At 31.3% G+C, this 57,671-nt stretch carries 66 protein-coding genes, 1 pseudogene and 1 other annotated feature (1 of these 68 running past the window's edge); of the genes and pseudogenes, 6 read left to right on the plus strand and 61 right to left on the minus strand.

The features are described 5' to 3' along the window. Positions 1 to 527: 527 nt before the first annotated feature. The 14 genes from FYJ33_RS07585 to FYJ33_RS07650 all read right to left on the minus strand — a co-directional run bounded on the left by FYJ33_RS07585 (position 528) and on the right by FYJ33_RS07650 (position 11,971). The gene (locus FYJ33_RS07585) at positions 528 to 1,802 is read right to left on the minus strand and encodes a metallophosphoesterase (protein WP_154531153.1); all 1,275 of its coding nucleotides are present in this window, start codon (positions 1,800 to 1,802) and stop codon (positions 528 to 530) included. Positions 1,803 to 1,915: 113 nt separating this feature from the next. After that, the gene (locus FYJ33_RS07590; protein ID WP_154531154.1) at positions 1,916 to 3,187 is read right to left on the minus strand and encodes a metallophosphoesterase family protein; all 1,272 of its coding nucleotides are present in this window, start codon (positions 3,185 to 3,187) and stop codon (positions 1,916 to 1,918) included. Positions 3,188 to 3,522: 335 nt separating this feature from the next. Continuing rightward, positions 3,523 to 3,927 (minus strand): hypothetical protein, encoded by a 405-nt coding sequence (locus FYJ33_RS07595; RefSeq protein ID WP_154531155.1) that lies wholly within the window; start codon positions 3,925 to 3,927, stop codon positions 3,523 to 3,525. A 76-nt stretch (positions 3,928 to 4,003) separates the two neighbouring features. Continuing rightward, positions 4,004 to 5,110 (minus strand): alkaline phosphatase family protein, encoded by a 1,107-nt coding sequence (locus FYJ33_RS07600; protein WP_154531156.1) that lies wholly within the window; start codon positions 5,108 to 5,110, stop codon positions 4,004 to 4,006. After that, positions 5,107 to 5,667: an NAD-dependent epimerase/dehydratase family protein gene (locus tag FYJ33_RS07605; protein WP_154531157.1), complete on the minus strand. Its 561-nt coding sequence runs from the start codon at positions 5,665 to 5,667 to the stop codon at positions 5,107 to 5,109. The genes FYJ33_RS07600 and FYJ33_RS07605 overlap by 4 nt, the downstream gene beginning before the upstream one ends. 151 nt (positions 5,668 to 5,818) lie before the next feature. Further along, complete coding sequence (locus tag FYJ33_RS07610) at positions 5,819 to 6,469, minus strand: CatA-like O-acetyltransferase (RefSeq protein WP_154531158.1); 651 nt, start codon at positions 6,467 to 6,469, stop codon at positions 5,819 to 5,821. 130 nt (positions 6,470 to 6,599) lie between these two features. Then, the gene (locus FYJ33_RS07615) at positions 6,600 to 7,052 is read right to left on the minus strand and encodes a GyrI-like domain-containing protein (protein WP_154531159.1); all 453 of its coding nucleotides are present in this window, start codon (positions 7,050 to 7,052) and stop codon (positions 6,600 to 6,602) included. Positions 7,053 to 7,057: 5 nt separating this feature from the next. After that, on the minus strand, positions 7,058 to 7,498 hold the full coding sequence (locus FYJ33_RS07620) for a VOC family protein (RefSeq protein ID WP_154531160.1): 441 nt from the start codon (positions 7,496 to 7,498) through the stop codon (positions 7,058 to 7,060). Positions 7,499 to 7,565: 67 nt separating this feature from the next. Further along, positions 7,566 to 8,021: a GyrI-like domain-containing protein gene (locus FYJ33_RS07625; RefSeq protein WP_154531161.1), complete on the minus strand. Its 456-nt coding sequence runs from the start codon at positions 8,019 to 8,021 to the stop codon at positions 7,566 to 7,568. A gap of 122 nt (positions 8,022 to 8,143) precedes the next feature. Next, the gene (locus tag FYJ33_RS07630) at positions 8,144 to 8,983 is read right to left on the minus strand and encodes a metal ABC transporter permease (RefSeq protein WP_154531162.1); all 840 of its coding nucleotides are present in this window, start codon (positions 8,981 to 8,983) and stop codon (positions 8,144 to 8,146) included. A gap of 15 nt (positions 8,984 to 8,998) precedes the next feature. After that, entirely contained in the window at positions 8,999 to 9,730 is a 732-nt protein-coding gene (locus FYJ33_RS07635) for a metal ABC transporter ATP-binding protein (protein WP_154531163.1), read from the minus strand. 13 nt (positions 9,731 to 9,743) lie between these two features. Further along, on the minus strand, positions 9,744 to 10,646 hold the full coding sequence (locus FYJ33_RS07640; RefSeq protein ID WP_154531164.1) for a metal ABC transporter substrate-binding protein: 903 nt from the start codon (positions 10,644 to 10,646) through the stop codon (positions 9,744 to 9,746). A gap of 171 nt (positions 10,647 to 10,817) precedes the next feature. Beyond that, on the minus strand, positions 10,818 to 11,723 hold the full coding sequence (locus tag FYJ33_RS07645; protein ID WP_154531165.1) for a helix-turn-helix transcriptional regulator: 906 nt from the start codon (positions 11,721 to 11,723) through the stop codon (positions 10,818 to 10,820). A gap of 47 nt (positions 11,724 to 11,770) precedes the next feature. Then, on the minus strand, positions 11,771 to 11,971 hold the full coding sequence (locus FYJ33_RS07650) for an isochorismatase family protein (protein WP_206046641.1): 201 nt from the start codon (positions 11,969 to 11,971) through the stop codon (positions 11,771 to 11,773). 279 nt (positions 11,972 to 12,250) lie between these two features. Continuing rightward, positions 12,251 to 12,484, plus strand: a binding site (T-box leader). A gap of 93 nt (positions 12,485 to 12,577) precedes the next feature. On the opposite strand from FYJ33_RS07650, the gene FYJ33_RS07655 reads away from it, so the two are divergent. Beyond that, positions 12,578 to 14,569 (plus strand): methionine--tRNA ligase, encoded by a 1,992-nt coding sequence (locus tag FYJ33_RS07655; RefSeq protein ID WP_154531167.1) that lies wholly within the window; start codon positions 12,578 to 12,580, stop codon positions 14,567 to 14,569. 143 nt (positions 14,570 to 14,712) lie between these two features. On the opposite strand, the gene FYJ33_RS07660 is transcribed toward FYJ33_RS07655, so the two are convergent. The 12 genes from FYJ33_RS07660 to FYJ33_RS16980 all read right to left on the minus strand — a co-directional run bounded on the left by FYJ33_RS07660 (position 14,713) and on the right by FYJ33_RS16980 (position 19,767). Beyond that, on the minus strand, positions 14,713 to 15,105 hold the full coding sequence (locus tag FYJ33_RS07660; protein WP_154531168.1) for a hypothetical protein: 393 nt from the start codon (positions 15,103 to 15,105) through the stop codon (positions 14,713 to 14,715). A gap of 10 nt (positions 15,106 to 15,115) precedes the next feature. Further along, positions 15,116 to 15,424 (minus strand): N-acetyltransferase, encoded by a 309-nt coding sequence (locus tag FYJ33_RS07665; RefSeq protein ID WP_154531169.1) that lies wholly within the window; start codon positions 15,422 to 15,424, stop codon positions 15,116 to 15,118. A gap of 25 nt (positions 15,425 to 15,449) precedes the next feature. Further along, positions 15,450 to 15,698, minus strand: coding sequence for a TIGR04076 family protein (locus FYJ33_RS07670; RefSeq protein ID WP_154531170.1), 249 nt, complete (start codon positions 15,696 to 15,698; stop codon positions 15,450 to 15,452). A 12-nt stretch (positions 15,699 to 15,710) separates the two neighbouring features. Further along, positions 15,711 to 16,241, minus strand: a complete 531-nt coding sequence (locus FYJ33_RS07675; protein ID WP_154531171.1) for a GNAT family N-acetyltransferase — start codon at positions 16,239 to 16,241, stop codon at positions 15,711 to 15,713. A 51-nt stretch (positions 16,242 to 16,292) separates the two neighbouring features. Continuing rightward, on the minus strand, positions 16,293 to 16,841 hold the full coding sequence (locus tag FYJ33_RS07680; RefSeq protein ID WP_154531172.1) for an NAD(+) diphosphatase: 549 nt from the start codon (positions 16,839 to 16,841) through the stop codon (positions 16,293 to 16,295). Between the two features lie 105 nt (positions 16,842 to 16,946). Beyond that, the gene (locus FYJ33_RS07685; RefSeq protein WP_154531173.1) at positions 16,947 to 17,195 is read right to left on the minus strand and encodes a GNAT family N-acetyltransferase; all 249 of its coding nucleotides are present in this window, start codon (positions 17,193 to 17,195) and stop codon (positions 16,947 to 16,949) included. 44 nt (positions 17,196 to 17,239) lie between these two features. Beyond that, a complete protein-coding gene (locus FYJ33_RS16650; RefSeq protein ID WP_268891450.1) occupies positions 17,240 to 17,368 on the minus strand; it encodes a GNAT family protein in 129 nt (42 codons plus the stop codon). 179 nt (positions 17,369 to 17,547) lie between these two features. Then, positions 17,548 to 17,832 (minus strand): DUF3795 domain-containing protein, encoded by a 285-nt coding sequence (locus FYJ33_RS07690; protein ID WP_154531174.1) that lies wholly within the window; start codon positions 17,830 to 17,832, stop codon positions 17,548 to 17,550. A gap of 48 nt (positions 17,833 to 17,880) precedes the next feature. Beyond that, a complete protein-coding gene (locus tag FYJ33_RS07695) occupies positions 17,881 to 18,213 on the minus strand; it encodes a helix-turn-helix domain-containing protein (RefSeq protein ID WP_235900804.1) in 333 nt (110 codons plus the stop codon). A 15-nt stretch (positions 18,214 to 18,228) separates the two neighbouring features. Beyond that, positions 18,229 to 18,537 (minus strand): AzlD domain-containing protein, encoded by a 309-nt coding sequence (locus FYJ33_RS07700; RefSeq protein ID WP_154531176.1) that lies wholly within the window; start codon positions 18,535 to 18,537, stop codon positions 18,229 to 18,231. Between the two features lie 5 nt (positions 18,538 to 18,542). Then, positions 18,543 to 19,295 carry an AzlC family ABC transporter permease gene (locus tag FYJ33_RS07705; RefSeq protein WP_154531177.1) on the minus strand — a complete coding sequence of 251 codons (753 nt, stop codon included), beginning with the start codon at positions 19,293 to 19,295 and terminating at the stop codon, positions 18,543 to 18,545. 370 nt (positions 19,296 to 19,665) lie between these two features. Further along, on the minus strand, positions 19,666 to 19,767 hold the full coding sequence (locus tag FYJ33_RS16980; protein ID WP_154531178.1) for a putative holin-like toxin: 102 nt from the start codon (positions 19,765 to 19,767) through the stop codon (positions 19,666 to 19,668). Between the two features lie 190 nt (positions 19,768 to 19,957). Here FYJ33_RS16980 and FYJ33_RS07715 point away from each other — a divergent pair, with 190 nt between their 5' ends. Further along, a complete protein-coding gene (locus FYJ33_RS07715; protein ID WP_154531179.1) occupies positions 19,958 to 20,695 on the plus strand; it encodes an NAD-dependent protein deacylase in 738 nt (245 codons plus the stop codon). A 75-nt stretch (positions 20,696 to 20,770) separates the two neighbouring features. Here the strand turns inward: FYJ33_RS07715 and FYJ33_RS07720 are convergent, their stop codons facing one another. The 12 genes and pseudogenes from FYJ33_RS07720 to FYJ33_RS07775 form a co-directional block, all read right to left on the minus strand. Next, complete coding sequence (locus FYJ33_RS07720; protein ID WP_154531180.1) at positions 20,771 to 21,091, minus strand: hypothetical protein; 321 nt, start codon at positions 21,089 to 21,091, stop codon at positions 20,771 to 20,773. Between the two features lie 24 nt (positions 21,092 to 21,115). Continuing rightward, the gene (locus FYJ33_RS07725) at positions 21,116 to 21,874 is read right to left on the minus strand and encodes an exodeoxyribonuclease III (protein WP_154531181.1); all 759 of its coding nucleotides are present in this window, start codon (positions 21,872 to 21,874) and stop codon (positions 21,116 to 21,118) included. A gap of 109 nt (positions 21,875 to 21,983) precedes the next feature. Beyond that, a complete protein-coding gene (locus FYJ33_RS07730; protein WP_154531182.1) occupies positions 21,984 to 23,225 on the minus strand; it encodes a hypothetical protein in 1,242 nt (413 codons plus the stop codon). Next, positions 23,219 to 23,524: a hypothetical protein gene (locus FYJ33_RS07735; protein ID WP_154531183.1), complete on the minus strand. Its 306-nt coding sequence runs from the start codon at positions 23,522 to 23,524 to the stop codon at positions 23,219 to 23,221. The genes FYJ33_RS07730 and FYJ33_RS07735 overlap by 7 nt, the downstream gene beginning before the upstream one ends. A 479-nt stretch (positions 23,525 to 24,003) precedes the next feature. Continuing rightward, positions 24,004 to 24,507: an ABC transporter permease subunit gene (locus FYJ33_RS07740; protein WP_154531184.1), complete on the minus strand. Its 504-nt coding sequence runs from the start codon at positions 24,505 to 24,507 to the stop codon at positions 24,004 to 24,006. Next, a pseudogene (locus FYJ33_RS07745) lies at positions 24,488 to 24,628 on the minus strand (amino acid ABC transporter permease); the annotation flags it as partial. The gene FYJ33_RS07740 and the pseudogene FYJ33_RS07745, both read right to left, overlap by 20 nt. 19 nt (positions 24,629 to 24,647) lie before the next feature. Beyond that, positions 24,648 to 24,803: a hypothetical protein gene (locus tag FYJ33_RS07750; RefSeq protein WP_154531185.1), complete on the minus strand. Its 156-nt coding sequence runs from the start codon at positions 24,801 to 24,803 to the stop codon at positions 24,648 to 24,650. Between the two features lie 5 nt (positions 24,804 to 24,808). Continuing rightward, entirely contained in the window at positions 24,809 to 25,135 is a 327-nt protein-coding gene (locus FYJ33_RS07755) for a PadR family transcriptional regulator (RefSeq protein ID WP_154531186.1), read from the minus strand. 934 nt (positions 25,136 to 26,069) lie between these two features. Further along, positions 26,070 to 26,975, minus strand: coding sequence for a sensor histidine kinase (locus FYJ33_RS07760; RefSeq protein ID WP_154531187.1), 906 nt, complete (start codon positions 26,973 to 26,975; stop codon positions 26,070 to 26,072). A gap of 99 nt (positions 26,976 to 27,074) precedes the next feature. Next, positions 27,075 to 27,839, minus strand: coding sequence for an ABC-2 transporter permease (locus FYJ33_RS07765; RefSeq protein WP_206046642.1), 765 nt, complete (start codon positions 27,837 to 27,839; stop codon positions 27,075 to 27,077). Next, on the minus strand, positions 27,832 to 28,752 hold the full coding sequence (locus FYJ33_RS07770; RefSeq protein WP_154531189.1) for an ABC transporter ATP-binding protein: 921 nt from the start codon (positions 28,750 to 28,752) through the stop codon (positions 27,832 to 27,834). Before FYJ33_RS07770 ends, FYJ33_RS07765 begins: the two co-directional genes overlap by 8 nt. Positions 28,753 to 29,010: 258 nt before the next feature. After that, the gene (locus FYJ33_RS07775; protein WP_154531190.1) at positions 29,011 to 29,700 is read right to left on the minus strand and encodes a response regulator transcription factor; all 690 of its coding nucleotides are present in this window, start codon (positions 29,698 to 29,700) and stop codon (positions 29,011 to 29,013) included. Between the two features lie 87 nt (positions 29,701 to 29,787). Between FYJ33_RS07775 and FYJ33_RS07780 the strand changes: the two genes are divergently transcribed. Further along, positions 29,788 to 30,234 carry a hypothetical protein gene (locus FYJ33_RS07780; protein WP_154531191.1) on the plus strand — a complete coding sequence of 149 codons (447 nt, stop codon included), beginning with the start codon at positions 29,788 to 29,790 and terminating at the stop codon, positions 30,232 to 30,234. Positions 30,235 to 30,401: 167 nt separating this feature from the next. On the opposite strand, the gene FYJ33_RS07785 is transcribed toward FYJ33_RS07780, so the two are convergent. The 3 genes from FYJ33_RS07785 to FYJ33_RS07795 are packed head-to-tail and all read right to left on the minus strand — an operon-like array spanning position 30,402 to position 32,089. Beyond that, a complete protein-coding gene (locus tag FYJ33_RS07785; protein ID WP_154531192.1) occupies positions 30,402 to 30,641 on the minus strand; it encodes a hypothetical protein in 240 nt (79 codons plus the stop codon). Between the two features lie 58 nt (positions 30,642 to 30,699). Then, positions 30,700 to 31,689: a hypothetical protein gene (locus tag FYJ33_RS07790; RefSeq protein WP_154531193.1), complete on the minus strand. Its 990-nt coding sequence runs from the start codon at positions 31,687 to 31,689 to the stop codon at positions 30,700 to 30,702. 40 nt (positions 31,690 to 31,729) lie between these two features. Continuing rightward, on the minus strand, positions 31,730 to 32,089 hold the full coding sequence (locus tag FYJ33_RS07795) for a GntR family transcriptional regulator (RefSeq protein ID WP_277643930.1): 360 nt from the start codon (positions 32,087 to 32,089) through the stop codon (positions 31,730 to 31,732). A gap of 247 nt (positions 32,090 to 32,336) precedes the next feature. Here FYJ33_RS07795 and FYJ33_RS07800 point away from each other — a divergent pair, with 247 nt between their 5' ends. Continuing rightward, complete coding sequence (locus FYJ33_RS07800) at positions 32,337 to 32,585, plus strand: hypothetical protein (protein ID WP_154531194.1); 249 nt, start codon at positions 32,337 to 32,339, stop codon at positions 32,583 to 32,585. A gap of 24 nt (positions 32,586 to 32,609) precedes the next feature. On the opposite strand, the gene FYJ33_RS07805 is transcribed toward FYJ33_RS07800, so the two are convergent. From FYJ33_RS07805 to FYJ33_RS07845, 9 genes are all read right to left on the minus strand, one after another. After that, positions 32,610 to 33,515, minus strand: a complete 906-nt coding sequence (locus FYJ33_RS07805) for a sensor histidine kinase (protein ID WP_154531195.1) — start codon at positions 33,513 to 33,515, stop codon at positions 32,610 to 32,612. A gap of 72 nt (positions 33,516 to 33,587) precedes the next feature. Next, a complete protein-coding gene (locus tag FYJ33_RS07810; protein WP_154531196.1) occupies positions 33,588 to 34,478 on the minus strand; it encodes an ABC transporter permease in 891 nt (296 codons plus the stop codon). Then, positions 34,471 to 35,388, minus strand: a complete 918-nt coding sequence (locus tag FYJ33_RS07815; RefSeq protein ID WP_154531197.1) for an ATP-binding cassette domain-containing protein — start codon at positions 35,386 to 35,388, stop codon at positions 34,471 to 34,473. The genes FYJ33_RS07810 and FYJ33_RS07815 overlap by 8 nt, the downstream gene beginning before the upstream one ends. A 112-nt stretch (positions 35,389 to 35,500) precedes the next feature. Beyond that, positions 35,501 to 36,193: a response regulator transcription factor gene (locus FYJ33_RS07820; RefSeq protein ID WP_154531198.1), complete on the minus strand. Its 693-nt coding sequence runs from the start codon at positions 36,191 to 36,193 to the stop codon at positions 35,501 to 35,503. A 153-nt stretch (positions 36,194 to 36,346) separates the two neighbouring features. Continuing rightward, on the minus strand, positions 36,347 to 37,312 hold the full coding sequence (locus FYJ33_RS07825) for an ABC transporter ATP-binding protein (protein ID WP_154531199.1): 966 nt from the start codon (positions 37,310 to 37,312) through the stop codon (positions 36,347 to 36,349). Next, the gene (locus FYJ33_RS07830) at positions 37,305 to 38,324 is read right to left on the minus strand and encodes an ABC transporter ATP-binding protein (protein WP_154531200.1); all 1,020 of its coding nucleotides are present in this window, start codon (positions 38,322 to 38,324) and stop codon (positions 37,305 to 37,307) included. The genes FYJ33_RS07825 and FYJ33_RS07830 overlap by 8 nt, the downstream gene beginning before the upstream one ends. Before the next feature lie 13 nt (positions 38,325 to 38,337). Next, a complete protein-coding gene (locus FYJ33_RS07835; RefSeq protein WP_154531201.1) occupies positions 38,338 to 39,252 on the minus strand; it encodes an ABC transporter permease in 915 nt (304 codons plus the stop codon). Between the two features lies 1 nt (position 39,253). Next, on the minus strand, positions 39,254 to 40,207 hold the full coding sequence (locus tag FYJ33_RS07840; protein WP_154531202.1) for an ABC transporter permease: 954 nt from the start codon (positions 40,205 to 40,207) through the stop codon (positions 39,254 to 39,256). Between the two features lie 116 nt (positions 40,208 to 40,323). Further along, entirely contained in the window at positions 40,324 to 42,000 is a 1,677-nt protein-coding gene (locus FYJ33_RS07845; protein ID WP_206046643.1) for a peptide ABC transporter substrate-binding protein, read from the minus strand. A gap of 393 nt (positions 42,001 to 42,393) precedes the next feature. Here FYJ33_RS07845 and FYJ33_RS07850 point away from each other — a divergent pair, with 393 nt between their 5' ends. Continuing rightward, positions 42,394 to 43,026, plus strand: coding sequence for a flavin reductase family protein (locus tag FYJ33_RS07850; RefSeq protein ID WP_154531204.1), 633 nt, complete (start codon positions 42,394 to 42,396; stop codon positions 43,024 to 43,026). A gap of 61 nt (positions 43,027 to 43,087) precedes the next feature. Here FYJ33_RS07850 and FYJ33_RS07855 read toward each other — a convergent pair whose 3' ends face one another. The 7 genes from FYJ33_RS07855 to FYJ33_RS07885 form a co-directional block, all read right to left on the minus strand. Beyond that, positions 43,088 to 44,797 (minus strand): peptide ABC transporter substrate-binding protein, encoded by a 1,710-nt coding sequence (locus FYJ33_RS07855; protein ID WP_154531205.1) that lies wholly within the window; start codon positions 44,795 to 44,797, stop codon positions 43,088 to 43,090. 519 nt (positions 44,798 to 45,316) lie between these two features. Continuing rightward, positions 45,317 to 47,041, minus strand: a complete 1,725-nt coding sequence (locus tag FYJ33_RS07860; protein ID WP_154531206.1) for a peptide ABC transporter substrate-binding protein — start codon at positions 47,039 to 47,041, stop codon at positions 45,317 to 45,319. Positions 47,042 to 47,371: 330 nt separating this feature from the next. Beyond that, positions 47,372 to 47,545: a hypothetical protein gene (locus tag FYJ33_RS07865; RefSeq protein ID WP_154531207.1), complete on the minus strand. Its 174-nt coding sequence runs from the start codon at positions 47,543 to 47,545 to the stop codon at positions 47,372 to 47,374. After that, the gene (locus tag FYJ33_RS07870; protein ID WP_328598665.1) at positions 47,542 to 48,069 is read right to left on the minus strand and encodes an ABC transporter substrate-binding protein; all 528 of its coding nucleotides are present in this window, start codon (positions 48,067 to 48,069) and stop codon (positions 47,542 to 47,544) included. Before FYJ33_RS07870 ends, FYJ33_RS07865 begins: the two co-directional genes overlap by 4 nt. Positions 48,070 to 48,125: 56 nt before the next feature. Continuing rightward, the gene (locus FYJ33_RS07875; RefSeq protein WP_154531209.1) at positions 48,126 to 49,439 is read right to left on the minus strand and encodes an APC family permease; all 1,314 of its coding nucleotides are present in this window, start codon (positions 49,437 to 49,439) and stop codon (positions 48,126 to 48,128) included. A 352-nt stretch (positions 49,440 to 49,791) separates the two neighbouring features. Beyond that, positions 49,792 to 50,022, minus strand: coding sequence for a hypothetical protein (locus FYJ33_RS07880; RefSeq protein ID WP_154531210.1), 231 nt, complete (start codon positions 50,020 to 50,022; stop codon positions 49,792 to 49,794). Between the two features lie 67 nt (positions 50,023 to 50,089). After that, the gene (locus tag FYJ33_RS07885; RefSeq protein ID WP_154531211.1) at positions 50,090 to 51,229 is read right to left on the minus strand and encodes an AI-2E family transporter; all 1,140 of its coding nucleotides are present in this window, start codon (positions 51,227 to 51,229) and stop codon (positions 50,090 to 50,092) included. Between the two features lie 546 nt (positions 51,230 to 51,775). Between FYJ33_RS07885 and FYJ33_RS07890 the strand changes: the two genes are divergently transcribed. Beyond that, a complete protein-coding gene (locus tag FYJ33_RS07890; RefSeq protein ID WP_154531212.1) occupies positions 51,776 to 53,332 on the plus strand; it encodes an ABC-F family ATP-binding cassette domain-containing protein in 1,557 nt (518 codons plus the stop codon). 119 nt (positions 53,333 to 53,451) lie between these two features. On the opposite strand, the gene FYJ33_RS07895 is transcribed toward FYJ33_RS07890, so the two are convergent. The 4 genes from FYJ33_RS07895 to FYJ33_RS07910 all read right to left on the minus strand — a co-directional run. Further along, entirely contained in the window at positions 53,452 to 54,717 is a 1,266-nt protein-coding gene (locus tag FYJ33_RS07895; protein ID WP_206046644.1) for a class 1 isoprenoid biosynthesis enzyme, read from the minus strand. A 49-nt stretch (positions 54,718 to 54,766) separates the two neighbouring features. Further along, a complete protein-coding gene (locus FYJ33_RS07900; RefSeq protein WP_154531213.1) occupies positions 54,767 to 56,362 on the minus strand; it encodes a hypothetical protein in 1,596 nt (531 codons plus the stop codon). After that, complete coding sequence (locus FYJ33_RS07905; RefSeq protein WP_154531214.1) at positions 56,343 to 57,062, minus strand: ATP-binding cassette domain-containing protein; 720 nt, start codon at positions 57,060 to 57,062, stop codon at positions 56,343 to 56,345. The genes FYJ33_RS07900 and FYJ33_RS07905 overlap by 20 nt, the downstream gene beginning before the upstream one ends. A 67-nt stretch (positions 57,063 to 57,129) precedes the next feature. Further along, positions 57,130 to 57,671, minus strand: the 3' end of a protein-coding gene (locus FYJ33_RS07910) for a hypothetical protein (protein ID WP_154531215.1). Its footprint extends 760 nt past the window's final position; the window shows 542 of its 1,302 coding nt (coding positions 761-1,302); the start codon falls outside the window, past its right edge; the stop codon is at positions 57,130 to 57,132.

Here is a 57,671-nt window from a genome sequence, read left to right on the forward strand (position 1 = left end):
TATCTTTGTAAGCCTTGAAGTTTAATTGCTTAGCTTAATCTTAGCTTAATTACTAAAAGAATTGCTGGTCTAATAAAAAGTTTGTATAAACTATTAATTTCCTCTGTTTAATTTTCAAAGATCATAATCAGGTGTTCCAAATCTTTATTTGGCACATTCGCTTACTTCTCACTTGTGAGAAGTTCCTTTTTCTTGCTGCCTTTCAGCGACATTGACTATCTTATCATCATCAGTGTTTTGTGTCAACACTTTTTTTGAAAAGATTTTTCAGAAACTTGAACTTAAATGTGTTTCAATTTTTCATTCAATTTCCGCATTACCTCTCGGCAACAGTGACTATCTTATCACCATGCAAAAAATGATGTTTATTGTCTTTTAGGCTTATAATAGAATTAAATTTTAAATACTTTATTTTTCTAAATAATACTACTTATTTCATCTATAGACACACTAGGGTACTTTGATTAAGAAATAACCCCATTTATATGAAATAAGCAGATATTTTAAAGAAGAACAGCAGTTATTATTTATATTTTAAAGTCACACTGAAGTTCATTACTGCTTTCATTACCAAAAGACTCTACTGCTTTTATCTTCACCTTATAATTAACACCCTTGTTTAAATTTGATAGTTTAATCTTATAGTTATCAGGACTACTGCCAGAAAAGAAATCATTAATAAACATAAATTCATTTTCCATATTATTTTTATCTTTATCTATAAGTGTAATCTTATATGAATAAACAAAATCATCATGATAAGCTCTTGAAAAAGTGACCTCCACAGAATTATCATTCTTTATATCAGCTCTGCATTGCCCATCGTCTTTAAACTTTGGGCAGGTTCTTATAAGTTTTCTTGCATAAGTATATTTAAAATTCTTTTTGTTGCATGGTTCATCAATAATCCATTTATTACTCATAACCTTTTTATTAAGAAAATCTATTCTTGTAATAGTTACTCTTTTTTCATTAACCTCTACAAAAAGTCCTTGTGATATTTCTTTATTCTTAAACTCTGAACGATTTATCATGTTTTCTTCAAAGTCCACTCTTTTGAGTCCTCCAGTTGCCACTGAAGTAAAATCTTTCTGATCAATACATCTTTCATCATAAAGTGAATAGTGTGAATGCCCAGCAAAACATATTACCTGTGGATATTTTGATAGAATTGGTTTTAACTCATCAGTACAGTCTCTGTCGCTTCCATAAATAGTATCCTTTACTGGCTGATGAACTATCACAAAAATTGGTTTCTGAGAATTTTCTCTGTTACATTCTTCGAGCTGTTCTAATAGCCACTGCTTTGTATTATTGCCAAATGCACCTTCAAGCGCAGCATTTTCTGTACTTACTGTTATAAAGTTGTATCCTTTTATTACTTTCCTATCATTTAATTTCTGTCCTGTTTCTTGAGTAAACCTTTTTTGTGATTCAATTGGAGATAGTCCAGTATAATATTCATGATTTCCCATTGCAAAAACCTTCTCAACTTTTTTTCCAAGTATACTTTCATATATATTATTGAATTTCTCATAGCTTAACTTTCCTCCTGAATCTGTAAGATCTCCTGCAACAAGCAACGCATCCATATCATCCTTTGTAAAATCCTTCAGCATACTAAGTGCATTTTTAAATTTATCGTCCTGCTTTTTGTTCTGATCCATAATATGCACATCACTCAACACACCGAATCTCAAGTCAGCATTCTTATTTTTCACTGCAGCTCTAACTCCTACAGTGTTAATTGCAAATATAAATAAAATCATTATCAAAATTAATTTACTTGAAACTCTCTTCATCTTTAGCACTCCCTAACTATATTTCATCTCTATTATTTTTACATTTAGACCGCTCTATTATACATACAAAAAACTGGTGCCATCTCATAAATCATCATGATAACACCAGTCGCTTATGCCGTTTTAAATACACCTTCTATACTATTATCACTTTCTGTTCCAAATTCACCAACCGCAGTTATTACTACATTATAACAATGATTATGTTTTAACTTATCCAGTAAAACATTAAAAGTTTGAGATTGATTTGCTACAAAATAATTTGTAAATATATATTCGCTTTTTATAACCTTGCTTGTATTTGCATCTATAATTTTAATATTATATCTTTCTATAAACTTATCAACATTATACGCTTTCTTAAACTGAAGCATTAATGAATTTGTTTTAGCCTTTACTAATTTTATCTTTGAATTCATTATAAAATAAGGTTTTGAAGCATAATTCTTACGCATATCAGTATATTTATAAGTAGCCTTATCAGCAGGTTTTTCAATCACCCACTTATCACCTATTATCTTCTTAGTTAAAAAGTCTACCCTGCTTATACTAACCTTATTGCCATTAACTTCGACAAACAATCCCTGTGAAATATTGTTTTTTACTATATCGCCATGGTTAGCAGCTGTCTTTTCCATTCCAACTTCTTCTATAGTACCAGTTCCAACTGCAGTAAAGTCTTTTTGATATATCATTCTTTCATCATTAAACGGTCTATGAGAATGACCTGCAAAATATATTACCTGAGGATAATCATTTATAACCTTGCCAAGATCAATAGTTGAAAACTCATTGCTGCCATATATAGTATTTCTAATAGGCTGATGTGCTATAACAAATACGGGCTTTTCTGGATCATCCTTAACAGCTTTATCAAGTTGAGTCTTAAGCCATGTTCTCATATTCTTACCAAACCTTCCATTCATTGAACTATCTTCAGTTGAAACTGTGATAAAATGATACCCCTTAATTACTTTATCATCATTTAATTTTTGGAGTGTCTCCCTTTTAAATAGATTCTGACACATTTTAGTATCTGCATATCCAAAGAAGTCATGATTACCCATAGCAAATACCTTTACTATGTCCTTGCCTAATTCGTTATCATATATTTTTACAAGTTTTCTATACTCATACTTACTCCCTGAGTCAGCAAGGTCTCCTGCTATAGCCACTGTATCAAGCCTTCCCCCTGCAAATTGTTTAAGAGTGTCAAGCGCTTCCTTGAATTTCTTATCTTGACGTGATTTATTCTTCATAATATGAACATCACTTAAAACTCCAAAACACAAACTACTATTTTTATCATTTATATTATTATTGTTTTTTTCGTATGTATAAATCTGGCTGCTACCTTCCTCGCTATATATACTATTTTTACCCAAAATAGCAAATGAACATGCAGAAAATACACATAAACTCAATGTAAAAGCACATAACTTTTTATAATTCTCATAAAACTCACATCCATTTTCCTTAATATGATTAATTTATACCATATTATTCCTAATGTTTCGTTACATAATAATTTTTTATTAGTTACAATGAATTGCAAATGGTTACAAAAATACAAAATCATTGTATGTCTTTACTCTTACTAATAATAAAAAACATCTAGATAAACTGGAATCGAAAAAATGATAAAATATTAATCTACAAATTCTAGTTTATTAAGATGTTTATATTACCAAATATAAATTATTTAATATATTATTTTATACTATCTTTCAGTTCTTGGAATTACTGTTGTTTCGGTAAATATTTTATCAATCTGATAATCATTAACGTTTATATCTATTTGCTTATCCATAAGTTTTGAAATAAGCTCTACTTTTTCCTCTTCAAAATAATCTGATTTTTGGATATTCTCAATAAGACTATCTAGATCATATATAACACATTCACCTTCGTAAGCACCAAGTGATGTGCATATAGCTTCAGTAGTCTGCATAGGATCAGTTACATAATCAGAATAAACTACGCTGAAATCATCAGACATTTCTTCTACTTTCCCTATGTAATATCCTGATACAAAGTTTCTTGCATCATTTATCTCTCTAAATCCAGCTATATCTCCATTAGGTGTTACAACTATATAATTATTATAAGGTGTTATTTCACTCATATATTAATCACTCCATATTCTCTAAAACTTATTATTAGTTTTATCAAATGAAGCATATTTATACTAAATTATAATTCTACTTCGGACATTCTACGATTATCAATGGTACTGTCATCTCTTCTTCAGTAAGACCTGCATGTACTCCTTTAATTGCTTTATACTCTTCTTGATTTACAAAAACTGATTTATTTGTTACCGCAGCTGCGATATAATCTCCTACAAAACCTTCAAATCTTGAATGAGGAACTCCTTTTCCAAAAAGACCTTTCTCAATTACTTCTTTTTTTGAAAAAAGTACAAAATCTTTTCCAAAATGTTTATTGAAAGCTTGTCTAAACTGCTCATCCATGCCATCCTTTACAAAAAAGCTAAGCGATCTTGGTTCAATTGAAGGCATCCATTTAAGTGTATCTGTTATGTCTTTATAATCACTTATAAGATAATTCTCACCATCAATATGCCCATGGTCTGCAGTTACTATAATAAGAGTATCCTTAAGCTCCATTCTTAATTTTTTAACTTCGTTATTAATCCTATTAATCCAGTATTTAACCTCACTACTGTGAATACCTTTCTTATGCATTGAAGAATCCGGCTGAGGCCAGTAAGTATATATATACCTTCTGCCTTCTTCATTACAGATCTTCTTAACTTCCTCTATAAGTTCTTCAAATCTCTCCACTTTATATGTACCAAAAGGAGATACTGAGAAAGCTTCTGCATTGCCTGTTTCACTAATTTTATCAACTATATCCTTGTACGGTATATACTTTGAAGCCACATGATAATCTGCAACAGTTTCACCATTATCATTAGTATTAATAAAAATATTCACATTATCATTTACTTCATTAAAATGAAGGCTCCAGCCAAGCCATGAATGTTCTGACGGCATAAGTCCGCTTTGAAGAGTAGTTGTTGCCGCTGTAGTTGTTGGCGGATAAACAGAAGTAATATCCTTGACTTTATGTTTCATAAGAAAACTATGTTCATCAAGGACATCCTTCATGTTGAAGCTTCCCATTGCATCAAACACCATAACAACTACATTTTTATAATTTCTGTCAAGTGCCTTTTCAAGTTCTGGAAGTGTATTATGAGTATACTGTGCTCCAAAATGCTTAAGCACTGAATTAGCAATGTTAAGAATACTGTTATTATAATCAGGATACTTTATCTTCATTTAGTACCTCCTCTAAGTATCGGTTGATTTTTTACTATATGATCAAAAATAAAGCTTTCTCTCTGTGCATAGTTATTTTCACCATATACATAAGGAGGTCTTAATATTATTAGTTCAGTATCTTTATTCTTTAATGATTCAGTATAATATCTTTCTGCTTCAATTTTATCTGTGCCATATTCCTGCCAGAAACTATCCGCGCCAAGTGCATCATCCTCTGCAAAAGGTATATTAAGATGTTCGATATCATATACAGCACTTGAACTTATAAAAACAAACTTCTTTACAGAATCAAAATCCAATGAACTGCACAGAATTTCAGCCTGATCCTCATTTAATCCACAAACATCAACCACTATGTCAAAATTATATGTGGATAAAATGTGATTCATTGTTTCCTTATCATTTCTGTCACAGATTATGCTGTGGATATCAGAATTTTCTATAGCACGACTTCCTCTGTTAAGCACATAAACCTCATATCCTTTTTCATAAAGCTTGTCAACTATTCTTCGTCCAATAAAATAACTGCCACCCATAACTAAAACTTTATTCATTAAAATTGCCCCCTTTATATTACGTTAATATTTCAACATTAAACTTAAATTTAAATAAAATAAGGATGAAATTAGTTCTCTGCGCTTCCTAATTTCTATATTTTAATGGAGTTTCATCCTTAATTCTGCATTCTGAAATCTTAATCCAAAATTATAAAAGGTACTTTTCAGGTTCACTGCATATTTCCTGCATATCTGCATAGAACAATGAACAGTGGTATCCGTCGGCTGCTGCATGATGTATCTGAATTGTTACAGGCATTTTATATGCATTATCTGTATCCTTAAAGTACTTTCCCCATGTTACCATCGGGAATAAAAATGGCTGTGATCCTTCATTATTTACATTAAATGATGTATAAGTAAACCATGGCAGACATGACACTATATAAAAGTTAGGTGCAAAAGGCGTTGTATAAGTAGTATCTTCTTTGTATTTATCAAGTGAAGAAACCATATCAGTATAAAATCTCTTGAAATTGTCGCTGTATTCAGTACACAAATCAGCCATAACCTTTGTTTTATCATTTAATACTGAATAGCTTGGACTAACATAATCAAAATAACCCACATTACCATTCTGATCATATCCCATCTTAAATTCATTCTGATTATTAATGCACTTAGATGATATCCATGTAAACACTGGATAAATTCTAAGATTATTTTCCTTTATGAACTTAATTAAATTTGTAATATCCACATTAACTGTAATGCTGTATGTACAGCTTGCATTGTTGATAAAATGCTCAAAACATTCTCTTCTTGCCCATTTTGCTTTATCAATAACCGTAAAATTCATATAACATCTCCTCCTCCAAAATCTCCTAACTAAATTTTACTATATAAAACTTAATCTTACAAACAGACTCACAGACAAACTTTTTACATAAAAAAATAGAGACCCAGAATAAGTCTCTATAATATACTATCTAAATCTTCTTTATAGGTATTCTCAAAACAGTTTTCATTTTAGTCCTGTTACATTTCCGCGGATCTGACAGATATATTTCATGATGCTTTCTACCTATACCAATATCATTCTGAAGCCCATTTTCTTTAATAAAATTATCTATCTTGCTTACTGTTTCAGGTTCATTATCAAATTCGCCGATATGCATGCATTGAACACATAATCCTTCAAGCGGCGGAACTACATAATCAAAATAGCCATCTATATCTCTACTACCCATTTTACTCATCTTAATTCTATAAGAAAGTGCATATAATATGCCTACTGCTTTACTATACTCACCTTCTTCATAATTAGGATTACCCTTACCATCAATTATGATGTACTGTATCTTAGGTACACAGACTTTTGCAGGTTTTGTTTTAGGTAAATACAGTTCTTTAAACTTCTTTTTATAATCTACCTTTTCCATAACCCTCACTCCTTAATATCACCATCATAATTCCCTGTAATTTCAATAACATTGCCATCAGGATCTTCAACTTGAAAATAGTAATATGGATGTACATTATTAACGTACTTTATTTCTGTAACAAGACTGCTGATTTTTAAGTCTAATATTCTTTCTCGTTCCTCAGCTAAATTCTCTGTCCAAAAATTAAATACAAATTTATGTGTATTTTTTGATTCTGCTATTGCAAGCAGATTATCAAACTTTTCAACATACTGCCCCTTTGTTACTGTCAAGTCAGGATTATCCCTGTCAAAATAAGCATTCATCAATGATATGTTTCTTCCCTCAAACTTAAACTGAGCAAACCTCTCCATATTCTTTGACGATACACCCATAGAAAGTAGCTTCTCATAAAAATCTATAGACTTTTTAAAATCCTTAATTCTTAATTCTGCAATCTTCATTCTTAATTGCTCTGAAAATCCTCTTCTGATCTACTATATTCTGCAATTACATAACAAGCATAAATTCTTATTTTAACGCTATATAGATGTGTATTTCTGCGTTATCAATGCAGTCATCCTGATATTCTTCAAAGTCTGCTGTGTATTTTCTATCTAGTTTCATCTTCCATAGTTCCTGCCAAAACTGCTGTACAGCTTTCTGCATGTGTCCACGAACAACAAACTTAGCATATTTTCCTGCTGGAATTACTTTTACTACTGTATTTCCAGGAATATTGTCAGTGATTTTTACCTCACATCCTATGGTAACATCATAATCTCCAGCCATATCACTTTCATAATCTGAATATAACCCTACTGCTTTTTCATTAGCTTTGTTATTTATCTTCTGATATATACCTTTCTGATACAAGTCGTTCCAAAGTCCACCTATAACAACCCCCATATCTGGTGCTGAATTATTAGTCCTTGCATTAAGTCCTACAATCTTCTTTTCCTCTAAGTTTACAATTTCATACTCCATATTAATTACCTCCACAAATTTAAATCTTCTTGTATTTCATCTGATAGGTAAATAATACAAAAAATAACCTGACATCTATCTGTCAGGTTACAAAAAACTTTTTAATCTTTATATATTAAGTATTACTTTTTTAAAGCATGTATGATGAATGTAATCATAAAAGTTGTGCCTAATAGAAGCACTATCATTGGACCTGTAGGAATCTTTTCATAATAAGATATGATAAGCCCCGCAATCCCCATTATTATTGAAAACATCACTGACCAAAAATGATATTGTCTTGTATTAGAGGCAATATTCCTGCTTGATGCAGCTGGCAGTATTATTAGGGAATTTATTAAAAGCACTCCAATCCATCTTATTGATAGCATTATTATTACAGCCACAAAAGCAGAAAACATATAATCATATAGTTTTCCGTTTATGCCTTTACTTCTAGCAAGTGTCCTATTGATGCTCTCAGCATTTAATTTGTTATAAGTAAAAAGCCACAGAATAATAACTAAAATAAATACGATAAACAGATAGATTATTTCATCTCCTGTTATACTTAATATATCTCCAATAAGGTAGCTTGAGTATTTATTAAAAGTCCCCTTAGCTGCCAGTATAGCGAGTCCAAGAGACATTGCTATGGAAGCAAACACACTGATTATTGTATCAGTGCCATAAGTAGTTCTGTCCTTTACAAAATTAAGTAATACTGAAAATATAATTGCAAAAATTATCATTGATAGGCTATGGTTTGTAAATCCAAATACAACTCCTACCGCTATTCCAGTAAGCGCTGAATGTCCCATGGCATCAGAAAAAAATGCCATTCTTTTATTTACAATCATTGTTCCCAGCAGTGCAAAAACTGGTGATGTCAGAAAAATTGCCAGTATTGAATTTCTCATAAAAGCATATGACATAAAATCAAATGGAAGTATATTTTCCATTATGTTATAAATAGTTTCCATAAATCTCTGCCTTCCTTAATCAAATATCTCTTTAAAATTAGCGTCATTATATACTTCTTCTGGAGTTCCCTGACATAATATTTTGTGATTAATAAGAATAACTTTATCTGCATATTTCTTAACTAGATTCAAATCATGCGAAACAAGCAGAATAGCCATATCATATTTTTCCTTCATTTTACTGACTATTCTGTAAAAATCCCTTACACCATTTCTGTCAATACCTGAAACCGGCTCATCAAGTATAAGTAAATTTGGCATTGGTGTGATTGCAATTGACAGAAGAACCCTCTGAAGCTGTCCTCCTGATAATTTACCAACCTGCTTATCAATGCAGTCTTCTATAGAAAAAATCTTAAGCTGTTCATAAATTTTCTGGTACAGTTTCTTATTTTTTCTAAGCCATACTGGATAGTTTGATATATACGACGCAAAAAGATCATAAACAGTGATAGGAATATCGTGCTCAATATTAATATTCTGAGGCACATAACCTATTCTGATTTTCTGCTTAGTATTATCTTTAAGATCTGTAAAAGAAATATTGCCAGTATGTTTTATTTCACCTAGTATAGATTTTAATAATGTAGATTTTCCTGCTCCATTAGGACCTATAAGTACAGTGAGGCTGCCACAATGAATATGAATATAAATATTTTCAAGAATCTTTTCACTTCCAAAATTTACGTTTATATCATTTATTTTAATACAGTGACGACCACAGGCACCCTTATTCTCTAATTCCATAGCCTACAACCTCTTATTCCATTTTAGAAATCAAATCAAAATTTTCTTTCATACCATCAAGATATGCATTTTCATTTACATTTCCTATCATACATGAATTAAGTTCATATATTTTAGCACCAGTTTCTTTTGCAATAGCTTCGGCATTCTTTTTATCTGAGCCCTTAGTGATAAAAATTGCTTTTATCTTATCTTTCTTCATATCTGCAATAGTCTGTTTTAACACTTCAGCTGAAATTGATTCTTCCTCATGATCTGTCTTTATATCAATTTCCTCAATCTTTGTAAATACGCAGAATGAAGGTAATGTTTCATCAAGAACAAGGGCTTTCTTTCCTTCAACTTTTGATAACTTATCTTTATAATCAGACTTAAGCTTATTTAGTTTTTCTACATAAGATTTTTCATTTTCAGCATACTTATCTTTATTTTCTGGATTAGCAGCCTGAAGCTGACCACTTACATATTGAACCTGATTTATATAATCATCTATACTAGTCCAGACATGACCATTATTCTCATCATCATCTTTCTTAAAGTCTTTAACATTTTTCGCAGCTTCTATTATTTTTGTTTTAGGATAAGCTTCTTTGATTTTTTCATTAAATACCTCAAGTCCTAAACCATTTTCTACATATACATCAGCATTCTCAACTTTTTTAAGATCCTCAGTAGTAAAAGTATGGTCATGGATACATCCCATATTAGGATCTGACATACTCTTTGCATTAACGTTTTTGATACCCTTTGTTAAATTCATAGTCAATATGTGCATTGGATAAAATGATGATACTATATTAAACTGCTTTTCAGCACTAGCTGATGCAGGTTCCTTTTTATCATTTGTACAGCCTGCTAGTGATAACATCATTGTAGCTGTTAACAGTGCTGTTATTGTTTTAATTACTTTTTTCATTTATAATCCTCCAAAAATATTATTTTACGCAAATGCAAAGCATTTGCAACATCTTTTCTTATTATAGGTCTTTTTTCATATTTTTGTCAATAATGTAATCAATTTATTTTTTATATTTTCTAAAAAAATAAGCTGCTAAACAGCTATTTATTAAATAGTTGTTTAACAGCTCTATAAATACTTTTTAAGCATATTTGATATTTTACTTTTCAATTTATCTCTTACCTCTACAGGTTCAAGAACTTCTATCCTGTCACCATAAGAAAACAAATAATTATATAGATAATCATCATCTCTAAGATCAGCACTCACAATAAATTTATCATCAATTAGCTCTATTGGGCCGTTTCTAAATTCATCATAAACTCTTGATGCTGCAGAAATATCTATTTTCATTTTAACATGTATCGTGCTGCACCTAGATGCATAATTATTATATTCATATTTAATCTGCTTAAACTTACGCTGAGCATATTTTTCACTTGTAACAGACAGATTATCTATTCTGCACAATTTAAAAAACCTGAAATCTTTTCTTGATCTGCAGAAACCATATACGTACCAGCTATATCCCTTAAATACAAGCTTATAAGGTTCAACTATACGCGTTGTTTTCTCTCCTTTATTGCTGAAATAATCAAAGGATACTACTTTCTTATTAAGTATGCAGTTTTTTAATATATCAAAATACTGTTTATCCTTGTCGCTCTGCTCCCACGTTGGAAAATCAATTTCAATCCAGTCAGCTTCATCCTTCTTAAAGATACTCTTAAGTTTTGATAAAGACTCATCTACTGAAACCTTCCCAGTTGCATTTAAGCCCTGAAGTGCTGCAAGCACTTGTTTCTGCTCATTATCAGAAAGCATTGTCTTATCTATGGAGTAACCATCCATTAGATATATTCCTCCACCCTTACCCTGAGTGCAGTATACAGGAACACCATTTTCTGAGAGTACATCTATATCTCTATAAATAGTACGAACTGATACATTAAACTTTTCCGCAAGAAAAGGTGCTGTAACATTTTTATTATTTATCAGTATATTGACTATAGAAAATAATCTGTCTATCTTCATTTCTATTACCTATTCTTCTATATCTTTAATAACCTCATTGCATGTCTTTATATCTGCCAGCCTTCAGTACCTTTCTTCAAAAAATCATCTTCGTCATTCTGATGCTGCAAGTATATTACTTCTACCCCATTACTTCTGCATGACTTGATCAATTTTTGTATGTTGCTTACCACATTATCAATATCAAAAGGTTTATCTTCAACTAAAGACTTTTGCATATCGATAACAAGTAGTGCTTTTTTACCCATTTTATGAGTCCCCTTATTATGTAATAAATATATTTTATCCATTTAATTACATAAAAGTCAACCTTAAGTTTACTTATTAAACATTCTTGGCTCATAAAGAATAAGCTGTAACACCTAAAAACAGCATATTAATGCAGCTTGCATTATATGAAGCCTTTTCAAGTTAACTTTACATTATTTTTTAAACTTTTAGCTATATTTTTCATTTTATTTTTTACTTTTAACTGCCCTTGACATTGATTTTTATATTGGATATATTCTATAATATAAATATGACTTTTAAATGCTATGAAGAGAAAAGTAATTACTACTTAAGTTTTCAGAGAGTTCCTGTATGCTGAAAAGGAATAGCTTAGTTTTAATGAAACAAGACTCGGAGCTTCATACGGATCCAACAGGTGATGATATGACGTAATGCTTACGTTACAAAGCTACAGTATGATAGTACTTAATGAGGTCAATATGGCAACATATTGATAAATTAGGGTGGTACCGCGATATGTCGCCCCTATAAAGCTTTTTCTGCTTATAGGTGGCGTTTTTTTATAACTTTTTTTGCTTTATAGCATATCTTTGTTGAAATAAATTTACTTGGAGAGTGATACAATGGTTAATAAGAGACTTGGTAAAGACGAACGACCTGTATTTCCTAAAAGAGCAGTAATAACTGCCGGAATGCCATATGGAAATAAAGAACTACATTTTGGACACGTAGGTGGAATGATGATTCATGCCGATGTGTTTGCCAGATTTTTAAGAGATAGAATAGGAAAAGAAAATGTAATATTCGTTTCTGGTACAGACTGCTACGGTTCACCAATATTAGAAAGTTACAGAAAACTAGTAGAAGATAAAAAATTTGATGGTTCTATCAAAGATTACGTTACAGGAAACCATTTAAAACAAAAAGCAACACTTGAAAAATATGAAATAAGCCCTAATCTTTTTGGTGCATCTGCACTTGGAAGAACTGGTGAAGTTCATAATGAAGTATCAAAGAAAATTTTCAATACTTTATATGAAAATGGCTATCTTGTAAAAATGTCTACACCTCAATTCTATGATCCAGAATACAATGTATTCTTAAACGGAAGACAGGTTATTGGTAAATGTCCTATTCAGGGATGTACTTCTGAAAAAGGATATGCAGATGAATGTTCTCTAGGTCACCAGTATATGCCTGATGAACTTATCGATCCTAAGAGTGCTTTATCAGGCAAGACTCCAGTAATAAAGGATGTTACTAACTGGTACTTCAAACTTGATGAATACTGCGATAAACTTCTTGAAAGAAACAACTATCTTATGAGATATTCTAACTGCAGAAAAAATATGCTTAAGACAATAGATGAATTCTTAAAGAAGCCAGTTATATATGTACAAAGAAAGAACATTGAAGATTTAGCAGAACTTGAAAGTCTTTTCCCAGAACATGAAACTATTGATGAAGAAAAGAAGAGTTCAATAACTTTTGTATTTAAGGATTTAGCAGCTAGAGATAAGGCAAGAGAAGTTTTGGGAAGTAAAGGAATCAACTATAGAAGTGGTAAGACTCTAGTTCCATTCAGACTATCAGGAAACGTTGAATGGGGAGTTCCAGTTCCAGATACAGAAGATCAGAAGGATTTAACATTCTGGGTATGGCCTGAATCACTATGGGCTCCAATATCATTTACTGAAGCTTACCTTGAAGAACATAAGGAACTTGATCAGAATATAAGTGACTGGTGGAACAGTGAAGATTCAACAGTGTTCCAGTTCATAGGAGAAGATAATATCTACTTCTACGGAATTGCTGAAATGGCTATGTTCAGTGCTTTAATGAATAACGAAGATATGGAAAATATAAATCTTCCTCAAATAATATCAAATAAACACATATTATTTATGGGAATTAAGGCAAGTAGTAGTTCAGAAATCAAACCACCTATGGCAGATGAACTATTAAACCACTATACAGCAGAACAGCTTAGAATGCACTTCTTAAGTCTTGGTTTATCATCAAAGAGTGCAAGCTTTAAGCCACAGATATACATGAAGGAAGAAGAAAAACAAGGTGCAGATCCAGTATTAAAAGAAGGAAACCTTCTTACAAATGTATATAACAGAATCGTAAGATCTTGCTTCTATACTGCACAGAAACACTTTGACAACAAAATACCAGTTGGTACTGTAAGTGAAAAAATATTAGAAGATACTAAGAAAGCAGTTCTTGAATATGAAAGACATATGTATAACCATGAATTCCATGCAATAACTTATGTTCTTGACAGCTACATCAGAAACATGAATAAATATTGGGCTAAAAATTCAAGAGAGGCTGAAAAAAATAATGATGAAGAATTATTAAAGCAGATAGTAATTGATGAATTCTATGCTTTACGTGTTATTGCAACACTTCTTCACCCAATAGCACCAACAGGATGCGAAATGGTAAGAGAATACCTTAACGCAAGTGATAAAATATGGAGCTGGGATTACATATTTAATCCAGTTTACGACTTTATTGAAGATAAAAACTATGAGCTTAAGTTCCTAGAACCAAGAGTTGACTTCTTCACAAAACATCCATCACAATTACAGTTTGACGAAAACTAAAATAGGTTTGCAAAGACCTTATGCGAAGCATCCATAGCTTTGCATAAGGTCTTTATCCATAAAACAAGAAATCAGTTAGCGCTGCTAACTGATTTCTTTGTTTTTATCGAAATAACGTTTATGTTTTTTTATTCCTGAAATCATTAATTAATAATAGGTATCCATGGTGATGCTAAAAATATTTTATTACAGATAGCTGGACTCCCGCATATTGATTTAAGAATTTCATTGCATCCTGCTGAAAAGCCCCATAAAAGCACTTCACTATATGGCTCATTATTTATTTTATTAAATACTGCAGGCAGCTGAGGATAAGCATTATCTTCCCATCTAAATAAGTTTACAGAATCTATATCTTTTGACTGCACATATTCTAACTGATAGTCTTTTCTATTTAAAAAGCTCCAGTTTTCCTTGCAGCTTTCAATATTCTGCTGGTTTCCATGAAGAATAACAGCTAACTTGTCAGCAGTCTTACTCTTCCATGAAAAATATGTATCAGTATTCTTAATTGCTAAAAAATATCTTTCATCCAATCCCCCCAAACTATTTAATTACCTTTTCATATATTCTAAAAAGATCAAGTCCATACATACTATATCCTTCATCAATTGTATCAAGATACTCATATCTAAAGCTTTCATAAAGTTTTATTGCTGGTATATTCTTTCTAAATACATCTAATCTTATTGATTTGATATTATTTGCTTTTGCTTCATCATCAATTGTTGGATATACACCTTTTTTCCATCCAGGATAATTTGTCCTCTCTGTGAGATAATCAATAAGATCATCATATAGCTTGGCTACTTTTTTTATGTCTTTTTCTGTTCCCTTTTCAATATGTACATTCATTTTCCTTAAGTCCTCCTATTTACTGCTATTTTATTACTTCTCCATGAACAACTACCCTGCCCCCATCTGGACATTTTGCTTCAAACATAGCTGCTCTTGTATTTCCATAATCAAGTTCTGCACCATTAAGCAGAGCATATACAGATGGATATATACTATTCCAAAGTTCATGACAAAGTGGAGGGCATAAATCCTCCACAATAAATTCATCACCTTTTTTACAGTATCCGCTTCTGCATCTACTTTCTTTTATAGTTATTTTAACCTTCGGCATACTGCTTCCCCCCTAATCAATATCTAAAATGTACTCTTCACCTTCATAGGGTTCTTCATCTTCATTACATTTATAAGGCATATTTCTGACAAATTTAAAGCCAAGCTTTTTCATAACATTGGCTGAAGCCTTGTTAACCTTAGCACAATGTCCTATTACCTTCTTAATGTGTAACTTATCTCTAGTAAATTTTATGACCTCTGTCATTGCTTCAGTTGTATATCCACATCCCCATGCTCTTTTAGCTAAATTGTATCCTATTTCAAAAGCATTAAACTCTTCTTCAAAATATATAAGACATGTCCCAATAACTTTACCATTGTCTTTACATACAATTGCCCATCTATACCAGTCATCAGAATCTATTTTTGATATTTCTTCTTTAATCCATTTCTTTGTTTTATTTATATCATTATGGCTCTGCCAATACATATACCTTGCCACATCAGGATCGTTCTCCCATCCATAAAAAACATCCTCTAAATCATTATTACAAAATGGTCTTAGAATAATTCTTTTAGCATTAATAACTGGTGTTCTCATTTATTTTCCCCCCAATCACTGCTCTGCAAATCTCAATTTGTGGAGTTGTTTTTATTTTATAATTTTATTATTAATAATAATCATCTTACTTACATCATTAGTATCTATTTCAAGCTTATCTTTACACTGCTCAATCAGCTTCATTGCAATACTGCCTTTTCTAACCTTATCTGATGCATGCTTTAAATCAAACCATTCTGCCTTATCTACTTCCTCTGAAATCTTAAAATCCTGCTTTTTAACATGAGCTAAAAATCCAAGCATAAGCATATCCTTTTTAGGATAATAGTAGCTATTTATATATTCTATATTTCTTGGCCTTATACCAATTTCCTCTTCAACTTCTCTCATTGCTGTTGATTCAGCATTTTCACCTGATTTAATATGGCCAGCTACACATACATATGTATCTTTAGATACATATTCCTGACGTATAAGTGCCGCTTCATTATATTCATTAACAGCAAGTACAATAACGCATGTACTAAACAAATCAAAAAGCGGTTTATTACACTTATTACAGAAGTTCATAAGCCCTTCATCACCTATTTTCTTCTGTACTGTCTTTTCTCCACAATAAGGACAATAAATAAACTTCATAATAATCATCTCCAAAATTTATTTGGTAATATTTAGTATATCATAATTTTAAAAAATTCATATACTTACAAAACATTTTTTAAATATTTAAACTTTTTAACAAAATCACCCTTTTGTAGCTAATTTATTTTTTTCAAGCTGTTCAACTCTGTATGTTCCCTTATACATTTCAAGCAGTTTATTAACAGCTCTTGTTGCAATGCCTCTTGATCTGAAAGATTTTGCAACAAACAGCTCATGAACACTAAAATTAGCTTGTCCCCCAGCATATTTTCCAGTATTGAATAAAATAAATCCTGCAACTTCGTTATTTTTATTTACTTCAATAAGATCAACCTTATTAATACAATTCATAATACTAATATCTCCCCTTCATAAAAGCCACACTCCTTTATAATCTAGTATGTCTTAAAAACAGCAACAATATTAAAAAGGTAGAACATTAAGCCAGTAGCAACACCTTTTCTATGATATTTCTTTTTAGTAAACACAATAGAAATGCTGCATAGCCTCTTCATACTCATCATTATTGATTTCTCTCATTTCAAAACCCATTTACATCACCCCAAGTTTATTAAACACAGCATAGATAAAAACATATTTTTACATTACTTGCATTTTATCATTGGTGTGATTTTCATACAACAAAAAAGAAAGACGCCTTATTTTAAAACGCCTTTCTTTTATAACCTAATTTCTTTTCTTCCTAGTTATTTTCCTTTAATGTTTTAATTCTTTCTTTTATGTAGTTTAGAAATTCCTCATCAGTAAATTTAGGATCTCTTGTATTCATCCACAAATCACATGGCAGTTCTTCGCATTTTCCACAATTCTCTAAACATTTTTTATTTTTTACACATTCATAAATCCTGCAGCTCTTTCCTTCTTCTATGTAAAAGGGCTTACCACAAGACTTGTTGCATCCAACACATATACTGCCGAAGTATTCACACTCTCCACAATTTATTCCACAACAACTTATTTCTTTCATCAACATTTCCCCCTTATAGTTAGTAATTTTATTATAATAAAATTATCACTATCTATCTTGTAAAAATGCGACATCATTTAATGCTGTTCTTTTTGCCTGTGGAATTGTTATTGTATGATATTTCTTAAACTCATTTAATAAATGTGCTTGATCAGTAAATCCATACTTAACTACTGCATCCATCACATCAAAATTCTTATTACATAAAACGTCATTCCATAAATTCTGATATCTAATAAGTGAAGAAAATTTTTTCGGAGAAACTCCAATATTCTCAGAAAATATTCTTTGTAGCTGCCTGCTACTGATATGTAAATCCTTTGATAACTGACCAACTTCAATATTACCTCTCTGCTCTAACATTTCAGCAACTGAATTCATCAATAAATCTTTCTCCTAAGACATAAATATCATTATCTTTTCCATAACAAAGACTGTAACGCATGCAGATACAGCAACTGTTACAAGGCTCTTATTATAAAATGCTAAGACAACAGCAACAATGACACCTGCCAGCGCACTGTAGATACTGCTTGTAGCATGAAAAACAACTGGAAATGTCATTGCCATAAGGCATGAATATGGTACATAGTACAAAAAAGATTTTATATACTTATTAGTAATCTTTTTTTGAAAAACAGTCATTGGAATCATCCTAATAAGATACGTAACAACTGCCATAGTAATTATATAAATATAGACCATTAACCTCACTCCTTACAACTAGCCATTTCTTCTTTTCCACTTAATTCTGTCTCTTCTAAAGTCTCTTCATCTTCAATTGGAAACAGAAATGCAGAAAGTCCTGCAGATATTATTGTTGATATTATTATAGACATTCCACCTGATATGAAAGAAAAAAACGGTACATAATAAATTACAGAACTTATTATTACAGCTGTACATGCAGTAAATAAAACTGGTCTTGATTTTCTACCTGCCGGTATTACTATGGCTATAAACATTCCATAAAGTGCTACTCCTGTGGCTACCTGCAAAGTATGCGACATAAGATTTCCGCTTACCCCTCCAAGGATTGTCCCTGCTACCCAGCCTATGATTGGCAGACTTTGAAGTCCAATCATATAATGAAAAGTCAGACTCTTTCCATGTGCCATGGCTACTGCAAATATTTCATCAGTATTTGCAAATGCTATAACAAACCTCTGCCATAATTTAATCTTCTCAGAAAACTTTTGTGACATAGCAAGACTCATCAGTCCATATCGCAAATTGATAATAAACTGTGTAATTATCATCTCAAGTATAGTTCCAGATGCAGCTATAACCTTAATTCCTGCAAACTGGCCTGCACTTGTAAGATTTGAAGCGCTTATGATTGTTCCCTGAAATACAGAAAGCCCACTGGATACAACCATAATACCGATGCTGAAACTAACAGCGAAATATCCTAAAGCAATTGGAATACCGTCCCTTACTCCATTCTTAAATTCTGTTTTCATTTTTATATTTTTCACCCCAAATTTATAAATATAATTTAATATAAAACCATTTTATCACAAATATGTATCAATAAGTATACTGATACAAAATAATATTGTATTCTTTGGAGGCGCAGGGGTAAGTACTGAGATACGAATATAACCCCACTAAATTAATTATCATTACAAAGTAAAATTTTACATATAACAATTTGTTTATTTTCTATGAAAATTTGATATAATATTAGTAAGAAATGTTTTAAAAAAACAGAGTGAAAATATACGGCAAACATACTTTCACTCTGAATATACAATTCTAGTTGTTTCGGCAACTGGTATCATAAATTTTTAGTTGTAAAAATAGTAGTTCCAATTGCTAGTAAGAGGGCTACTATTTTTTTGCGATTTTTTCTATTAATAAAACAATAAATGTTAATAATGATATCAAAAATATTCCCGCATTAAACAGTAACATCAAATTATCGTTACTCATATGTATCACCCCTTCCTTAAAAGAGGTAAGTGATACCAGCAGCCCACTTAAGCTTATAAAATTGTACTTATGGATTATGTCATAAGTATACAGTATTTATATATAAGAATAAAATGGTAATACATTTGTTTTATTTTCTTATTTCTTATGCAATAATATAAGTATAATTTTAATTCGGAGATGATTTTTAATGAGTACTGAAATAGAAAAGTTAACTCAAATACTTAGAAATAGTAATAATATAGTTTTCTTTGGTGGTGCGGGTTGTAGTTGCGAAAGTGGTATACCAGACTTTAGAAGTGCAAAAGGATTATGGAATGAAAAACTTAAGATAAATCTTACTCCTGAACAATTAGTTTCACACACTATGTTTATGAGATACCCAGAAGAATTCTTTGAATTCTATAGAGACAAGTTAATATACCCTGATGCTAAACCTAATGCAGCTCATATTGCTTTAGCTAAGCTTGAAGAAATGGGTAAACTTAAAGCTATAGTCACTCAAAATATTGATGGTTTACATCAAGCTGCTGGTTCTAAAAATGTATATGAACTTCATGGATCTGTTCTTAGAAATTACTGCATGAAATGTGGAGCATTCTACGATGAAAAATTCATTCTTGAATCTAAGGGGATACCTACCTGCCCTAAGTGTGGTGGAAAGATTAAACCAGATGTAGTTCTTTATGAGGAAGGATTAGATAATGATGTGATTAATGGTGCTGTTAGGGCTATATCACAAGCTGATACTTTAATTATAGGGGGAACTTCACTTGTAGTTTATCCTGCTGCTGGACTTATTGATTATTTTAGAGGTAAGAATCTTATTTTAATTAATAAGAGTTCAACTTCTGCTGATAATAAGGCTGATTTAGTTATTCATGATGCTATAGGAAAAGTTTTAGGGGAAGTTGTTAGTAACTTATAGAAAAAACAAACACATTGGTTAGTCTATTAATCCATAAAACTATAGACTATCCCAATGTGTTTCTTAAAACTTTACTTATATATCTTTTTTATTTAAAACTCCCCTACTTGCAAACATGGTAACAGCACTAAATATAATTCCAACTAGCATACCTCTAACAATATATTCATTATTGATGCCAACTAGCATATACTGCACATTTGATTCAACCATATAATTCTCTATTGAAAATCCTTGTACAATACCAGTTTTATTTATTAGCCAGCTAACTCCTCTATAAATCATACTTGTTAAAACACATCCAGAAAATATCCCTAAAGCTATTCCAAAAGAAGATCCTCTTGTCCATGTAGCGATTAAAATAAATATTCCTGTAAAACCTACATGTAATAACAACTGAGCACACCATTTCTATTCTTTCTATTTTAATTTCAGCTGCAATTCAACAGGACAGTGGTCAGAACCTAGCACTTCTGTATGGATATCAGCAGAAGAAAGGTACTTTTCAAGGGAAGAACTTACACAGAAATAGTCTATTCTCCAGCCTGCATTTTTTTCACGAGCTTTGAAACGATATGACCACCAGCTGTATACCTGCTCTAAATCCGGATGGAAATAACGAAACGTATCAATAAATCCTGCATTCAAGAGATTGGAAAATTTCTCACGTTCCTCATCTGTAAATCCTGCATTTTTTCTATTAGTCTTAGGGTTTTTGAGGTCAATCTCATTATGTGCCACATTCATATCACCACATACCACTACAGGCTTTGTCTTTTCTAAATTCTTTAAGTAAGCTAAAAAATCATCTTCCCACTTGCATCTATAATCTAAACGTGCAAGTTCATTCTGAGAATTCGGTGTATAAACTGTAACAAGATAAAATTCTTCAAATTCTGCAGTTATGATTCTTCCTTCATTGTCATGCTCCTCTATTCCCATTCCATATGTAACATTGAGCGGTTTCTTTTTCGTAAAAACAGCAGTACCCGAATACCCTTTCTTCACAGCATAATTCCAATATTGATAATAACCAGGTAGTTCTAAATCTATCTGACCTTCCTGAAGTTTTGATTCCTGTATACAAAAAATATCAGCATCTACTTCATTAAAGTAGTCTAAAAATCCCTTTTTCACACAGGCACGTAGCCCATTTACATTCCATGATATTAATTTCATCTTTTTATCTCCTTGTGTATTTATAATTGATTTTTCCCATTGTTTATTATAGTTATTATAACACTATAAAAATTAGAGAGTTAATACAACGTACTAACTCCCCTAAAATTTATTTCACATCATTTAAATCTAGTATATAGATATACGAATCATACATACCTCTTTTTACTGCATCTTTTTGTGCCTCATTATCATCTTCTATTACAGGTCCATTCCATATTGCATAATTCTTTGACATTTTAACGTCTGTATAGTTTGCAAACTTATCAGTCAAGATATATGTCTTATTATTATCTACAGAAAATAATCTAAGTTTATCTGTTCCTCCCCAGCCAATAAATTTACCATTAAACTCAGGGAAATCAAATGCATCTTCCTTGTTAGAAGAATATATTTCATATACTTTATTATTCTTATTAAAATAAAGAGATTTGGAACTAACTTTTGCTGTATCATCATTGATAATTCCACTAAATACAAAGTCATTGCCAGAAACACTAATCTTTGCTGGCTGTATCTCTGTTTCTATCTTATTTTGAGAACCAGTTGACAAATTTTCTTTAAAAATAGTGTCTCTCTGACTTGCAACACTCTCTGGCGCTATATAATAAAAATCCTTACCATTAGTATCTGGTTCTGTAGCTGTGTCTTTAAACTTTGTAATCTTATCTGTTGCAGGATCATACTTCATTATACAAAGATTTGCTTTATCATTTTCATGGTATGTCATTGACCAGTAAGCAGCTTTATCTGAAAGACATAAATCTATAAAGGAATCATACATACCATATTTCATATTTTCATAGAGCTTAGTAACTTTACGAGTCTTTCTATCCATAAACTTAACTCTTGTTGGTGTAAATTCTGAATCCTGAGGTATTGTTTCTTCCCAAATTATATATGAACTATTCATCTTAGCTTGTCCTATGCTCCACTTTGGCTCTGTATTATATAAAAATTCAGACTTCTTATTTTCAATATCATATAGAAGTAATTTCTGCACATTATTAATATCAAACTGTGTAGCGCCAAGTATTATCCCATTCTCATCTATAGCGCTCTGAATCCAACAGATGCCATCCTTAAACTGAGCATGTATCTTTTGAATTTTATCTTTGTTTACAGGGACATCTTCACTTTTAATTTCTATTACATTAGTTTTCTTTAACTCTTTATTGTTTGAACTTTTCTTATCTTGTGTGACTTTCTCTTTTTCTTTAGTCTGCTTTTTCACAGCACCCTCTTGTTTTGTTTTTCCAACACTCCGTGAATAAAAATAGTAACTACATCCCACAGCTAATATAATTACTGCACAAACTAAAGGAACTATAAATTTTTTTCTGCCTACCATACAATCCCTCTACCGTTAACTATTCTTGCTAATTTTGAATATCCCATATTTGAATATTGTGGTACATTATGTCCCCACGAAATTCCAACTCCACTTGATGCTGGATCAATATACCAAATTGTAGCACCATAATCTTTATATCCATCAATTGCAAACCAATGACTAATGTTACTTGTTTGAAGTGTTACATCATGTTTCATTGCCAAGCTTTTCTTCATGTCTTTAGGTTGGTCCTTTAATATATTATTTTCTACCTTCTTATATTGCTTAAATGAAATATCACAAATCTTATACTCCATATACTCTTTTGCCAATTTTTCCTTTACTTCAATTTGTGCTTTAAGTTCATTAGAGATGGGATATTTAATTAAAATTCTTTTTTCATAGTTACTCCTCCTATTTAAAAATATTTTAATACAATATATTCAATTCATTACACAAAAACCCTTCAATGATTAAAAATTTTTTTATCTTTTTTTATAATTCAAAAATATACAAACATATGTGTACATTTTAATTAATTTTCCAAAGTATTTATCAGTTGTTTATTATGTGTACTAGTATTATTATTGTAATTTAGCACATTATAAGAGAAGAAATATCAATAAAAAAATACTAGAAAGATAGAGGGATATATTCACCGTAAGTTTTTTCCAAAAATTAACAATACAAAATAGCTGATGAAAACAGTCTTTATCTAGACATATTTTCGTCAGCTTTGATTTTTCTTCTATTTATTCTATCTACTTAAGCTCTCCACCTTCAATTACAAGGTTTTCTATGTTTCTGCAGTTGTTCCTTTTGCAACTATAATTTTCTTACCCTTTAGTTCATCCTCTGACTTTATTGGAGCTTTCTTTGTTATATATCTGTATAGTTGTGCTTTGTTAAGTCCTATTGCAAGACCGCTTTCAATCTGATGTTTAGGAAGTGACTGAAGTGCTCCTCTTACCAGGTCCCCCATTTCAGCAGCTCCCCATAAAGTAAATACAATTATAGATACAACTTCACCACTTAAATCTATATTCAGTGCTGTTGTAACTCCAAAATAAAATATAAACAGCCATACAAGTGTTGGAATTATCCTAAATGCTTCAAGATATATTCTATTAATAAATAGAACTATTTTATTTTTAGATGTCCTGCTAAGTCCTATAAATATTCCAATAATAGTACCTAATATTACTGATACAAATGCAATTTCTATAGTAGTTAAAAGGCCTTCAAAAATACGTTCAACATTTCTTCCTTCCAAAATAACCTTAATTGCCGAATTCTGCATATCTAAGCTTCCTTTCTATTATTGTTAAAATAAATGATATAGGCATGATGATAATAAGATATGCAATAACTAGCATTGCAAGAGATTCAAACGTTCTATAATACATTCCTATAAGATCCTTTTATTTTATTCTACTTTAACTAAATTGGCAGTATTGGTGGATATGGATATGGTGGGTATGGATATATAGGATAAGGTGGATATATTGGTGGTTTAAAGTACATTTCTATTTTCTTAAATGCTTCAAGGTATTCCCCCTGTAGCCTCCCCACATATTTCTCATAACTGTGTAACATAATTGTTATTCCCCCTTTTTAAATAAAATTTTCTGTGCACTTATATTTATCTTTTGATAATTCTCTCTAAAACTCTTCATCCATTCTATTCCTTCTTCGGTAATAGAATAATACTTTCTTTTCGGTCCAAGAGGTGACTCTCCCATTCTGCATGAAATAAGTTTTTTCTTATTTAATCTTGTAAGTACTGGATAAAGAGTCCCTTCAATAATATTTTCAAATCCATACTCCTGAAGCTGTGATAATATATCATAACCATAAGTCTCATGTTCTTCAATTATGGCTAAAATACAGCCTTCAAGAATTCCTTTTAATAACTGCGTATCTTCCAAATTAATGCCTCCTACTATGCAATACTAAGTAGCTTTGATAATAATATATCACAGCTCTTGTTAATAGCAAGTAGCCGTTTTAGAAATTTTTACCTAAACTGATTGTTTTCTGTTTTCCCATATATTACAATTAAAGAAACTATAAATAAATTGGGGTGATTATTATGGTGAATAACAACTATCTACAAAAATTTACCGAAAAATATGATGGAGACGATGTAATAAAATACTCTGTAATATCTATAGCTTTTACTGTACTTACATTTTTTCTTTATTTCTTTGAAGGTTTTCACTATGGCCTGCCTGATGACATTTTTTACAGATACTTTACTCCTGTAAATATTACACTGCAAAAAATATATATTGTCTATCTATGCTGTTATACTGTTTTATGCTTATTCTTAATTTACAAAGCATTCAGCGAGATTGTATACAGTAAATTTGATCTAATTCTGTCCTTTTCATTTATTATACCTTCTGTCTTTATATGTGCTCATATAATATATCTAACAGGAATGACAACCTTAAGTAACAGCATACCAGTCTTATCTATACTATTTACAGCTATATATATAATTATTGCTATGCTTTCTATACTGCATATTAAAAGAAATATTAAACTTAATCGTATACCAAAAACTTATAGCAAGAAAGTAACTGTACTATCTTACTGCTGTATCTTTGGATTTATTTTCTTTTCCGAAGCATTGGGAGATAAGATTTTACCAAGAAACCCTATGTATAAACAGTCATTAGGTGCAATTATAATCTTATTTTTTATTGACTATGTTATAGTGTATTTTATTTTTAAATATTATCTAAAAAAAATCCATCATAAAATTTTACCTTTTTAAATGCAATTTCCCAGACATTAAAAAGAGCTGTATCAGGATGATTTTAAAATCAAACTGATACAGCTTTTATAAATAAAATACTATTTCTTAAACTTAACAATAAATGTTAATATGCTTTCTCTTAATTCTGCTGTTATTTCTCCTCCAATTTTCTCAACAAGTAGCTTTGTAACAGTAAGACCAAGTCCAGAACTTTGATTATTCCTTGATTTATCCTTCATATAAAATCTCTTAAATAAATTCTCAAGATCATCTTCTACAAGATTATCTGTATCATTTGAAAACTTCATAATAACCTGATGATCTATTTCTTCCATTTCAACATTAAACATAGATATGCTATACTTTACTGCGTTTCCTATTAAATTAGAATATATTCTTGATAAAGCATTACTATCAACATTCAACATAATAGGTTTCTCACCAATATTGATTTCTGCCTCTATGTTTCTTTTTTCAAAATCATTATATGTTGTAAGAAGCTGCTCCATAAGAATTTTATGTACATCTGTTTCCTTCAATTCGATGTTATACTCATCAGATTCCAACCTAGATAAATCATAAAATGACTGTATAAGGTTCTGAAGCGCTTTTGATTTTTTCTGTATAATATTGATATACTCTATTTTATCCTCTTCAACACAGTCATTATCCTTAATAAGTTCTACATATCCAAGTATTGATGTAAGTGGCGTTCTTAAATCATGGGATATACTTTGTATCTGTCTTCTTAAATCTTTTTCCCTTCTAAGCTGATCAATTCTATATTTCTGAGTATCTCTTAAATATACATTAAACTCCTTTAGAAGTTTTTCAAGATTTCTATCTGGATGTGAAAGCGTAACCTTCCTGCTTGTCTCCATATCCTCACATATTTCCTTAAAATCATCCTTTACATCCTTTATACTTTTTGAAAGCAGAAAAAAGCGTGCACCAAAATACACACTTATAATAAGTAGAACAGCTATAATTATATACTCAATCATAAAATAACATCACTCCCAGTTAGATAAACATTAATTTAAAATTTAAGATGTAGGATTTAAAATTAAGGATTGAACTCCCTTTTAGGAGTTCAAAAAATATTATTTTATTTCTTTTCTTTTAAATGCCATTAATCCTATAATATAGCATATCACTGATCCTATTATTCCTACAAGAATACATCTCATTAATCCTTCGTTTGTAAGCCATCCTAAAGTGTATGCTCCTGTTTTTTGATTGAAAGAAACATCACTAATAATGTACCAAGGCATCCAATCAGCAATTGCAGCTGCTATTTTAACCTTTGTTCCTAATAAAGCAAGGACTTTAGGAATAACAGCTATAACTATAGCCCATACAACAGCAATTGTTGTTTCCTTATCTATTATATAGTATAAAGAATGAGTAAAAACAACACATAAAATAAGTATAGGTACTGCTCCTGTCATGCCTGTTATTAATTCATTAAGATACATTGAGCCACTGTCAGCAAGTAATAAATATCCACCTGCAATATATGCTCCTATAACTATAGTAAAAGCTATAAGTGCTACAAAAAGTTCTGTAAAAAGTCTTCCAAAGAAAATTTCTGATCTTGATAATCCATAAGCTACTGAATTTTTTAAAGTATGATTCTTAAACTCTTCTGCAAATACTACAGATACAAGTGCTACACATAACATCATTATTAATTGAACATTTGAAAACATGCTGCTGAATGCAAATTCAGTAGTTGTATACTGAGTTGGGAATATTGCCAGCATAACCTCAAGAAATAGCACTGCTGCTGTACATAATCCAACAAACATATATATTCCTCTTGAATGTATAATTCTATATAATTCACTCTTTAAATAATTATTCATTATCATTACCCCCTACTAAAGACATATAGTAATCTTCAAGTTTAATCATTTTCTGTGTTATTTCCTTAAGTGCCATACCATTTTCAACTGCTAATTTACTTACCTTTTCAGGTTCCTTTATACCTTCAAAAAGATGAATCACGTTTCCTGGAAGCACCTTATAATTTTTATATCCTAACTTTTCCTCTATAACTGCGCAAAGTTTTTTAGTATTATCTACTTTAACCTCTATATAACTTGTACATTTATCTTCAAGTTCCTTAGCTGTTAATTGTTCAACAAGTACACCTTTATTTAAAAAGCCATAACTTGTAGCTATATTAGAAAGCTCTGATAAAATATGACTTGAAATAATTATAGTAACATTATTCTCTTTATTAAGCTTTAATATTAGATTTCTTATTTCTATTATTCCTGATGGATCAAGTCCATTTATAGGTTCATCAAGAATAAGTAGTTCAGGCTCACCCATCATAGCAAGAGCAAGGCCTACCCTTTGTTTCATACCAAGAGAAAGATCACTAAACTTCTTGTTCTTTGCTTCAAGTATATTTACTGCTTCTAATGCTCTATCCACACTATCCTTACCTGGGATCCCTCTCTGTATTCTGTAATACTCTAAGTTCTTACCAACTGTAAGTTTAGGATAAAAACATGGCTGCTCAATTATTGCTCCAGTTCTTCTTCTTGCTCTTTGAAGCTCTTTCTCTCCTGATTTTCCAAACAGTTCAAAAGTACCACTTGTAGGCTGGCTCTGTCCTGTAAGTATTCTTAAAAATGTTGTCTTACCTGCACCGTTATTTCCTACAAGTCCATAAATATCACCTTTTTTAATTGTTATATTCATATCCCTTAATGCAGTAAAACTGCCATAATTCTTTGAGATATTGTTTGTTCTTATAATTTCACTCATTGATAATCCCCTTTCACTTTCTTAAATATTTTCCTATAAAATTTAATTCATAATTAAATGTTCTTTTCTTATCCCTTCGACACTTAATATGATACAGAAATACATTAAACTAATCATCAAGAAACCTTAAAGAAAGTATAAATTTAGCGTGCATTACCCGCCTGGATCTCCGTCGACACGCTCCAAGTCGACCAGGCAAGTATTGCACGCTAATTTGTTGCTATTATTAATTTATATTTCTTTATACTTATTTAATATTTATTTGCAAAGTTTAAAGCCTATTCCCCATACTGTCTTTATATATTCTTCGTCTGGATCGATGTCTTTTATCTTTTTTCTTACATTGCTCACATGAACATTTACTGTATTGTCTTCTCCAAAATATCCTGATTGCCAGATTGTTTCATATAAATTTTCTCTTGAATAAACTTTATCCGGATTTTTAACAAGGACACATAATATATCAAATTCATGTGCTGTTAAGTTAAGTTCTTGTCCATTAACTTGAGCCTCTCTTAACCCTTCATTAATCACAAGCTTCTTAAACTTCAGCTCATCGCTACTAGTAGCTCCCACAAACTTTCTATATCTTCTCAGCTGTGAATTCACTCTTGCTAAAATATCTGCTGCTTCAAATGGCTTTGTTATATAATCATCTGCTCCCATATTAAGAGCATTAACTCTGTCTTCAAGTGCAGTCTTTGCTGAGACTACTATTATTGGCATATCACTTTTATTTCTTATCTTATTAATAAGTTCTTCACCTGTAACACCTGGCAGCATCATGTCAAGAAGAGCTATATCATATTGCTCCATAGAAATTCTAAGCTCAGCTTCACTGCCTGAAAAAGCTTGAACAACTTCATAATCTTCTTTTTTTAATATCTTCATTATTAAATTATTTATATCAACATCATCTTCCACAATTAAAACTTTCTGTTTTTCCATAGCAACCCTCTCTACCATAAATTACATTAATATTTACATGTTACCAAAACATATATTATATTAATAATACCATAAGGAGGTCATATTTTGGTAAGAATTTTAATAATACTACTTCTTCTCGTTGTTCTTGCAGTAATGTATTATTCATTACAAAATGAGAAATTTAATCATAGAAAAGATAATATGTATCAGTCAAAACAGATACGTGAATTAAAAAAGAAATATAACGATCTTATGAGATCCAGCAGTGAACAATTTAGAAATATATCTCTTAATTCTCTGCCACTGTCTGCAGACACAGGTATAATCGCAGAAAATACAACTCTGCACATTGCACCAATGGAAAGAAGTGCTTCAGTTAATACAATAAATTATAAGACACAGGTAAATATCATTGACCAGATTGAGTGCAGCAATACACCCTGGTACTATATAGAAATACCATCCCTTGGAACACATAATTCCAAAGGATGGATCAAAAAATCAGACTTCACTTTTATATCTAGTACAAGTAAAGAAATCAGAAATGTATAAAAAATTTAAAGCGCTATTTCGACTCCTCAGCCGACACACTCCAAGTCGGCTCTGCATAGGTCTTAAAATCCTTTGCCCTATAAAGAAACTCATAACTTAAAATTAAAATTACTATGAACATGAGTATAGCTGCTATATGAATATCGACAAACTTATTTCTATAACAATTATATGATGATAGCACTATAATAACTTTGATTATTCCTTTTTTCATTATTTTGATATGATACCAGCTTTAGATTCTCCATAACTTTTCTATCACCAGATTCATTTGTAAGATTATAAATCATCCTGTTATTTATACCGTTAATAATAAGTATTAAACTCAACGGAATAACTGCTAGCCCACTAACATATACGTGCTTTTCCTTTTCACAAAATCCATCCCCTTCATGGATCAGCTGCACTAAGGCACCCTATGCTGAAAAATCCAAAAAGTGTAACATCCCCATTAAACTATTTTACTTAAATAAATATATGAACTGCTCCGCCAGCTGGCTGTCCTTTGCTGTCAAAAGCTCCTTTTTTCATAATATCCCCGCTGTAAAGTTCCTTGCCAGTATCTATGCTAAAGATTTTGATAGCTTCCTGTTCACATTTCTGTCCATGACCGTCATATCTTGAATATATGCCATATACCTTATTATCCTTTACCTTGATATGACTAAACCCACTATTTTCATTATCCTTCCTATCAATCAGCTTTACTGTATCTTTAAGCTTTCCATCTGATGTTCTCTCAATCATTTCACCAGTATAGCTAAAAAGATACTGACCACCATTATTTTCAATTACTGTGTTAACATCAAATCCCTTTGGAAGCTTAGTCTTCTCAGTTGTATCATTTGTAACATTATATATAACAAGACTAAATACAGGAGTACCTTCGCTGTCGTTTTTATTGTTATTATAATCTACACAATAGATATTATTGCTGCTGTCAGTTTTAACTGCCATTATTTTTCTACCAATGTCAAACTTCTTTAAAAAGTTTCCTGTCGCAAGATCAAACTTATAATTTACAAGGCTTTCTGTATCTTCGCTTGTTTCATTATTACTAGAAGACTTCTGCAGTACAATATTCACAAATCTACCTGATATCTTAACTAGGTTTGTATGGAAATATCCATTATCGCTATTATAGTCAAGGTCATATCTTTTATTCTTTATATCTCCTGATTTTAAATCCTTTATATAAAGATCAATATAGTACTGTAATCCAGCCTGCTCAACTGATGCATAGCAAGCATACTTTTCGTTCTCATCTATAAATTGCTCATTAAGCATTTTACCTCTGAATAAGTCCTTATTCCTTTTTACCACATCATTGCTTCCATACTTATAAAAGCTGCTGTCTCTTTCTGTTTTTATATCATCTGCAGTAATAGTAACTTTTCTATCAAAAACATAAGAACTACCTTCATCCTGCAGTGTTTCAAACTTTACGCTACTCATTTCTTAGTGTATTAAAACATTCATACACCGCTATAAAATTTTATTTCCATCTGTCATTAAGTATATTTATAACATCATTTTTATCTACGTTTATTGATTTTAAATTTACAATTAAATTATTGATTGCATCATCAATAAGTTCATATTTCATTGTCTTTATCTTTTCAGTATCTCTTGTGATAGTGCTTTGAAAATTTCTCACAGTTTCAATCATTCCCTGATCCTCCATTTCCTTATATGCTCTCTGCACAGTATTAGCGTTAACTTTTAATGTGCCTGCAAGTTCTCTTCTTGATGGTATCTCATCACCAGGTTTAAAATTTCCAACAACCATCTGCTGTTTGAAATATTTAACTATCTGTAGATAAATAGGTTCATTTGTATTGAAATCTATAATCACACTTTTACCTCCTTATCTTCTCTTTAAATGTATTATAGTATTAATACACTATGCAGTCAATATATTTTTGAATAATTTTTTTTAAAATACTAACACTAGATTTAGTAGTAATTATCCCACCAGTAATTACTACAACTCAACTCCTACCAAATGAAATCTAAGCTCCAAGCAACATGTATCCTCAACTTGCCCCCATTCCTTGGAGCTTAGATTATTGTTGTTTTACTATACTAAGGAGGTGAATAATATGGATAACAAAAATGAAAAGATAAATGAATTTACACAAACTCTCTCTCACATAAAAGATGATATCAAAAAAGGGGCTGAAGTCTTTAAAGACGAAGCAAGATACAGTGCAGAAGCTATGGGTAAAGCTGCAGATAAAGCTGCAAGCAGTCTTTCATCTGGAATGAAAGTAATGAGTGATGAAATTTCTCATGGTGCACAAAAACTGAAAGATGAATTCAATAACATGATGAACAACAAAAAAGAGTAGGATTTTGTGAATCCTACTCTTTTTTTATTTAAAGATATTTTTTGTATTGATTATAATTTCAAAAGTAAGTTTTTTATCCTTTAGATCTGCATTTATTTTATAATTCATTTTCTCAGATAACTCCTTTGTGATATAAAGTCCAAGTCCGGTGCTTTTATCACTTCTTGATGCATTGCCTGTATAAAATCTATCAAATAACTTTTCCATATCTTCATCGGATACGTATGGTGCATCATTACTAAATTGAATTTGTACACAGTCTGTGAGTTTTTTCATAGAGATATCCACATTTTTCTCCCCATGCTTTAGCATATTGTTAATTAAATTTGCAAAAATCCTCCTAACAGCATTCTTATCACCGATAACCTGTGGAATATTTTCTTCAATCATCACATGAGGTTCTATATTCTTCTTTACAAATTCATCATAAAACTCAGCTACTATTTCACAGAGAATATCTCCTATGCTTATATATTCAAGCTTTAATTTATATTCACCATTTTGAATTCTTGATAAATCATAAAAACAATTAATCAGAGTATTTAAGCTATCTGTCCTTCTATCAATTATGGAAAGATACTTTTTCATCTCTTCTTCACTGCATTTTCCACTTTCAATGAGCTGCAGATATCCACGTACTGAAGTAAGAGGTGTCCTTAAGTCATGAGACATATTTGAAATACTTCTTTTAAGTCTCTCTTCACTTTTTTTCATCTTAATTCTGTTTTTATGGTTCTCAGTATATAGAACATCTATTTCATCAGCCAACCTCTCAATATCCTTATCAAGCGATTTAACCTTTATATTGATAAACTCCCCTTTACTCAGCTTTACCTGATTTGTTATATACCTGATGTCACCCTTTATTGAAATCAACTTAAAGAGAAGAAACACTATACACAGTATTAAAATTATTACTAACAAAATCATTTTAATTCCTCCCTTTAATTAATATTACATATCATACGCCCAATGAAGGATGATCAATGATCATTTTTAATACTATTTAATATCCTGCTTTTCTAAAACGTATGCTCCTGCAGTTCCTGCTGTTGCAATAATTGTTATGCTGCTTAGTATTGCTCTTATAAAGTCAATTGACTTCATGTTTATCCTAAGCACGCTGTCCCATAAATATGCTGGTGTACATTTAAATACTGCATCAAACCAGTCAAATATTCCGTAAAATCCGCCTATCAGATGAAGCACTATGGCAAAAAGCACTATCCCTATAGCCATTGTTGCTCCATTGCTTCTTGTAGCTGTTGCTATTAAAGTCATAAGAGATGATAATGAAGCTATTATTAAAAATACCGCAATATATTGTTTTATGATATCAAGGAATTCATTAAACGTAAATAATCCTCCCCACCCCCATATTGCTGATCCTATAATGCCTGCTATACCTGTCATCACAATCACACATATAAATGCTGCAATACTTGTTATTATGATCTTATTAATATAATAAACATATCTTTTCTTTCCGTAAGCCAAGGTATTCTTAATTGTATTTTTTGAATACTCACTAGCCACAAGTGCAGCAACTAAAACTGCTATATAAATTTCTATTACTCCACTGCCAAATGTTCCATAAAATAATTCCTTTCCTTTTGGATTGAATATATTACTAGATGAAATATGAAATCCAATATTTCCACTGACAACAACTTCGTCTGAAGGATTTGACATCTGCTCGATACGCTCAATATATTCATCCTTCTGCTGTTCTGTCATTGTATTTCCTAGAGAATTTCTAAGAAAATCTTCTGATGATATTAATTTAGTTATACCGATGCTCATTAATGCAAAGAATATTGATAAAATAATCAGAACTTTAAATGCTGTTGTTTTCTTTAGTTTATACATCTCTGCTTTTAATAATCTACTCATTTATAGCACCTCCTACAACACTTACAAAATACTCTTCAAGATTTTGTCCCTTTAATAATATCTTCTTTACCTCTACATTATTAAGTGAAAGCATTGTGTTTATCTTTCCTGTTTCATCAAGCTTCTCATATACTTTTATCATATTATCATTTATAACTTCATAATTTGTTATACCAAGCTTTTCTTCAAGCAATACAGTTGCCTTTTTGCTATCATCAACAATAATTTCTATATACTGCCTACATTTTTCCCTAAGTTCCTTAGCAGTAAATTCCTCTATCAGTTTTCCGTGACTTATTATACCGTAATTTGTAGCCAGTTCTGAAAGTTCGCCCAATATATGGCTGGAAATTAATATAGTCATACCAAGTTCATTATTAAGCTTCTTTATAAGTTCTCTTATCTCAACTATACTCATCGGATCAAGCCCATTTATAGGTTCATCAAGAATAATAAATTTAGGATTTCCTAAAAGAGCATTAGCAATACCCAGCCTCTGTTTCATTCCTAATGAGAAATTTTTTACTTTCTTTTTTCCTGTGTCCTTAAGATTGACAAGTTCAAGTACTTTATCAACTGAATCCTTACTACCTATTCCCCTAACAAGCCTTGAAATTTCAAGATTCTCTCTAGCAGTCATGTTACCATAAAATGCTGGTGATTCAACTAAACTTCCAATACTTTCTCTTGATTCATCAAGATTATTTGTTTGTCCAAAAAGTTCAATCTCACCATCTGTTTTATGTGCAAGGCCTGTAATAAGCCTTATGATTGTTGTCTTTCCTGCCCCATTTTGTCCAATAAAGCCATATATCTGTCCCTTTTTTATGGTCATACTGACTTTATCTACTGCCATTGTTTCTTTATATTTCTTAGACAAATTATATGTTTTAAGAACTACCTCACTCATCTTCATAACTTCCTTTCCTCTTTACTATGATTTCATTATAAATCCACTATAATAAGAAGCCTTAAAGAAAACATTAAGAAAGCATTAAATTTAAAATCTCCGAAATATATTCTTAATCATCCTTCATCTTAAAGCCAATTCCCCATACTGTCTGAATATACTCATTAGTCTTGTCCTTTGCTGAAATCTTGCTTCTTAGATTGCTTACGTGCACATTTACAGTATTATCATCACCTAAAAAACTACTGTTCCAGACAGACTCGAAAATATTAGCTCTTGTAAAAACCTTTTTTGGATTACTAATAAGAAGTTCCAGGATGTTATACTCTCTTGCAGTAAGATTAATAAGTTCACCATTTACAATTACTTCTCTTGAATCTTTATTTACACTCATGTTTTTGAACGTAATTACGTCTGTATCGATACTGTTTGAAAATTCCTTATATCTTCTAAGCTGTGCTTCAATCCTTGCCAGCACCTCATTTATATCAAAAGGCTTGCACACAAAATCATCTGCTCCAAGCTTAAGTACATTTATCCTATCATCCACAGAAGTTTTTGCTGAAATAACGACTATCGGCATCTTCTTTATCGCTCTTATCTTCTTTATGAGTTCTTCACCACATACTCCAGGTAGCATAAGATCAAGAAGCACAATATCAAATTCACTTTCGTCTTTTAAACATAGCAGAGCCTCAGTACCTGAATAAGCGCTGACTGCCTCATAATTATTTTTTACTAATACGTCATTAAGCAGATTGTTTATATCTGCATCATCTTCAACAATTAAAACTCTATTTTTCATTTTCTAACTCCTTTGAAACAATTAAATTTTCATTTTCTCTGAATCTTTAGAAAAAAACTCCTTAATTATTTTAGTCGTTATACCTATTACGATATTTATTCTAAAAAAGTGCAGCTCATAATATGAGCTGCACTTTTTTTCGTACATTTTATTTTATAATAAATGACATGCTGCAAAGTGTCCTGGCTTAACTTCCTTTAATTCAGGATTAACTTCTGAACATTCTTTCTTAGCATATTTACATCTTGAAGCAAATCTACATCCTGGCTTAGGATTGATTGGACTTGGAACGTCACCTTCAAGAATTATTCTCTTCTTAGCCTTTGATACATTTGGATCAGGTAATGGAATAGCTGACATTAATGCCTTTGTATAAGGATGAAGTGGGTTTGCATAAAGTTCTTCACTTGGTGCAAGTTCCACAAGGTGTCCTAAATACATAACTCCAACTCTATCTGATATATGCTTAACCATTGAAAGGTCATGAGCAATGAACAGATAAGTTAATCCAAGTTCACGCTGTAACTTAATAAGTAAGTTAACAACCTGTGCCTGGATAGAAACATCAAGTGCTGAAATAGGTTCATCGCAGACAATGAATTCTGGATCAATAGCAAGAGCTCTTGCTATACCAATTCTTTGTCTCTGTCCACCTGAGAATTCATGAGGGAATCTAGAAGCATGCTCTCTATTTAGACCAACCATTTCTAGAAGCTCATAAACCTTCTTCTGTCTCTCTTCCTTAGTTCCTATATTATGAATATCCATTCCTTCTGAAATTATGTTTCCAACAGTCATTCTTGGATCTAGAGAAGCATATGGATCCTGGAATATTATCTGTGCTTTTCTTGCAAACTTTCTTCTTTCTTCACCCTTTATGCTGTGAAGATCAACACCATCATAAAGAACTTGTCCAGAAGTTGCTTCATAAAGACCCATGATAGTTCTTCCGCAAGTAGTTTTACCACATCCAGATTCTCCAACAAGTCCTAAAGTTTCACCCTTCTTAATAGTAAAGCTTACATCATCAACTGCTTTTAAAGTTGCATGACGTCCAACCTTGAAGTATTTCTTTAAATTTTTAACTTCTATATATGCCTTGTTATCTTCATTACTCATCGTCACTACCTCCTATCGGATTCTTCACCTTTGGTGCATTAGGATGCTTTAACCAACAGCTTACTTCATGACTATCGCTCATCTTTGTAGCTTCTGGCATTGCTTCTTTACAGATGTTCATTGCATATTCACATCTAGCAGCGAAAGGACATCCTACTGGTGGCTTTAATAAGTCTGGAGGTGTACCATTTAATGAATATAATTTTGCCTTGTTCTTAGTATCAAGTCTTGGAACTGACTGTAAAAGAGCCCAAGTATAAGGGTGCTGTGCATTATAGAATATTTCATCTACAGTTCCTCTTTCAACAATAAGTCCTGAGTACATAACCTGAATTCTATCAGCAACATCTGCAACTACTCCAAGGTCATGTGTTACTAAAACAACAGCTGTCTGGAATTTATCCTGTAAATCCTTGATAAGATCCATAATCTGTGCCTGAATAGTAACATCAAGAGCAGTTGTAGGTTCATCTGCTAATAATATTTTAGGATTACAAGCAAGCGCTATAGCTATCATAGCTCTTTGTCTCATACCACCTGAAAATTCATGTGGATACTGTTTAGCTCTTGCTTCTGCATTTGGTATATTAACAAGCTTTAACATCTTAATAGCTTCCTGATATGCCAGCGCTTTATCAAGTCCTCTATGATTAACAATTGTTTCAGCAATCTGCTTTCCAATTGTCATAGTAGGATTTAATGAAGTCATTGGATCTTGGAATATCATACTGATATCTGATCCTCTGACATTTCTCATTTCTTTTTCAGGTAATTTTAATAAATCTTTTCCTTCAAGAAGTATCTCTGAATCCTTTGATATTTCTCCTGGAGGTGTCTGAATCAATCCTAATATTGCTTTAGAAGTTACAGTCTTACCACAACCAGACTCACCAACTATTGCAAGAGTTTCTCCTGCATTTAGATGAAAGCTTACGCCTCTGACAGACTGTACTTTACCAGCATATGTGTTATATGATACTTTTAAATTTTTAACTTCAAGTAATCTTGTCATATTCATCTACCTCCTATTGTCTTTGCTTTGGATCTAGCGCATTTGTTAATCCATCACCAAATACGTTGAATGCCAAAACTATTATACATATGATTGAACAAGGTATAAATAACTGATAAGGATGGTTAGTCATAACTCCCTGACCAGTTGAAACAAGAGCTCCTAAGCTGGTTTTTGGAGGCTGAACTCCAAGTCCTAAGAAACTTAAGAAAGCTTCTTCAAATATATATGCCGGTATATCCATTGACATATAAGTAATTATTATACCTAATGTATTTGGAAGAAGATGTTTTATGATAATTCTCATTGGTTTTGAACCAAGAGCCTGAGCAGCCATAACATATTCTGAATTTTTAAGCTGCATAATCTGTCCTCTTACAAGACGGGCAATTCCTGTCCAACCCATAATACACATTGCAAATATAAGTGTTCCTATACCCTTTGGTAAAACAAGTAGTAATAGTATAACAACAATTAAATATGGAATTGAAGATAAAACTTCAATAACTCTCATTAATATTAAATCAACTGCACCACCGAAATAGCCACATATTCCACCGTAGATACATCCAATAATAAGTTCAATTAATGTTCCTACAAAACCAATATATAAAGAAACTCTAGCGCCTACCCAGCATCTTGCCCATAAATCTCTTCCTAAGTTATCTGTACCAAACCAGTGAGCAGCAGATGGTCTATTATCAAGTACTTTATAATCTTGAGCATCAAATTTGTACTTAACTAGGTAAGGTCCAAAAATAGCTAATAATATTGAAATTATTAATACTACAAGAGAAATCATTGCAATAGGATTTTTCTTTAATCTTCTCCATGCATCAGCCCAGTAAGATATCGCAGGTCTTACTATCTCGTCTGAATGTTTTTCCTCTGAACTTAATCGTTCAAAGCTTTTTTCATTTAATTCCATCTTACTTAGCGCCTCCTGTTACTTTTATTCTTGGATCTACAAGTGCATAACATATATCAACTACTAATAGTGATACTACGTATAAAGCTGCAAAGAATACTGTAAGTGACATTATTACTGTGTAATCTCTATAGTTTATTGAATTAAGAAGTTCTCTACCTAGTCCTGGTATAGCAAATATCTGTTCAACAATAAGTGATCCTGTAATAATACCTGCTATTCTTGGTCCAAGCATTGTTATTACTGGAAGTATTGCATTTCTTAATATATGTCTAAATACTAAAGAAGCTTTGCCAACTCCCTTTGCTTTTGCTGTTAAAATGTAATCCTGATTAATAACATCAATAACTGATGATTTCATAAATCTTGCATTTGAAGCTATACCACCAAATGCTAATGCTATACTTGGTAATAAAGTATACTTAAATGCTGCAAAGAATGGATGAGCACTGTTATTCCATCCAACTGTCGGAATACCACCTTTACCACCAAATGCAAATTGTAATAATATCGCAAGAACAAATCCTGGTATTGAAACACCTAATGTTGATAATACTATTACACCATAATCTTCCCAATGATTTCTTCTAAATGCTGCAAGAACTCCTAATGGAAGTCCAACTATAAGACCTATAGCAACAGCTTGAAGTCCTAATCTTGCAGATGCAGGAAGTTCAGCCTTTATCATATCATTAACAGTTTTTCCTGGCCACTGTATTGACTGTCCAAGATCTCCTTTTACTAAGTCTCCTAGATAATTTACGTATCTAACAGATGCTGGCTTGTCTAAGCCGTATTTTGCTCTTATTGCCTGCTCAGTAGCTGCTGGCAATTTTTTAGCCTTAGCACCGATTGGATCACCTGGAAGCGCATTTATAAGTACGAATGTAAGTGTTGCTATAAACCAAAGTGTTACAATCATTATGCCAAGTCTTTTTAAAATATACTTTAACATGTCATATCCCCCTTCATTTTATTATTACTTTAAAAATGTACGAAATTTTATAATTAACAACAAACAGGACAAAAAGTCCTGTTTATCATTCATATTCAACTAAATATAATTGCTGATTATTTTCCTTGAATACTTACTCCTGATAAATCATAACTTCCACCGAACTTAGGAATCTGATATCCCTTAACATAGTTCTTAGCAAATGTATTTACATCTGAGTAATATGTTGGCATAACTGCTGGATCCTGATTTATTAAAATGTCTTCAGCTTTCTTGTAAAGTTCAATTCTCTTGTTTTCATCTGTTTCAGCAGATGCTTCTTTTACAATGCTGTCGAATTCTTTATTGCTGTAGTTTCCACTGTTGTTACCATTACCAGTTGTAAATATAGTGAAGTATGAACTTACATCATTATAGTCAGCAGTCCATCCACCTCCACACATATCGAAATCTTTCTCAGTTCTTCTCTTATAATAAGTCTGAGCATCAGCAGTGAAGTCCTGCTTAATCTTTATTCCAAATGTTTCTTCGAATGTTTTCTGAATATAATCCCCAATTCCTTTTGTTATAGATGATTGTTCACCTAATAAGAAATCTATGCTTACTTTTGATGGATCTGTTATTCCTTCTTCTTTAAGTCCTTCTGTCATAAGCTTCTTAGCTTCGTCTACTGAAGTCTTTAAAGTTTGTGGAACTTCTTTTCTATATATCTTGCTTCCACAGTTAACTCCATCTGGAACTAAACCATAAGATGGTATACATCTCTTATATACAACATCTAAGAACTGCTGTCTGTCTAAAGCTAATGACATAGCCTTTCTAACTTTAGCATTCTTTAATACTCCTCTTGTTACATTGTAGTAGTTAAAATATGCTCCAGCATCCGGTCCAGATATATGTTGGAATTCACCGTTTTTAGCTTTTTCTTTTAATCTTGATAAATCATCTTTAGCTGCTGATGTAATATCAAGTTCTCCACCTTCGAACATCTTTACTAAAGTTGTTGTTTCAGTAATTATATGTCCTGTGGCTTTTTCAAGCTTAATGTTCTTAGCATCCCAATAAGTATCATTTTTCTTATATACAATCTTAGATCCCTTTGCATATTCAGAAACAGTAAATGGTCCATTGTAAACCATCTTTGCTGGATCTGCCCCAAAAGCATCTCCTTGTTCTTTAACCTTATCTTCTCTTACTGGCGCTAAAACTCTGAATGATAATGCTTTTTCAAAATAAGGAGTTGGTTTTGCTAAAGTTACAACTAATGTGTTATCGTCTTTAGCTTGTACACCTATTTGATCAACTAACTTATCTACTTCTGCTCCACTTTTCTTTGCTTCAGCTGCTGCCATAACTTCACTTACACCTTTTACATTAAGTTCATCAAGTAAAGTCATGTAATCTGCTCCAGTTGATGGGTTAGTAAGTCTCTTCCAGGAATATTCATATTCTGATGCTTTTACTGGCTTGCCGTCTGACCATTTAGCATCCTTTCTTAAATGAATAGTATAAGTAAGCCCATCAGAGCTCTTTTCTATCTTTTCAGCTCCTGCAAGTTCTGTTGTTTCTTTTCCGTCTTTTAGCACTTCTTTTGTAAGACACTCATAAATATTCTCCAAAGATGTAAATGAATCAGAATCACTTACTTTATTTGGATCTAGTGACTTAAAATCATATCCTACTAAATTTAAAGCTTGCTCAGATGCACCATCACTACTGCTGCCGCAACCAGCTAATACTGTAGATGATACTATTCCCGCTAATAATACCGCCAATATTTTCTTTTTCTTCATTGTCTTTCTTCCTTTCGCCGCATATTCCATAATCTATTAAAAGTTCTCATTTATTTAACAACACCCATATTTATCTATAAATGTTTGTTAAATCTTCGCTTTAAACAAAATTATAACGCAATTACTAATGATTTGCAAATATTATTCGTAAGATTCAATTTATTTTTAGACAAAATTATTAATATTTTATTTTTGTACTACATTTTTTGATTAAATATTATTTCATAACATCTTGTAATCATTTTATTTAGGAACATTTTTATACTAATATGTTTTATTTTATTAAATAAAATCGAATTCACGAGAATATTGTTGTATTTATTTTAACAAATATATCACTTTATTTTATGTTATAATTAATTATCAATATGCGTTTAAGGAAGTGTTTATATAATGAATAAAAGTAATTTTAAAGGAAGTGTAATTTTAAACCCTGTACCAGTTGTTTTAATTGCTTCTAAAAATAAAGCTGGCAAAACTAATATCTTCACTGTTGCCTGGACTGGAACCATCTGTACAAAGCCACCTATGCTTTCTATATCTGTAAGACCAGAGCGTCTATCCTATGAATATATAAAAGAGACTATGGAATTTACAGTTAACATCCCACATTACGGCATTGTGAGAGAAACTGACTTTTGCGGCGTAAAGTCTGGAAGAAATATAAATAAGATAGACGCGCTGGGCTTCACTATGAAAGATAGTGATAACATAAGTGTTCCTTATATAGATGAATGCCCTATCAATATTGAATGTAAGGTGAAAGAAATAATTCCTTTAGGATCACATGATTTAATACTTGCAGAAGTATTAAGTTCACACATTAACGAAACCTTGATAGATGAAAAAGGTAAAATTCACTTTGAGAAAGCTAACCTTATAAATTACTGTCACGGTGAATATTATCCAATGAGCAAAAGTGCTATTGGTAAATTTGGTTTTTCAATTGCTAAGAATAAGGCCCGTATAAAGGAATATTCAAAGTATGAAAAAAACCTGAAAAACTTTATAAAGCACAATAATTAGTAATAAAGACTGCTTAACTTAAGCAGTCTTTATTTTATTCATTTAATCTTATCAGAAGGAATTACTTTGTTTTTCCTGAGATGTATACTGTACGTAAGTTGTAGTATCCACCGAATTTAGGGTTTTCAAATCCTTTTACATAATTCTTTCTGAATGAATTTATATCACCATAATATGTTGGTATAACTGCTGCTTCATCTTTTACTAAGATTTCTTCAGCCTTTTTGTACATATCCATTCTCTTATTATTATCTTGTTCAGATGCTGCATCTTTTACAAGTTTATCATATTCAGCATTCTTGAATTTACTATTGTTGTTAGGGTTAGCTCCTAAAAATACTCCGAAATATGAACTTACATCGTTATAGTCAGCAGACCAGCCGCCACCACAAAGATCGAAGTCACTTGCTTGTCTCTTCTTGAAGTAGCTCTGAGAATCTGGTGAATAATCAAGAACTAAATTAATTCCAAATGCATCTTTATATAACTTCTGGAAATAATCACCCATACTCTGGCTTATTGAAGTCTTAGGTCCAAATAGCATTGTAATCTTAGCTTTAGAAGCTTCTACTCCTTCTTCCTTAAGTCCTTCAGCCATTAATTTCTTTGCTTGTTCCTTATCAGTCTTAATTGATTCTTTAACTTCTTTTCTGTAATCTTTATCTCCACAAGAAATTCCTTCTGGAGCAATTCCGTATGATGGAATACATCTCTTATAGACAACATCTAGCATTTCTTTTCTGTCAACAGCTAATGATAATGCTTGTCTAACTTTCTTGTTTTTAACTATTGGTCTAGTCACATTTACATAATTGAAGTATGCTCCTGTATCTACACCCTGTACATATTGACATTCCTTATTCTGTGCCTTTTGTTTTAATCTAGCCAAATCATCTTTTGATGCTCCAGTTACATCTAATTCTCCACCTTCAAACATCTTAACAAGTGTAGTAGTTTCATTTATTATGCTACCATTGCAAGTCTGAAGTTTGATGTCCTTTGCACCCCAGTATTTATCATTCTTAGTGTAAACAATCTTAGAACCCTTCTGATATTCAGTTATTGTAAATGGTCCATTGTAAACTGTTGTCTTAGGATCAGATCCGAATTTATCTCCCTGTTCTTTAACTTTATCTTCTCTTATTGGAACAAGATCATCAAATGACATTGCATTGATAAAGAATGGTGTAGGTTTTTCCAGATGAACTACAAATGTATAATCATCTTTAGCTTCAACGCCAAGTTTTTCAACTAAATCATCAGTTGGCTTCTTTGCATCTGCTGCATCGATTATATCCTGAGCACCTTTTACATTTAATTCTGCAAGTAAAGTCATATAATCTGAACCAGTCTTAGGATTTATAAGTCTCTTCCAAGAGTAAACATATTGTTGAGCTGTAACTGGTTTTCCATCAGTCCACTTTGCATCTTTTCTTAAATGAAATGTATAAGTAAGTTTATCATCACTTAATTTATACTTTTCACATCCTGCTGGCTCAACAGTTGCCTTTCCATCCTTGTCTACTTCTTTCATTAAACCTTCATAAATATTAGTTAAACTTGATGATGATTCACTATCACTAACTAAGCTTGGATCAAGTGTCTTGAAATCATATCCAGCTATGTTTAATACTTGTTCCTTATCTGGTGTATCTGTTGTTTGAGTTTTGTTTGAATCTGCAGCATCATTACTGCTTCCACATCCTGCTAATACTCCTGAAGTTGCAACAACTCCAGTAAGTACTAAAGCTAATACTTTTTTTCTTTTCATATTTATTGCCCCCCTAAAATATTTATTTATATTTATGTTTTTAATATTTTACATTTTTTGAGGAATTTGTGTTTTCCTCCTGCTTTATTCAAATTATATATATTTATTAACAAGTTGTAAATATATTTCCTACACTTTTATAGAAATTCTTCAATTTTTATTACTTTTTTAAAATAAAGTATATTTTTTTATCATTTGCTAAACGAAGAAATACTTTTATGTTGTTTGTAAACGTATAATAAGATATTTCATTTTTAAATTAAAAAAAGAGGTTATTTTATGAATGTGTTAATTCTACGCTTTCAAAGCTATTATTGTAATAAATAATTACCTGTCAGCAAATCATTTTAATAATTGATAATTTGTTACTACTTTTTTACTCTTTCGATTTATTTTTTAATAATTTATAGTTATTATAATATGTACATTGTGATTTATAATCTGATTATTAAATTATAGAAGTAATAAAAACGCCCCGATAAGCTGAAGCTTATCAAGGCATCTTTTATTTATATTGATCTATTTTGTTTTTCCAGAGATATAAACCTGAGATAAATCGTATTGACCACCAAACTTACTAAATGTAGATCCTTTAACATAATTCTTTCTGAATGAATTTATATCTGCATAATAACTTGGCATTATTCCAGCATCATCAGCAACAAGTATTTTTTCAGCTTCTTTATATAATTCAACTCTCTTTTTAGCATCTTCCTCTGATGCTGCCTTTTTAACAAGTTCATCATATTTAGGATTCTTATAGTGTCCATTGTTATTTGCACTGTCACTTAAGAAAACGCCGAAGAATGAACTTATATCATCATAATCTGGACCCCATCCACTAGATGCTATGTCAAAATCTCCTTCATTTAACAGTTTAAAGAATGTCTTACTATCAGGAGTAAATACCTGTTCAAGTTTTATACCAAAAGTATCCTTATAAAGTTTCTCCATGTAATCACCTATAGCTGAAGTAGTAGAAGTCTTAGTTCCTAAAAGATCCTTTATAACTACCTTTGATGCATCTACGCCTTCTTCTTTAAGTCCTTCAGTCATAAGTTTCTTTGCTTCTTCAACATCATTCTTGATTGGTTCAGGAACTTCCTTTCTGTAAACACTACCGCTACAGTCAACTCCATCAGTTATAAGACCATAAGCAGGAATCATTCTCTTATAAACAACGTCAAGGTATTCTTGTCTGTTTATTGCTAAAGATAATGCTTTTCTTACCTTTGCATTCTTTAATATTCCTTTTGTAACATTAAAGTATTCATAATAAGATGTAGTGTCTTTTCCATGGATATATGTTATTTCACCATTCTTAGCTTTTTCTTTAAGCCTTGCAAGATTATCTTTTGATGCTCCTGTTAAATCAAGTTCTCCAGTTTCAAACATCTTAACAAGAGTATTTGATTCATCTATGATAAATCCATTAGCAGTTTCAAGTTTGATATTCTTAGCATTCCAATACTTGGTGTTTTTCTTATATACTATCTTTGAACCTTTCTGATAATCTGATATTGTAAATGGTCCATTGTACACAACAGTGTTAATATCAGCTCCGTACTTATCTCCAGCAGCCTTTACTTTATCTTCTCTTACTGGTACAAGGCCCTTAAATGTCATTGCATTTAAAAAATATGGTGTTGGTTTTGCAAGCTTAACTTCAAAAGTATAATCATCTTTAGCTTCAACACCTAACTTCTCTACAAGAGCATCAGTTGTTGCTTTATCCTTTTTAGCTGTTGCTGCATCAATTATTTCCTGCGCTCCTTTAACATTTAATTCTGCCAGTATTGTCATATAAGGAGCAGCTGTTGTTGGATTTATTAATCTCTTCCATGCATACACATAATCTTTTGCTGTTACAGGTTTATCATCTGTCCATTTAGCATCTTTTCTTAAATGGAATGTATATGTCAATTTATCACTGCTGACATCTACCTTTTCAGCTCCAGCGTTAACTATCTTTGTATTTCCCTTTATATCTGTCTGTTCTCTCATAAGTCCTTCAAATACCTGATTCATACTTGTAAAACTTTCTGCATCACTTACTTTAGCTGGATCAAGAGAAGTATAATCATAGCCAACTAAATTTAAAGTCTGATCTTTATCCGGCTTTGTATCAGCTGTCTTTTCAGTTGAAGTTTCTTTTTTTTCTTCAGTACTACCACATCCTGCAAACACCATTGTACTTACTGTTGTAGCTGCTAAAAATAAAGCTACTAGTTTTTTCTTATTCATATAATTACCCCCTAAATTTAAAAATCCAAAATTTTTACCCTAATTATTTTGAATTTTTTTCAATTTATTTTAAATATTGTTTATTGTTACTTTTTATATAATTATAGTTATTTATTTTTATTTTGTAAATATTTTTGAGATATTTTTACTTATTTTATTGTTTTTTATTTGTTTTTTTAAAATTGTATCATTTTTTAGTTCAATGTATACTTTTTCATTCATTATTCACAATTTATTACTTTATTTTTCATTCATCTTTGTTGTTTCCATCTTCATTTAACATTTAAAACGATTCCCAAAATGCAAAAAAATAAAGGAGAAAATCCAAATTCAGATTTTCTCCTTTATTTCTAAGTATGAACTTACATCATCATAGTCAGGTCCCCATCCTGATCCACCTATGTCAAACTCACCTTTATCAAACATATCATAAAATGTTGTATCATCAGGAGTAAATACAGTCTCAAGTGTAATACCAAATGTTTCTTTATACAACTTAGTCATATAGTCTGAAAGATCTGATGTAATTGTAACCTTTGGTCCAAGCAGGTATTGTATACTATCTTTGATCCTTTTTGATAATCAGCTACAACAAATGGTCCATTATACACCATTGTTTTGCAATCAACTCCATACTTTTCACCCTGGCTCTTTGCAATATCTTCTCTTATTGGCACAAGACCTTTAAATGTTAATGCATTTATAAAATATGGAGTTACCTTTGTCAATGTAACTACTAAAGTATTATCATCTTTAGCTTCAACACCTAATTTATCAATAAGATCTTTAGCATCTTTTTTAGCTGAAGCTGCTGCAATTATTTCATCAGCACCTTTAACATTTAATTCGGCTAACAATGTCATATAAGGTGATCCATTTAATGGATTGATAAGCTGCTTCCAAGCATAAACGTAATCTTGTGCCTTTACAGGCTTATCATCTGACCACTTTGCATCTTTTCTTAAATGGAATGTATAAGTAAGTTTATCTGAACTTACTTCATAACTTTCACATCCAGCCTTTTCAATAAAAAAACTGTTATAAACTCAAAAATAGAGCCATAACAGTTCTTAATTATTTCTAATTATTTATTGTTGTGATAATTATAAATATAAAACGGAATTCCTATAAGCATTAATATAAATCCCCACATTACAGTTTCTGCCCCGGAACCATAAATTGCCCATATTGTATAGCAGAATGCAAGAAGTGGAACAAATGCTTTTTTCACAAAAATCTTAAAATTAAAATGTTTTTCTTCTCTAAACATTATCATTATTTCTGCTGATATAGCTAATAAATAAACTGGAAGAAATGATAATGTTGCAAGAATCGTCATAAATGTAAAAGCTGAAACCATGCTTTTCTGATAATTCATAACAAGAAGTATATTCATAAGGAGAGATCCTATCACAAGGGAACTTATAGGTGTCCCATACTTACTGCTTATTTTGCCAAAAAATTTAGGGAATACACCATCTTCTCCTGCTGCATATGATATTCTGGCAGTTGATAAAAGCCATCCAATCATAGTTCCTGTAAGACATATAATTACTGATACTATGAATATGCTTCCAATTGATTTTCCAAGTATATTTGTAAGTATATCAGTCATTGGTGCAGTACTCTGTGCTAAATCAGAATTAGACATAGTTCCCATGCTGCTAATGCTTATAAGAAGATAAATTGCTGCTGAAATTATAAGTCCATAGATTGTACTCTTCTTAACATTCTTTTCGGGATTTTTTATTTCCCCTGCAGTAACAGTAGCACTTTCAAGACCAATAAATGCCCATAAAGTTGTCGTTGCTGCTAACGGAACTGTACCTAACCCCTTTCCTTCAGGCATCAATGGCATAAAGTTAGCTTTTTCAAAATTCAACAGTGCCGCTATTATAAAAACTGAGAAAAATACTATCTTGAACACTGTAGTTAATGCCTGAATTTTTCCTGCCTGTTTCACACCGATAATGTTAAGTATTGTAAATAACCAAAGTACAGCACTAGAAACAATAACTGCTATTGTAGGATTGTTCAAAGCTGGAAATAATCCTACACTGTAACTTACAAGCGTAACCATTATTGCTGCATTGCCAATCCATGATCCATTCCAATAAAGCCAGGCACTTAAAAAACCTGCAAAATCCCCAAAGGCTTCTTTCGTATATTGATAAGCGCCTCCAGTTGCTGTATATCTTGTACTTAAGTTAGCAAAAGATATAGCAATTAATATTGAACCAGCTGTTGTTAATATCCATGCTATTATGGTCGCAAGAGGCCCAGATACCTGAGCAAGCGTTGATGGAAGCATAAATATTCCTGAACCAATCATGTTACCACACACAAGCATAGTAGCCATGAACAAGCTCATTTCCTTCTTTAGTGACTTGTTTTCCATGTTTTCCTCCTAAGTAAAAAAGGTTTGCAAGACATATTCCGAAGCCTCCGTCGTTCCCTGCGGTCTCTCCAAGTCGTTTCTTCATATGTCTTGCAAACCTCAGATTACTAAAGGATGAAATTGCCTTATACCATTTTTTGTATTAACTTGTAAATCCTTTGTTTTCAAAGCTTTACAGCATTAAAATTGTTTATTGCAATTTTATATATTAACATAAATTCAATACTTTTTGTATTCTTATTTAGTATAACCGGCATTATAATGCATAATTCATAGCTCATAGTGCATAATTTATGCGTTATGCATTGAATAAAAATATCGCCGTGAATTTAATCACGGCGATATTTTTATCCTAGCTGTTTAACAGGGCAAAGATTTGTCCTACTATTGCTTTTGCTTGATCTGGCAATCTTTCTATAGCCCTTTGACGTTTTCTTTCATCATTTATGGAGGCTATTCTCATTACTTCCTGCTTAAGGCCAGGAATACTTTCAAGTTGGCTAATGAGGTTATTAAACTGTCTTGCAAATACAGGATTCTGCATTTTACTTTGTATAAGATTAACAAGTTCAAACGGATTCATATCATTACTCCTGCATAGGTTTTTTCTACTAATATTAATATTCTATTCTCATCAAAGTGTGCTAATTTTATAGTGAAATCTTTTTATCTTTAAGCTTTTTCTTAATAACTTCAGATAGCAGAGTATACATAATACTTACAAGTGGAATTCCGATAAGTATACCAAGTATTCCAAACGCACTTCCTCCAATAACCGTTGCAAGCATAACCCATATGCCGGAAAGTCCTATAGTTCCTCCTACCACAGTTGGATATATAAAATGCCCTTCAAGCTGCTGAATAATAACTATAATTACTAAAAACCAGAATGATTTTATTGGACTTATAGTAAATAATATAAACACTCCTGGAATAGTTCCAATTATTGCCCCAAAGATAGGAATCAATGCAGTAACTCCTATTATTACACTTATAAGTGCTGCATAAGGCATTTTAAATACAATCATAGCAATAAATACAAGCACCCCAATGATTATAGCTTCAGTACACTGCCCTTCAATAAACTTTGAGAATTTTTCATTAGCTATATGGACTACTTTTATTATCAAATTAACTTTTTCCTTTTTAAAGAAAGCATACATAAATTTTTTTATATTCAATATGAGTTTTTCTTTGTCCCAAAGCATGTAGATTGCAAGAATGAATGCAATAAAGAAATTAACTATAATAGATGTAACAGACATTGTTATATCTACTACCTGCGAAAAAAACTGAGTCGTTATCTTTCCCGCAGCTATAGCAATATCCTTCCACATATTCATAACCTGCTCTACAACCTCAGTAATTATAGTACTATTCTTAAAATCATTATCTACCATACCTTCAATTGATTTTAAACTTTCCGGAATGTTTTTCACCAAATTAATGATACTGTTTTTAAGCTGAGGAATCACAAAAATCATTATCAGGACAATAATTCCTACAATAGATACAAGAGTCATTACTATAGATATTGGTCTTTTTAATTTTTTATATTTTCCCTTCTTATATGTATCAAGTGAATTTAAAAGTTTAGCTTCATAAAATTTCATAGGTATATTGAGTATAAATGCTATTGCAACAGCAATAAAAAACGGACTTATTATATTAAATATATATGATACACCTAATTTTACGCTCTTAAAATTAAATAACAAAAAAACTAATAGTATCACATATGTAGAAATTATAAATCCTGTTTTTAAATTGTCACTTTCTCTTTTATTCATAAAAACCGCCTACAATCCTTAATGTTGAGATAATGTATAATGTATAGAGTATAATGTATAATTTCGGATTAAACTCCCCGTGTGGGAGTTTATAAAAAAGGATGAAAGACATATTTCGAATCCTCCGTCGACACGCTCCAAGTCCTTTCTTTATATGTCTTTCACCCCTTGATGACTAAAGGACAAAATTGCATTCTTCCATCCTCTTACACAAGCGTGCAACCCCTTTAGTTTCAACGGTTTACATCATTAAAATTTCACCATTTACAATGCAATTTCCTAGACATTAAAAAGAGAGCTTTGCCCTCTTTAAATCTCCTAATTTAATAATTGTGGTGGGTTGAAGGTATTGCCTCCATTAAAATTAAGAAATTAGTTAGCTCAGCGCAGCTAATTTTATCATGAATTATACAATATAAATTCTACATTACTTATGAGTTTATTTTGTATTAAAAACAGGTATTTTATTAATTATATTACCTTGATAAATAATTATAATTTATGATACATTCTTAGTAGCAAATTTTATATTAAGGAGAATAATCTATGAGTATTTTAACGGTTAAAAATTTGAGTCACGGATTTGGAGATAGAGCAATATTTGAAGATGTGTCTTTCAGACTTTTAAAAGGTGAACATATTGGTCTAATAGGTGCCAACGGTGAAGGAAAATCTACGTTTATGAATATAATAACTGGGCACCTTGAACCAGACGAAGGCTCTGTAATATGGAGCAACAGAGTAAGAGTTGGCTATATGGATCAGCACGCTCAGCTTGAAAAAGGAATGACTATACGAGAAGTATTACGTAGTGCTTTCAAGTATCTTTTTGACCTTGAAGAAGAAATGAATGAAATATACGGCAGAATGGGCGAAATGGACGAAGATGAAATGAACAAGGCCCTTGAAAAAACTGCTGTAATTCAAGACATGCTTGATCATAACGGATTTTACATAATAGACATCAAAATAGATGAAGTAGCTAAGGGTCTTGGTCTTCTTGATGTAGGTCTTGACAGAGATGTTACAGAACTTAGTGGTGGACAGAGAACTAAGGTACTTCTTGCAAAACTTCTTCTTGAAACTCCAGATATACTTCTTCTTGATGAGCCTACAAACTATTTAGACGAAGAACATATTGAATGGTTAAAGAGATATCTTCAAGCTTACGAAAATGCTTTTATCCTTATCTCTCATGATATACCATTCCTAAACAGCGTAATTAACCTAATTTATCACATGGAAAACAGAAAGCTTACAAGATATGTAGGTGACTATGATAACTTTAAGAGAATTCATGAAGAAAACAAGAAACAGCTTGAAGCTGCTTATGAAAGACAGCAGGCTGAAATTGCCAACCTTAAAGACTTTGTTGCAAGGAACAAGGCAAGAGTTGCAACAAGTGGTATGGCTAAAGCAAGACAAAAGAAGCTTGATAAAATGGAAATAATTGAACTTGCTGCTGAAAAGCCAAAGCCAGAATTCAACTTTAAGTATGGCAAAACTTCAGGAAAGACAATATTTGAAACTAAAGATTTAGTAATTGGATATAATGAACCACTTACAAAGCCTCTTAACCTTCATATGGAAAGAGGTCAGAAAATAGCCCTTGTTGGTGCTAACGGTCTTGGAAAGACTACTCTTTTAAAAAGCCTTATGGGAATTATCAAGCCTTTAAGTGGTGAAGTTACTTTGGGAGATTACCAGCAGCTTGGCTACTTTGAGCAGGAAATCAAAGAAGCAAACTACAATACATGTATTGAAGAAGTATGGGAAGCATTCCCTTCAATGACTCAGTATGAAGTAAGATCAGCTCTTGCTAAATGTGGACTTACAACTAAGCATATAGAAAGTAAGGTATGCGTACTTAGTGGTGGAGAGCAGGCAAAGGTTAGATTATGTAAATTAATTAACGCAGAATCTAATATCTTAATCCTAGATGAACCTACAAACCACCTTGATGTGGAAGCTAAAGATGAACTTAAAAGAGCTTTAAAAGAATATAAAGGCAGCATACTTATTGTATGCCATGAACCTGAATTCTATAGAGATGTTGTAACAGACATATGGAATTGCGAAGACTGGACTACAAAAATCATCTAGTTAGTATATAAAAATCATAAGAAAAACTGCTACAGCAATCAAAACTGTAGCAGTTTTTATAAGATTATTAAATTGCAAAAGCTCCAAGTATAAAACACTTGGAGCTTTAGTCTTAAACATTATAAACTCAATACAGCATTAATAGCCTTATCCAGCATTCCGCTTTCTTTCATATCATTTAATACGCCAAATTTTTTCTTTAAATTCTTTTCGAGATTCTCAATATATTTTATAGTAAACGGTAAATACTCTTCGTTTTTCTTAACATACTCTTTTGTAAAATAGCTTTTACTCAATGCCATTGAAAATAAAATAAGCATTATACAGTTATCTTTAATAAGTTTCTTTATTCTATCCACATATTCAGGATTATCCACATTTCTCTTGAAGTTATCCACTGTTTCTATTGTGAAATTCATAAGTTTGTTGATAATTATATCTAGTTTATAATTATCAGCAAGCTGAGACATTATTGTGATATGTTTATTTTTAATATCTTCTTTTACATCCTGAATATCATCTGCTATCTGAAGAAGAACTCCATAACCAATACAAAATTCAATTTCTGATTCTGTAAGATAGCCATCTACAAGATAACCATCTACAAGCACTGAAGATCCACCCTTTTTCACAGATATACCTAATATATCTCTTTCATAAGGTATTGACTCTTTGTCCTGCTGGCTTAGGCTGAGGATCTGACCCTGCTGAATCTGCAGTAGTGATTCATACACCTCGCTGAATTCATTTCTTGCATATTCATCCTCTATATTCGCTACAAGCGCAAAAACTTTAGCTTCATATTCATAAAGTGGAAATAAATTATCTCCTTTAAGCCTCTGTGTAAGTCGTTCATTAAATTGTTTTTTCTCTTCTAATGATATTTTAACATCATCAATTAAATTATCAGTATACGGATAAAGCATACTGTATGAGAAGATAGAATTCGTAAGGCATACATCTTCACCCTTTAATGACTGAATCATATTGATGATCCATACATTTCTCATGGCCTGCCCTATATCTGACAAAGACATATCTTTATCAAATTCTCTTGCCTTTTTAAAAAATTGTCTTGTTACTTTAAAACATTCTTCTTTAAGTTTATCAGGTAAATCAAGCGAAAATATATAGTCCTTCTTTAATATATTTTCAATAATCTCATGAAACTTCTCTGCCCATATCTTTCCCGCTTCTTCATAATTCTGCGGAAAACTTTTTATATGGTCAATAAGCTTATCAACACACTTATCAAGACGCATTTCCTTTGCCTTTTTTTGAAGATAATTTACCTTCGTACACTCTAATTCTATACTGCTTTTTGAAGACCACCACTTTTCTTCCGTAAGCTTATACTGATAGTCTATATATTTTTTAAAGTCCATATTTATCTCCAACTTAAATTTATTAATTTCCCTATTATCGATATATGATTTATTTTCTCAATTTAAATGTCTTAGGTGCAAATATATATACACCTGCAAGTGCTGCTATTACATAAATAAATGTTACTGCAATTACTCCAAGAGTGAAATAAATTGATGAAGTCTTTACCTGCATACAGCCATAACTTACAAAGTACATTGAACCATTGACTATGCTGAATGTCGGGCTCTTTACATCCATTTTTTCTGTATAAGGCTGAAGCACATAATACATGAAAAGATAATGAACAGAAAAGAATACTGATAAAAACATGATACCAAGACAGTTAGGCAGTACAGCTTTTACTGCATAAATATCACCTTTGCTTATCATATAAATAATCATCAGCAGTATACAGATAACTGCTCCTGGAATAAGATTAAGTGTTAATATCTTTTTAAGTCTAACACTGAAATTTGATAATATAACTCCTGGCTGCTTATAGTAACCATATTTTAAAAGACTCTTATCACAGTTAAAGAACATAGCTCTGCACACTTTTTCTGTAACAGAGACAATATACATGATAAAAACAAAATAAGGCATTGATTTTAAAATAGTATCTGCCATATTATTTTTTATGTTTGGGAAGAAGATTACTGCTCCTATCCCTAAAATACCTACACCAAGTATAATAAAAGTTCTAATCTTAACAGCATTTTTCATTATTCTTTTATGACGTACAAAGAATATGGAATTCAGATAATCATAGCCTGTCTTATTGTTGAATCTGCTGCTGTCCAGATCCTCAAGTGTTAATTCGGCTATATCTGCAGTCTTTGAATCTTCCATCATTGTCTCTATTTCCATGACCTTCTGAATTGTCAGGTATTTCTTTGCCACAACTTTATATTTTTTATATCCTGCCAGATATATTAATGATGCTGCGCCTAAAACAATTGAAACCACAGCAAAAATAGGATTAAGAACATAAAGTCCTCTATTTATATTTATACTTAAAAATGGTAGTCCATATGCTGCCGCTAAGCATGAAATCCATAATACAGCATGAAAATAATTGTTATCGCAAAGCTGCATTGACTTTTTATCATAAAGATATAAATACAACGCTTCAACAATAAACCTGAACGCTCCAAGCTCAACAAGCATCAGTAATGAATCAAGGATACTGCCTGTTACTATGCTTATTATAGGAAGGAAAAACACAACCTGTGATACTGCTCTGTAGATAATCTGAGAAAGATAATATTTCTGAGGGTTTGTCCTTAAAAGAATTATCATGTTAAATGCACTTTTATCACTCTTCATTGCTATAGGTCGTGAAAAAGAACCAATTATAAATGACAGCATGAAGAATATAAAAATCTGTGTATCTATGCTATCAATGTGTATACCGGCTTTCTTCGTAATAAACATACATGGAAGTATACATATCAAACCAACATATGCTGATTTCTTTAAAAAATCAAATAATATGCTGAAAATAAAAGCAATTATTCCTATAATCTGCTTTGCACCACTATGGGCATAAAGGCTGTCTGGAATCTTCTTTCCTATGAATGGTATACGCTTTAGAAAGTATATTGCTGTATTGGCTCCTTCTGCAAAACTATACTTTAATGTATTAAGAAACACTGCTGACATCGCTATCCTCCTTCAATATGTCCATTATCTTTTCTTCAAAGTCTGGACTCTTAAGAAGCTCTTCATCAACAAGTTCAAGCTGTCCATTATTTAATACAACTATATCATCACAAAGATCAGTAGCCAGCTCTAGTATATGAGTTGAAAATATCAATATATGATCACTTTTTATCTTCTTCAATAATTGTTTTATCTCATACGCAACAACAACATCAAAAGATGTAAGGGGCTCATCCAGAAGGATAACTGGTGGCTTAGTAATCAAAAAGCATACCATCTGAATTTTATTCTTCATACCAAATGAATAATCTTTAATGAGCCTATACCTATCTTCCTTTTCTATTTTAATTATGTCAAAATACTCATCAATAGATAATAGATTTTGTATATTATCCTTGTTTACATCAATATAAAATTTCAGGAACTCATATCCTGTAAGAAACTCAGGAAGAACAGGCTGCGCAAATGCATATCCTATGCTTGAATAGTTCATTATATCATTTCCCGTTTCATCAACAAGCTCTACAGTTCCTGAGTCCTGCTTATCATCTTCACTTATGCAGTTAAAAAGAGTTGTCTTTCCTGAACCATTCCTCCCTAAAAGTCCATATATACGTCCTTTTTCAAAAGTAAAAGATGCTTTCTTTAGTACTTGCTTGTCCCCAAAGCTTTTTTCAATATCCTTTAAAATTAATTCCATAAAGGCCCCCTAATTATATTAAAATTTGTGCATGAAAAATATTAGTTTTTACTTAAACTATCATATTCTATTTGAACAATAGAGAATGATCATTGGTTTTTGTTAGCTTTAACTCCTCTTTGCTTATTTCTTCATTTGAATATCTAGCTTTTTCATATATATTACTTATATAATCAATATTATTGCTAGTTTTGTCAAGTATTTCTCTTTTAATATCGTTTACTGTGAAATTCTGCTTTATTATTGTTCCTCTCTTTTTATAAGACTTAACTTTCTTTTTGTAAATCTTTCTTATCTTATCTCTTGGAGAAAGAAATATGCGTCTTGATATTACATTTTTACGCTTTTCGTTTTCCTTTTTTTCGTTTTCTCCTATTTCATTAAATACAAAAGTAACCTTATCACTATTTTTTAATTTCTTTATATTAATCATTAACCTATTAAGAAGCATATAAACAATAGCTATTCCTATAGCTGCAACTACTATAGTAACAACTGCTGATATAACATACCCAAGTACTATAACAATCTTGCTAGGCTTGCCCTTTTTAGGATTAATAAGCTTACTAAAATCAATCCCTTCTATCTTTTTTGGGTTATTATTAGCCT

The sequence above is a fragment of the Inconstantimicrobium porci genome, from assembly GCF_009696465.1.
GTDB classification, from domain to species: Bacteria; Bacillota; Clostridia; order Clostridiales; family Clostridiaceae; genus Inconstantimicrobium; species Inconstantimicrobium porci.

Coding starts and splice junctions, on each gene's coding strand:
- FYJ33_RS07585 (WP_154531153.1), bottom strand. CDS start 1,802: ATGAAGAGAGTTTCAAGTAAATTAATTTTGATAATGATTTTATTTATA.
- FYJ33_RS07595 (WP_154531155.1), bottom strand. CDS start 3,927: ATGAGTGAAATAACACCTTATAATAATTATATAGTTGTAACACCTAAT.
- FYJ33_RS07600 (WP_154531156.1), bottom strand. CDS start 5,110: ATGAAGATAAAGTATCCTGATTATAATAACAGTATTCTTAACATTGCT.
- FYJ33_RS07605 (WP_154531157.1), bottom strand. CDS start 5,667: ATGAATAAAGTTTTAGTTATGGGTGGCAGTTATTTTATTGGACGAAGA.
- FYJ33_RS07610 (WP_154531158.1), bottom strand. CDS start 6,469: ATGAATTTTACGGTTATTGATAAAGCAAAATGGGCAAGAAGAGAATGT.
- FYJ33_RS07615 (WP_154531159.1), bottom strand. CDS start 7,052: ATGGAAAAGGTAGATTATAAAAAGAAGTTTAAAGAACTGTATTTACCT.
- FYJ33_RS07620 (WP_154531160.1), bottom strand. CDS start 7,498: ATGAAGATTGCAGAATTAAGAATTAAGGATTTTAAAAAGTCTATAGAT.
- FYJ33_RS07625 (WP_154531161.1), bottom strand. CDS start 8,021: ATGGAGTATGAAATTGTAAACTTAGAGGAAAAGAAGATTGTAGGACTT.
- FYJ33_RS07630 (WP_154531162.1), bottom strand. CDS start 8,983: ATGGAAACTATTTATAACATAATGGAAAATATACTTCCATTTGATTTT.
- FYJ33_RS07635 (WP_154531163.1), bottom strand. CDS start 9,730: ATGGAATTAGAGAATAAGGGTGCCTGTGGTCGTCACTGTATTAAAATA.
- FYJ33_RS07640 (WP_154531164.1), bottom strand. CDS start 10,646: ATGAAAAAAGTAATTAAAACAATAACAGCACTGTTAACAGCTACAATG.
- FYJ33_RS07645 (WP_154531165.1), bottom strand. CDS start 11,723: ATGAAGATAGACAGATTATTTTCTATAGTCAATATACTGATAAATAAT.
- FYJ33_RS07650 (WP_206046641.1), bottom strand. CDS start 11,971: ATGGGTAAAAAAGCACTACTTGTTATCGATATGCAAAAGTCTTTAGTT.
- FYJ33_RS07655 (WP_154531167.1), top strand. CDS start 12,578: ATGGTTAATAAGAGACTTGGTAAAGACGAACGACCTGTATTTCCTAAA.
- FYJ33_RS07665 (WP_154531169.1), bottom strand. CDS start 15,424: ATGAATGTACATATTGAAAAGGGAACAGAAAAAGACATAAAAAAAGTA.
- FYJ33_RS07670 (WP_154531170.1), bottom strand. CDS start 15,698: ATGCCGAAGGTTAAAATAACTATAAAAGAAAGTAGATGCAGAAGCGGA.
- FYJ33_RS07675 (WP_154531171.1), bottom strand. CDS start 16,241: ATGAGAACACCAGTTATTAATGCTAAAAGAATTATTCTAAGACCATTT.
- FYJ33_RS07680 (WP_154531172.1), bottom strand. CDS start 16,841: ATGAAGTTTATTTATTGTCCTTATTGTGGAGAAAAGACAGTACAGAAG.
- FYJ33_RS07685 (WP_154531173.1), bottom strand. CDS start 17,195: ATGAATTGTATTAATAAGGTTGATCTTATTGAAGTAAATAAAAATAAC.
- FYJ33_RS16650 (WP_268891450.1), bottom strand. CDS start 17,368: ATGATGAGTATGAAGAGGCTATGCAGCATTTCTATTGTGTTTACTAAA.
- FYJ33_RS07690 (WP_154531174.1), bottom strand. CDS start 17,832: ATGAAAGAAATAAGTTGTTGTGGAATAAATTGTGGAGAGTGTGAATAC.
- FYJ33_RS07695 (WP_235900804.1), bottom strand. CDS start 18,213: ATGAATTCAGTTGCTGAAATGTTAGAGCAGAGAGGTAATATTGAAGTT.
- FYJ33_RS07700 (WP_154531176.1), bottom strand. CDS start 18,537: ATGGTCTATATTTATATAATTACTATGGCAGTTGTTACGTATCTTATT.
- FYJ33_RS07705 (WP_154531177.1), bottom strand. CDS start 19,295: ATGAAAACAGAATTTAAGAATGGAGTAAGGGACGGTATTCCAATTGCT.
- FYJ33_RS16980 (WP_154531178.1), bottom strand. CDS start 19,767: ATGAGTAACGATAATTTGATGTTACTGTTTAATGCGGGAATATTTTTG.
- FYJ33_RS07715 (WP_154531179.1), top strand. CDS start 19,958: ATGAGTACTGAAATAGAAAAGTTAACTCAAATACTTAGAAATAGTAAT.
- FYJ33_RS07725 (WP_154531181.1), bottom strand. CDS start 21,874: ATGAAATTAATATCATGGAATGTAAATGGGCTACGTGCCTGTGTGAAA.
- FYJ33_RS07730 (WP_154531182.1), bottom strand. CDS start 23,225: ATGGTAGGCAGAAAAAAATTTATAGTTCCTTTAGTTTGTGCAGTAATT.
- FYJ33_RS07735 (WP_154531183.1), bottom strand. CDS start 23,524: ATGGAGTATAAGATTTGTGATATTTCATTTAAGCAATATAAGAAGGTA.
- FYJ33_RS07740 (WP_154531184.1), bottom strand. CDS start 24,507: ATGCAGAATTCGGCAATTAAGGTTATTTTGGAAGGAAGAAATGTTGAA.
- FYJ33_RS07750 (WP_154531185.1), bottom strand. CDS start 24,803: ATGTTACACAGTTATGAGAAATATGTGGGGAGGCTACAGGGGGAATAC.
- FYJ33_RS07760 (WP_154531187.1), bottom strand. CDS start 26,975: ATGATTGAGTATATAATTATAGCTGTTCTACTTATTATAAGTGTGTAT.
- FYJ33_RS07765 (WP_206046642.1), bottom strand. CDS start 27,839: ATGAATAATTATTTAAAGAGTGAATTATATAGAATTATACATTCAAGA.
- FYJ33_RS07770 (WP_154531189.1), bottom strand. CDS start 28,752: ATGAGTGAAATTATAAGAACAAACAATATCTCAAAGAATTATGGCAGT.
- FYJ33_RS07775 (WP_154531190.1), bottom strand. CDS start 29,700: ATGGAAAAACAGAAAGTTTTAATTGTGGAAGATGATGTTGATATAAAT.
- FYJ33_RS07790 (WP_154531193.1), bottom strand. CDS start 31,689: ATGAGTAGCGTAAAGTTTGAAACACTGCAGGATGAAGGTAGTTCTTAT.
- FYJ33_RS07800 (WP_154531194.1), top strand. CDS start 32,337: ATGGATAACAAAAATGAAAAGATAAATGAATTTACACAAACTCTCTCT.
- FYJ33_RS07805 (WP_154531195.1), bottom strand. CDS start 33,515: ATGATTTTGTTAGTAATAATTTTAATACTGTGTATAGTGTTTCTTCTC.
- FYJ33_RS07810 (WP_154531196.1), bottom strand. CDS start 34,478: ATGAGTAGATTATTAAAAGCAGAGATGTATAAACTAAAGAAAACAACA.
- FYJ33_RS07815 (WP_154531197.1), bottom strand. CDS start 35,388: ATGAGTGAGGTAGTTCTTAAAACATATAATTTGTCTAAGAAATATAAA.
- FYJ33_RS07820 (WP_154531198.1), bottom strand. CDS start 36,193: ATGAAAAATAGAGTTTTAATTGTTGAAGATGATGCAGATATAAACAAT.
- FYJ33_RS07825 (WP_154531199.1), bottom strand. CDS start 37,312: ATGAGTAATGAAGATAACAAGGCATATATAGAAGTTAAAAATTTAAAG.
- FYJ33_RS07830 (WP_154531200.1), bottom strand. CDS start 38,324: ATGACAAGATTACTTGAAGTTAAAAATTTAAAAGTATCATATAACACA.
- FYJ33_RS07835 (WP_154531201.1), bottom strand. CDS start 39,252: ATGGAATTAAATGAAAAAAGCTTTGAACGATTAAGTTCAGAGGAAAAA.
- FYJ33_RS07840 (WP_154531202.1), bottom strand. CDS start 40,207: ATGTTAAAGTATATTTTAAAAAGACTTGGCATAATGATTGTAACACTT.
- FYJ33_RS07845 (WP_206046643.1), bottom strand. CDS start 42,000: ATGAAGAAAAAGAAAATATTGGCGGTATTATTAGCGGGAATAGTATCA.
- FYJ33_RS07850 (WP_154531204.1), top strand. CDS start 42,394: ATGAATAAAAGTAATTTTAAAGGAAGTGTAATTTTAAACCCTGTACCA.
- FYJ33_RS07855 (WP_154531205.1), bottom strand. CDS start 44,797: ATGAAAAGAAAAAAAGTATTAGCTTTAGTACTTACTGGAGTTGTTGCA.
- FYJ33_RS07860 (WP_154531206.1), bottom strand. CDS start 47,041: ATGAATAAGAAAAAACTAGTAGCTTTATTTTTAGCAGCTACAACAGTA.
- FYJ33_RS07865 (WP_154531207.1), bottom strand. CDS start 47,545: ATGACTAAGTTGTATAAAGAAACATTTGGTATTACACTTGAGACTGTA.
- FYJ33_RS07875 (WP_154531209.1), bottom strand. CDS start 49,439: ATGGAAAACAAGTCACTAAAGAAGGAAATGAGCTTGTTCATGGCTACT.
- FYJ33_RS07880 (WP_154531210.1), bottom strand. CDS start 50,022: ATGAATCCGTTTGAACTTGTTAATCTTATACAAAGTAAAATGCAGAAT.
- FYJ33_RS07885 (WP_154531211.1), bottom strand. CDS start 51,229: ATGAATAAAAGAGAAAGTGACAATTTAAAAACAGGATTTATAATTTCT.
- FYJ33_RS07890 (WP_154531212.1), top strand. CDS start 51,776: ATGAGTATTTTAACGGTTAAAAATTTGAGTCACGGATTTGGAGATAGA.
- FYJ33_RS07895 (WP_206046644.1), bottom strand. CDS start 54,717: ATGGACTTTAAAAAATATATAGACTATCAGTATAAGCTTACGGAAGAA.
- FYJ33_RS07900 (WP_154531213.1), bottom strand. CDS start 56,362: ATGTCAGCAGTGTTTCTTAATACATTAAAGTATAGTTTTGCAGAAGGA.
- FYJ33_RS07905 (WP_154531214.1), bottom strand. CDS start 57,062: ATGGAATTAATTTTAAAGGATATTGAAAAAAGCTTTGGGGACAAGCAA.